Raw genomic sequence first — 50,148 nt, 5'->3', positions numbered from 1 at the left:
GTGGGCGTAGGAACTCCCATCATCCCAGGTCAGCAGGCACCTCTTCTCTTTTCATCGCCCAAAAACCGAGTATCACGCGGTGGATCCAGGTTCAGCGGTCGTTCAGCCGGCCGCTGATCCACTGGAGCGTCGCGGGGATCTCGCGTCGCCAGGTATTGAAGTTGTGGCCGCCGCTGTCGAGGATGATCGACGATATCCGGGTCAGGTTCGTGGCCTGCACGCGCGCGATGAATTCCATCGTCTCCTTGTAGTTCTTCTCTCCGACTTTGCTGCTGGTGACCAGCAACGAGGTGTCCGGAGCGGGCTCGTGGCCCAGGAACCACGACAGGTCGGCGCGATCACGCAGTCTCCGGTCGCCCCGGAAGAGATCACCGGTCGTGCGGTCGGCGGGCGCCTTGTAGTCGGCGGACAGGCCGGCGCCGACGCCGTACACGCCCGGATGGTGCATCGCGAGTTTCAGCGCGCAGTATCCGCCCGTCGAGTCGCCGACGATTCCCCAACCACCCGGCTCCCTGTCCACTCTGTAGTGCGCGGTCACGGCTTCGGGCAGGTCCTTGGCGAAGAAGGTCTCGGTCTGCGGCCCGCCCGGGACGTCCACGCACTCTGTGTCCCGGGGCGGCGCGACCGTGGGCCGCAGCATCACCAGGATCATCGGCCGCATCCGCCCGTCCTTGGCCAGCAGGTGTGCCGTACGGGGGTAGTGCAGCTTGTCCACCAGCGCACGCGCGGTGCCGGGGTAGCCGGTCAGGACGACCGTCACCGGAAACGTACGGGTGCGGTACCGCGACTGGAAGTACTCCGGGGGCAGGTACACATACGCGGACGTGGCGAGGTGGGTCGTACGGCCGGCCACCACGACCTTCTGGAGCCGGCCGGCCGTCCGCGGCAGCGAACCGCTCACGCCGGGCACGTCGCCCGTGGAGAGCACCTGGAGCGGGCCCGCGGCGGCGCCGCCCGGCGCGTGGTCGACGACGACACCCTGGTCGGTCTCCTGCCCGAACAGGTCGGCCCAGCTGGCGTAGAAACCGAAAGCCTGGTTGGCGGCTACCCCGACGCACGCGAAAAGTGCCGTCTGGGTGGCCAGCAGAAGGCCGACGCGGCCGCTGACGGCCCGCCAGTTCCGGCGGGCCAGCCGAGGCCACAGCCATACCGTGGCTACGAACAGGAGTACGGCGAACAAGATCGCCAATGCCAGTGTCTTATCACTCGTGAGACCCATGAGCTGCTTTCTGCCTGCGCTTTCCCTCGTGGCGACCGCCGCTTTCAGCGAGGCTTGCCCCGGTCTTTCCTCGGCCTTTGACCCGGCTTTCCGATGGGGAGTGAACCTCTCCCCCCGAGACACCGTCCTAGAGGGCGCAATGTCGCCGGATGCCCGAATCGGCACCGGAGTCAAGGTCTCTCGCGGAACTACGGGATGCGATGTCTGTCAGGATAGATGGGGAAATGTCGGGCGAGGTTCCGAGCCGATCAGGCCGGGCGCGGCGCATAGTCCGTGGTCCGCGCCCTGAGGCGGTCCCCGCTCTGGTCGGCAGGGCGTGCGCGGTCGTAGGCGTCCTGGACATCGCCGCGGGTGTGTTCCCGCGCTTCCGGCACAGCCGTATGCACGCCATGGCCGAGGTGCTGCCCGGGTCGCTGGGGCCGTTCGCCGCCGCGCTCTCGCTCAGCGTCGGCGTGCTGTTGATGCTGCTCGCGCACGGGCTCAAGCGGCGCAAGCGCCGGGCGTGGAGGGCCGCGGTCGCACTGCTGCCGGCCGGCGCGGTGTCGCAGTTCGTGTACCGGCACTCGGTCATCGGGGCCCTGATCTCGCTGGCGCTGTTCGTGCCCCTGGTGGTCCACCGCGACGAGTTCAAGGCGTTGCCCGACCCGCGCAGCCGGTGGCGCGCGCTCGCCAACTTCGTGCTGATGAGCGCCGGTTCGCTCGCCCTCGGGCTGGTCATCGTCAGCGCCCACCCGAAGCGCACGATCGGCGACCCGAGCCTGGCCGACCGCATCACGCACGTCCTCTACGGCCTGTTCGGCTTCGAAGGCCCCGTCGACTACGAGGGGTCCACCTCTTGGACGGTCGCCTTCTCGCTCGGCGCCCTCGGCCTGATCACCGCGGTCACCACCATCTACCTCGCCTTCCGGCCCGAACACCCCGCCGCGCACCTCACCGAAGAAGACGAGTCGCGGCTGCGCGCCCTCCTCGAGAAGCACGGCGCCCGTGACTCACTCGGCCACTTCGCGCTCCGCCGTGACAAGGCGGTGGTCTTCTCGCCCAGCGGCAAGGCGGCGGTCACCTACCGCGTCGTCTCCGGTGTGATGCTCGCCAGCGGGGATCCCATCGGCGACGTCGAGGCCTGGCCCGGTGCCATCGAACGCTTCATGGACGAGGCCAAGGCCCACTCCTGGACCCCCGCCGTGATGGGCTGCTCGGAGACGGGCGGCGAGGTGTGGACCCGGGAGACCGGCCTGGACGCCCTTGAACTGGGCGACGAGGCGGTGGTGGACGTAGCGGATTTCTCGCTCGCCGGACGCGCGATGCGCAACGTGCGACAGATGGTCAAGCGCATCGAGCGGGCCGGCTACGAAACCCGGGTACGGCGCATCCGTGACCTCGGCGAGGCGGAGCTGGACCGCATCCGCCGGGCGGCGGAGGACTGGCGCGGCACCGACACCGAGCGCGGCTTCTCGATGGCCCTGGGCCGCATCGGCGACCTCGCCGACGGCGACTGCCTGATCGCCACCGCCCACAAGGCGGACGAGACACCCGGCGCCTACGGCGACCTCAAGGCGATCCTGCACTTCGTGCCCTGGGGCACCGACGGGGTCTCCCTCGACCTGATGCGCCGCGACCGCGCGGCCGACCCCGGGATGAACGAACTGCTCATCGTGGCCGCCCTCCAGGCCGCCCCTAAGCTCGGCATCACCCGGATCTCGCTCAACTTCGCGATGTTCCGCTCGGCGCTCGCACGCGGCGAGAAGATCGGCGCGGGACCGGTGCTGCGCGCCTGGCGCGGACTGCTGGTCTTCCTGTCGCGCTGGTTCCAGATCGAGTCGCTGTACAAGTTCAACGCCAAGTTCCAGCCGCGCTGGGAGCCGCGCTTCGTGGTCTACCGGGCCTCCGGCGACCTCCCGCGCATCGGCCTCGCCGCCATGCAGGCCGAGGGCTTCGTCAACCTCGCCCTCCCGCTGCCGCGCTTCCTGCGCCGCAACGCCCCGGCCGCCCGCCCCTGCTCCCACGGCGTCGCCGAACAGGGCATACGAGCGGCGTGACCCCGTGACCGGCCCGAGCGGACGCCCCTCCCCCTCCAGCCCGGGGGTTCCGCTCGGGCCCACCGAAAGCCACCCGGCGAGCCCGCCGTTTCCTGGGCCTACGCTGAACGTATGAGCAACCACAGCGGACGTGGCCAGGTGACAGGGCTTCCGGCATGGGACCGGTGCGCGGTCATGGGGGTCGTGAACGTCACCCCCGACTCCTTCTCCGACGGCGGCCGCTGGTTCGACACGACGATCGCCGTCAAGCACGGCCTCGACCTCGTCGCCGCGGGCGCCGACCTCGTCGACGTCGGCGGCGAGTCCACCCGTCCCGGCGCCAGCCGCGTCGACGAGGACGAGGAACTGCGCCGTGTCATCCCCGTCGTCCGCGGCCTCGCCTCCGAAGGCGTCGTCGTCTCCGTCGACACCATGCGCGCCTCCGTCGCCCAGCAGGCCCTCGCGGCCGGCGCGACCCTCGTCAACGACGTCAGCGGCGGCCTCGCCGACGCCGACATGATCCCCGTCGTGGCCGAGTCGAGCGCCCCCTTCGTCGTCATGCACTGGCGCGGCTTCCTTGAGGGCGGCAACGTCAGGGGCGTGTACGAGGACGTCGTCGCCGAAGTCCTCGACGAACTGCACGCGCGCGTGGACGCCGTCCTCGCCGGGGGCATCTCTCCCGACCGCATCGTCGTCGACCCCGGCCTCGGCTTCTCCAAGGACTCCGAGCACGACCTGGTCCTTCTCGCCCACCTCGACCGGCTGCACGCCCTCGGGTACCCGCTGCTCGTGGCCGCCTCCCGCAAGCGGTTCCTCGGCCGGGTCCTGGCCGGGCCCGAGGGGGCGCCCCCGCCGGCCCGGGAGCGCGACGCGGCGACGGCGGCCGTCTCCGCGCTCGCGGCGCACGCCGGCGCGTGGGCGGTGCGCGTGCACGAGGTGCGCGCCACGGCGGACGCCGTACGGGTCGCGCGGGCCATAGAGGGGGCACGCACACGAACGGACGCGCCGGGCGCACAGGCCTCGCAGAATCCTCCCCACCGCACCTCTCCCCACCGCGCAGAAGGAGCCCGGTGAGCGCCCCCCACACCGACGTCGAGCAGGTCGAGGCCGCCAACACGGCCTTCTACGAGGCGGTGGAGCGTGCCGATTTCGAGGCGGTGTCCGGCCTCTGGCTCACCCCCGCCGATCTGGGCGTCGACGAGGAATACCACGACCCGGCGGACAGCGGCGTGATCTCCTGCGTGCACCCGGGCTGGCCGGTGCTGACCGGCCGCGGCGAGGTCCTGCGGTCGTACGCGCTGATCATGGCGAACACCGACTACATCCAGTTCTTCCTCACCGATGTACATGTCTCCGTCACCGGCGACACCGCCCTGGTGACCTGTACGGAGAACATCCTCAGCGGCGGCCCGGCCCCCACGGGCGGACAGGAGCTCGGCCCGCTGGTGGGGCAGCTGGTCGTCGCCACGAACGTGTTCCGGCGCACCCCCGAGGGCTGGAAGCTCTGGTCCCACCACGCCTCCCCGGTGCTGTCCGCGAGCGACGAGGACGAGGAGGAAGACACGCCCTCCTGAGCGGCCGCGCCGATCCGCACGGTCCGTATGGTCCGCGTGGCGCAAAAGTGGCTGGAATCACGAACTCGCCAGTAGGTGCGGCTACCAGCCCGTGAGCCGCCGGGTTCTCCAGGGAAAACGTGCGATGAACCCTGCCGCGCCCGGCGCGGGCACCCGCCCCGTGACCCGGTTCTGTCAGTGCCCGCAGGTAGATTCGTCTGAGGCCGGTCCATCGCCCGCACGCGATGCGACTTCGCCGTTACCGACGATTGCAGGAGTGATTCGCGTGGATCGTGTCGCGCTGCGCGGCCTGAAGGCCCGCGGGCACCACGGTGTCTTCCCCAAGGAGCGCGAGGAGGGCCAGACCTTCCTCGTGGACCTCGTCCTTGGCCTGGACACCCGGCCGGCGGCGGCCGACGACGACCTGGCGAAGACCGTGCACTACGGCGTGGTGGCCGAAGAGGTCGTCGCCGTGGTCGAGGGGGAGCCGGTGAACCTGATCGAGACGCTCGCCGAGCGGATCGCCCAGGCCTGCCTGAAGCACGAAGGGGTAAGAGAGGTCGAGGTCTGCGTCCACAAACCGGACGCGCCGATCACCGTCCCTTTCGACGACGTCACCGTCACCATCACCCGGAGCCGAGTATGACCGCATCCTCTTTGCGGGGTCCGAGCGACCCGACCGTTCAGCCGGTGCCCGCCTCCGTCGTCGAGCAGGTCGACGCCGCCGACACCACTCTCTCCAACCCCAAACGCGCCGTGGTCGCCCTCGGCTCCAACCTCGGCAACCGCCTGGAGACCCTGCAGGGCGCCATCGACGCCCTGGAGGACACCCCGGGCGTCCGCATCAAGGCCGTGTCGCCGGTGTACGAGACGGAGCCGTGGGGCGTCGAGCCCGGCAGCCAGCCGACGTACTACAACGCGGTCGTGGTGCTGAAGACCACCCTCCCGCCGTCCTCGCTCCTGGAGCGGGCGCACGCGGTGGAGGAGGCGTTCAACCGGGTGAGGGACGAGCACTGGGGCCCGCGCACCCTCGACGTGGACATCGTCGCGTACGCCGACGTCGTCTCCGACGATCCGCAGCTCACCCTTCCGCACCCGCGGGCCCACGAGCGCGCCTTCGTGCTCGCGCCCTGGTACGACGTCGACCCCGAGGCCCTGCTGCCCGGCCGCGGCACGGTCGCCGAGTTGCTGGCGGCCGTCACCCGGCACGGTGTGGAAGCGCGTGCGGACCTGGAACTCCGACTGCCCGAGTAGTCGTTAAGGTCGACACGACCACATCGCTGCGGGGGAGCTGAAGGAAGACAGTGAAAGAGCTGCGGATCAGGGTGCTGGCCAGTGTGTTCGTCGTGGCCGGAGTGCTGTCCTGGGCGGGGGCCCGCCTGTGGAACTCGGTGGGGACCCTGCCCAGCGTGCCGGTGGCCGCCCCGATCGTCCTCGCCCTGATCGCCGTGGTCCTGCTCTCCACGGCGCTCTCGCTGCGCGCTCGCCTCAAGGCCCAGCGCGAGCGCCGCCCGGGCGCCAAGGGCGTCGACCCTCTGATGGCCGCCCGCGCGGTCGTCTTCGGCCAGGCCAGCGCCCTGGTCGCGGCCCTCGTCGCCGGCATGTACGGCGGCACGGGCGTCTTCCTGCTGGAACTCCTGGACCTCCCCGTCCGCCGCGACCAGGCCCTCTACTCGGCCTTCTCGGTGCTGGCCGGCATCGGCGTCATAGCGGCGGCGGTGTTCCTGGAGCGGGTGTGCAAGCTCCCGGAGGACGACGACAACCACCACAGCGGGGCCGAGCCGGTCGCCTGAGCCCCGTTCGGGGAGGTCAGCGCGCCAGTATCAGGCTCATCGCCTCGGCGCGGGTCGTGGCGTCCCGGAGCTGGCCGCGGACCGCCGACGTCGTCGTCTTGGCACCCGGCTTGCGGATCCCCCGGACCGACATGCACATGTGCTCAGCCTCGACAACGACAATCACGCCACGAGCCTCGAGAATCCGCATGAGTGAGTCGGCGACCTGCGTGGTGAGTCGTTCCTGCACCTGAAGCCGGCGCGCGAACACCTCGACCAGGCGGGCGAGCTTCGACAGACCCGTGATCTTGCCGGTCGCCGCCGGGATGTAGCCGACATGAGCCACACCATGGAACGGCAACATGTGATGTTCACACAAGGAAACGATTTCGATGTCCTTGACCAGAACCATCTCGTCATGCCCGAGGTCGAAGGTCGTCGTCAGGACTTCTTCGGGCTGCTGGTAGTTCCCGGCCAGCAACTCGCGATACGCCCGCGCCACCCGCGCCGGAGTCTCCCGGAGCCCTTCACGGTCGGGGTCCTCGCCGACCGCGATCAGGAGTTCGCGTACGGCGTTCTCGGCGCGTTTCTCATCGAATCCGCCGATGGTGCCCTCGCCGTCCAGGGTCACGGGATCGGTCATCTGGGGTGCCTCGTTCCTTAGGGGGGCGCCTGTGGGTCACGCGCCTCATATGCGGGCATACCGAAAAGCCGCGCCCCCCAGGCTAGATCCTGAGGGGCGCGGCATCCATTCCCAGCCAGATGAGGCCGGTGTGACTCAGCTCTCGGGACGGTCCTCCGGGGCCTTCTCGACCGCCGGGGCCGACTCGGCCGCCGTGGACTTCGCGGTGCTGATCGTCGGCGTCGCGCCGTTCGCCCCGTTGGTCAGTGCGAGCTCCTTCGGGGAGAGCACCGGCGGGCGGGTCGACGGCGTACGGCGGGAGGAGCCGGTCCACGCAGGCCGCGGGGGCCGCTTGTGGATCGTGGCGAAGATCTCGGCGATCTGCTCCTTGCCGAGGGTCTCCTTCTCCAGCAGCTGGAGCACCAGGTTGTCGAGGACGTCGCGGTTCTCGACCAGGATCTCCCAGGCCTCGTTGTGCGCGTTCTCGATCAGCTTCTTGACTTCCTCGTCCACCAGGGCGGCGACCTCTTCCGAGTAGTCGCGCTGGTGGGACATCTCACGGCCGAGGAAGGGCTCGGTGTTGTCGCCGCCGAACTTGATCGCGCCGAGACGCTCGGTCATGCCGTACTGCGTGACCATCGCACGGGCGGTGGTCGTGGCCTTCTCGATGTCGTTGGCGGCGCCGGTGGTCGGGTCGTGGAAGACCAGTTCCTCGGCCGCGCGGCCGCCCAGCATGTAGGCGAGTTGGTCGAGCATCTCGTTGCGCGTGGTCGAGTACTTGTCCTCGTCCGGCAGGACCATCGTGTAACCGAGGGCGCGGCCACGGGACAAGATCGTGATCTTGTGGACCGGGTCGGAGTTCGGGGAGGCCGCCGCGACCAGGGCGTGGCCGCCCTCGTGGTACGCGGTGATCTTCTTCTCCTTGTCCGACATGATCCGGGTCCGCTTCTGCGGGCCCGCGACCACCCGGTCGATCGCCTCGTCGAGCATCTGGTTGTCGATGAGCTTGCGGTCGCTGCGGGCCGTGAGCAGCGCCGCCTCGTTCAGCACGTTCGACAGATCCGCGCCGGTGAAGCCCGGCGTGCGGCGGGCGACCGCCGCGAGGTCGACGTCGGGCGCGACCGGCTTGCCCTTCTGGTGGACCTTGAGGATCTCCAGACGGCCCTGCAGGTCCGGCGGGTCGACCGCGATCTGGCGGTCGAAACGACCCGGGCGCAGCAGCGCCGGGTCGAGGATGTCGGGCCGGTTCGTCGCGGCGATGAGAATCACACCGCCCTTGACGTCGAAGCCGTCCATCTCGACGAGCAACTGGTTCAGGGTCTGCTCGCGCTCGTCGTGACCGCCGCCGAGGCCGGCGCCGCGATGGCGGCCGACCGCGTCGATCTCGTCGACGAAGACGATCGCCGGGGCGTTCGCCTTGGCCTGCTCGAAGAGGTCACGGACCCGGGAGGCACCGACACCGACGAACATCTCGACGAAGTCGGAACCGGAGATCGAGTAGAAGGGCACCCCGGCCTCGCCGGCGACGGCACGCGCGAGCAGCGTCTTGCCGGTACCGGGACGGCCGTAGAGGAGCACGCCCTTGGGGATCTTGGCGCCGACGGCCTGGAACTTGGCCGGCTCCTGGAGGAACTCCTTGATCTCGTGGAGCTCCTCGACGGCCTCGTCACAGCCCGCGACGTCCGAGAACGTCGTCTTCGGGGTGTCCTTGGTGATGAGCTTCGCCTTGGACTTGCCGAAGTTCATGACCCGGGAGCCGCCGCCCTGCATCTGATTCATCAGGAACAGGAAGACGACCACGATGAGGACGAAGGGGAGCAGGGAGAGCAGGACACCGACGAAAGCGTTCTGCTTGGTCGGCGAGACGGTGTAACCGTCGGGGATCTGCTTGTCCTGGTACTTGGTCTGCAGCGTGTTGGCGATGGTCACGCCCTGGTCGCCGATGTAGCTCGCCTGGATCTTCGAGCTGCCGTCGACCTTGTCGCCGTTCTTGAGCGTGACCTTGATGGTCTGCTCGTCACCGGTGGTCAGCTTCGCCGATTCCACCTTGTTGTCGTTGATCGCCGCCACGACTTGGCCGGTGTCCACCGTCTTGTAGCCGCCGGACGAGCCGACGACCTGCATCAACACGACCACGGCAAGGACGGCCAGCACGATCCACATGACCGGCCCACGGAAGTATCGCTTCACGTCCATCCATACGGAGCGTGTCGCCCCGTCCCTCCTGCCATAGTGAGTTTGATAAGACAGTTCTTCTGACGGTACCCCAGCCTGAGTGCCCGAAGCCGCACGGAGCGTCTCGGACGGCTGGTAAACCCGTCTCTGCATGCTCCAACGGCGCGAAACCCGCTGGGGTTCCCGATCGTCTTACGCAAGTGGACCCTCCGGCGTATCAGCCGGGGTTCAACCGCCGTAGACGTGAGGCGCGAGCGTACCGACGAACGGAAGATTGCGGTACTTCTCGGCATAGTCGAGGCCGTAGCCGACGACGAACTCGTTGGGGATGTCGAAACCGACCCACTCGACGTCGATGGCGACCTTGGCCGCGTCCGGCTTGCGCAGCAGGGTGCAGACCTTGAGCGACTCGGGCTCGCGGGAGCCGAGGTTGGACAGCAGCCACGACAGGGTCAGTCCGGAGTCGATGATGTCCTCGACGATCAGGACGTGCCGGCCCTTGATGTCGGTGTCGAGGTCCTTGAGGATCCGCACCACACCGGAGGACTGGGTGCCCGCGCCGTAGGAGGACACGGCCATCCAGTCCATGGTGACGGGGGTGGACAGCGCCCGGGCGAGGTCCGCCATGACCATCACGGCGCCCTTGAGGACGCCGACGATGAGCAGGTCCTTGCCCGCGTACTCCGCGTCGATCTTCGCGGCCAGCTCAGCCAGCTTCGCGTCGATCTCTTCCTTGGTGATGAGTACCCGCTGGAGGTCGGCACCCATGTCTTTCGCGTCCACCCGCATCACTTTCGGTCGTCCCACCGGCGGAGCCCGGCCCCCGAGGGGGTGCGGATTCAGCCTTGCCGGATCACCAGTCTGCCACCCTGGCGACGGGCGACGACCTTGCCGGGGAGATTGATGGCCCCCTGACCGCGCCACCCGGTGATCAGCCGGTCGACTTCCTCGATGTGCCGGGCGAAGAGCGAACCGGCCGGTGCGCCCGCCTCGATGGCCGCACGGCGCAGGATCCGGCGGCGGACGGCGGGTGGCAGGGCGTAGAGCTTGGCGCATTCCAGCAGACCCGCGGCGTCCCGTACGGAGGCCTCGGCCTGGCTGGCCCAGGTGTCGAGGGCGTCGGCGTCGTCGCGGGAGAGCTGGGCGGTGCGGGCGAGGGCCTCGACGACGCCCTTGCCCAGGGCCTTCTCCAGGGCCGGCAGGCCCTCGTGGCGGAGCCGGGAGCGGGTGTAGGCCGGGTCCGCGTTGTGCGGATCGTCCCAGACCGGCAGGGACTGGACCAGGCAGGCCTTGCGGGCGGTCTGCCGGTCCAGCTGGAGGAACGGGCGACGGTAACGGCCGCCGGCCCCCGAGACCGCGGCCATTCCGGACAGGGAGCGGATGCCTGAGCCGCGCGCGAGGCCGAGCAGGACGGTTTCGGCCTGGTCGTCCCTGGTGTGGCCGAGCAGGACCGCGGTGGCGCCGTGCCGCTCGGCGGCGGCGTCCAGGGCGGCGTAGCGGGCGTCCCGGGCCGCGGCCTCGGGCCCGCCGTCGCGGCCGACGGTCACGGTGATCGACTCGGCCGGGTCCAGGCCCAGTTCGCGCAGCCGCAGGACGACTTCTTCGGCCCGCAGGTCGGAACCGGGCTGCAGGCCGTGGTCGACGGTGATGCCGCCCGCGCGCACGCCGAGCTTGGGTGCCTCGAATGCGAGGGCGGAGGCGAGCGCCATCGAGTCGGCGCCGCCGGAGCACGCCACGAGGACGAGCGGGGAGGGGGGCCGCTCGTTCGGTGACTGCTCCGGGATGTCTCCGGTGGGGCGCGTGAGGCGCGCGACGATGCGTCCGCCGGTGCGTTCACCAGTGGTACGGCTGTGGCGGCTGTTGTCGGTGAGGATGTCGTGGAGGACGCGGCGGACCGCCAGGCGTATCGCCGCGACCGCAGGATGGGGACCCATGTCCGGTTCCCTTCATGAAGTTTTCGGGGGGTGAACCCGAGATCGGTCACTCAGAGTGTGTAGATGGTGACAGAAACGGGCCGTTCCCCGAGCATCGCACGCCTACCCATCGCTCACGGTCCCTCGGACGGGTGATTGGAGGGGCGTTCGCCTGCCGTATGCAGGATCCGATTCACCACAGTCCCCGTCGGTTCACGACTCGGCCTTGCGGTGCACCCGAGCGACCCAGTCCGCCGGTTTGGCGATCTCGGCCTTGGTCGGCAGGGTGTTCGGGGAGGTCCACACCCGGTTGAAGCCGTCCATGCCGACCTGCTCGACGACGGCCCGCACAAAGCGCTCGCCGTCCCGGTACTGCCGGAGTTTGGCATCCAGGCCGAGCAGCTTGCGCAGGGTCATGTCCAGCCGGGAGGCGCCCTTGGCGCGCCGCTGCTGGAACTTCTCGCGGATCTCGGCGACGGTCGGTACGACCGCCGGCCCCACGCCGTCCATGACGAAGTCGGCGTGGCCCTCCAGGAGGGACATGACGGCGGTGAGCCGGCCGAGGATCTCGCGCTGGGCCGGGGTCTGCACCAGTTCGACGAACGACCGTCCGCCGTCGTCCTCCTCGGCCTCCGGGCGGCTCCCGGCGAGGGACTGGGCGGCGTCCCTGACGCGTTCGAGGACGGTCATCGGGTCGACGTCGGTCTCCGACAGGAACGCCTGGATCTCGCCCTCCAGATGGGCGCGCAGCCAGGGCACCGCCGTGAACTGGGTGCGGTGCGTCTCCTCGTGCAGGCACACCCACAGGCGGAAGTCGTGGGGCTGTACGTCGAGTTCGCGCTCCACATGGACGATGTTCGGGGCGACGAGCAGCAGCCGTCCGCCGCCGTGCTCGTCCGCGGGAAGGTCGCGGGAGGCGGGGGCGAAGGTCTCGTACTGGCCGAGGACCCGGGAGGACAGGAACGACAGCAGCATGCCGAGTTCCACGCCGGTGACCTTGCCGCCGACCGCACCGAGGACCGCGCCGCCCGGACTGCCGGCCCGCCGCTCCTGCATCTTGTCCAGCAGCGGCTTGAGGAGTTCCCGGAAGCCGGCGACGTTCGCCTTCACCCAGCCCGGGCGGTCCACCACCAGGACGGGGGTGTCGAAGACGTCGTCGTTCCCCATACGAGTGAAGCCCCGGACGTGTTCCTCCGAGGCCTTCGCGTGCCGCCGCAGCTCCGCGACGATGGCCCGGGCCTCGTCGCGGCTCACCTCGGGGCCCGGCCGCACGAGCCGGGTCGCGGTCGCCACCGCGAGATTCCAGTCGACCATCCCAGAAGAAGCAGCGCCACCGATGCTCGTCATGCGTCAACCGTACGTTAGCGCTCCCACTTGGGGCAGACCGTGGAGGTTGGTGAAGGTGCGGCTGGTTTGTGCGGTGGGTGGGGTCGGTGGGGCTTGCGTCGGCATGGACGGGGCGTTCACAGGCCCGCAAGCGCCGTCGCCGTCCGGTCCAGTGCCGCCTGGGCCGCCGGCGGGCTCGTGGTGTTCGCCGCGAGGAAGGCGAACACCAGCAGGCGCCCGTCCTTGTCGACGACCGTGCCCGCCAGGGTGTTGACGCCGGTCAGGGTGCCCGTCTTCGCGCGTACGACGCCTGCCGCGCCGTCCGTGTAACGGCTGGTCAGGGTGCCCGTGAAGCCGGCCACGGGCAGGCCGGTGAGGACCGGGCGCAGGCCCGGCCGGTCCGCGTCGGCGGCCATGACGAGCAGGGCGGTGAGGAGGTTCGCCGTCAGCCGGTCGTCACGGTTCAGGCCGCTGCCGTCGTGGAAGGTGGCGCCGGTCATCGGCAGGCCCAGCTTGGTCAGTTGGGCGCGGATCGCGGCCGCTCCCCCGGCGAAACTCGCCGGCTCGCCGCTCGCCAGCGCCGTCTGGCGGGCCAGGGCCTCGGCGATGTCGTTGTCGCTGTTGGTCAGCATGCGCTCGACGATCGAGGACAGCGGGGGCGAGGAGACGGTGGCGAGGGTGTCGGCCCGGCTGCTCGCCTTGGAGGTGCCGGGCGACGAGGTTTTGATGCCGGCCTCCGCCAGGAAGCCGGCGAACTTCTGTGCCGCGTCGGCCGCCGGGTCGCTCACCCGGACCGCCGGGCCGTTGCTGGAGCCGTCGGTGCGGGCCTCGTCGGCCATGAGCGGGCTCACGCGCGCGAGGTTGGCGTTCGCGCCGATGGAGTGCAGGTCGGGGCCGGTGTAGAGCGTGGTGTCGTACGAGAGGGTGATCTGTTTGATGCCCCGCTCGGTCAGCGATCCGGCCGTCTCGGTGGCGAGGGTGCGCAGACTGGCCCATTCGCCTGCGTCCTTGCGGGCGGTCAGGGTCGGGTCGCCGCCGCCGACCAGGACGACCTCCCTGGTGCCGGGTTCGAGGGCCACGCGTGTGGTGATGCGGTGGTCGGGGCCGAGGGCGGAGAGGGCGGCCACGGCAGTGGCGATCTTGGTGGTGGAGGCGGGGGTGAGGGCCGTGTCGGCGCCGGAGCCGTAGAGGCGCCTGCCGGTGGCCACGTCGACGACCACGGCGGTGCGGGTGCTGCCGAGCGCCGAGTCGCGCAGGAGGGGCCCCAGGAGGTCCGTGAGGGCCGTTCCTGAGATTCCGGCGGGTGCTCCGGTCGGCGCCGACTTCACGGTGTTCGTGGCGCCGCCCAGGCCCGTCAGGACGGATCCGGCGCTTGGCGCGGGGCTGGGTTCTCCCGCGGCGGTGCCGGAACCGTGATCTGCACCACCCGTCCGCTCCAGGGCGACAGCCCGGTCCCGCTCGGCCGTACGCTGACCGTTGGCGTCCCAGGGGCCCGCCGCGGTCACCACACCGGCGGCCAGCGCGAGCCCGGCCGTGGCGGCGCCCGCGGTGTACTGCCAGGTCCTGAAGGTCCGGGGACGAGGGGAGCGGACCAGGGTGGCCAGCCGGGGTCCCGTCGCGCGCGTGATGCGGGCCAGCCGCGGCCCGACTGCCCGAGCCGCCCGTGTGACCTGCGGTTTCGTGGCGGTCACCACGCGTGCCAGACGCGGTCGCACGGCACCCGCGAGCTTCCGCACACGCGGTTTCGCGGACTGCCAAGGCCTCAGCTCTGGCACGACCACCAGCCCCTTTCGCGATCACACACCTGCGTGAGGGACACTTAACCATCAGAACTATGTGTTGATCATGGAGGAGCCACCGGTGGAGTTCGACGTCACGATCGAGATCCCGAAGGGTTCGCGGAACAAGTACGAGGTGGACCACGAGACCGGTCGGATCCGCCTGGACCGTCGTCTCTTCACCTCGACCAGTTACCCGGCCGACTACGGCTTCGTCGAGAACACCCTCGGCGAGGACGGCGACCCGCTGGACGCGCTGGTCATCCTGGAGGAGCCGACCTTTCCCGGCTGCCTCATCAAGTGCCGCGTCATCGGCATGTTCCGGATGACCGACGAGGCCGGCGGCGACGACAAGCTGCTGTGCGTCCCGGCGTCCGACCCGCGGGTGGAGCACCTTCGGGACATCCACCACGTGTCGGAGTTCGACCGCCTGGAGATCCAGCACTTCTTCGAGGTCTACAAGGACCTGGAGCCCGGCAAGTCCGTCGAGGGCGCCAACTGGGTGGGCCGCACCGACGCCGAGGCGGAGATCGAGCGGTCGTACAAGCGCTTCAAGGAGCAGGGCGGTCACTGACCCTGTCCGAGCACGGGAAACGGGCCGCACGCACGCGTGAGGCCCGTTTTTCGTGTCCGCTGTGGGTTCATGCTCATACTGGGGCTCAAGTGAAGTTGTCGTTCAGGGAGCGTTACGACGGTGACGGAGGAGGAGGACCGCAAGCCCCGGTCGGACGAGGCGCGGTACGACCCGGAGATCACGTCCGAGTTCGCCGTTCCGGCGGGCATCGCGGTCCCCGAGGCCGGCGTCGAGCCTGAGACCACGTCCGAGTTCGTGGTGCCGAAGGGGCTTGCGGCGCCGCAGCCCGCGACCGGCGAGTCGGAGGGCTCGGCGTTCAGCATGCCGAGCACCTTCAGCGCCTACGACGCCCCGGCCGCCTTCACCCCCGCCTCCGGATTCCCCACGGTCAGTCTCATCAAGGACGCGCCCTGGCAGGACCGGATGCGCACGATGTTGCGTATGCCGGTGGCCGAGCGGCCGGCGCCGGAGCCGGTGCAGAAGGCCGAGGAGGGCGGGCCGGCTGTCCCGCGCGTGCTCGACCTGACCCTTCGTATCGGGGAGCTGCTGCTGGCGGGCGGCGAGGGCGCGGAGGACGTGGAGGCCGCGATGTTCGCGGTCTGCCGGTCGTACGGCCTGGACCGCTGCGAGCCGAACGTCACCTTCACACTGCTGGCGATCTCCTACCAGCCCTCGCTCGTCGACGACCCGGTGACGGCGTCCCGGACGGTACGGCGGCGCGGCACCGACTACACGCGTCTGGCCGCCGTCTTCCGGCTCGTGGACGACCTCACCGACCCCGAGACCCATGTCTCCCTGGAGGAGGCCTACCGGCGGCTCGCGGAGATCCGCCGCAACCGGCACCCGTACCCCGGCTGGGCGCTGACCGGGGCGAGCGGACTCCTCGCCGGGGCCGCCTCGGTGCTCGTCGGCGGTGACTTCCTGGTGTTCGTGGCGGCCGCGATCGGCGCGATGCTCGGCGACCGGCTGGCGTGGCTGTGCGCTGGGCGAGGGCTGCCGGAGTTCTACCAGTTCATGATCGCCGCGATGCCGCCGGCCGCGATCGGGGTCGCCTTCGCGCTCGCCCACGTCGATGTCGCGGCGTCCGCGGTCGTCACCGGTGGGCTGTTCGCACTGCTGCCCGGACGGGCCCTCGTGGCGGGCGTCCAGGACGGGCTCACCGGCTTCTACATCACCGCCTCCGCGCGCCTGCTGGAGGTCATGTACTTCTTCGTCGGCATCGTCATCGGGGTGCTGACGGTCCTGTACTTCGGCGTGAAGCTGGGTGGCCGGCTCAACCCCGACGCGACGCTGATCGGCTCCGAGCGGCCGCTGCTGCAGATCGCCGCGTCGATGGTGCTGTCGCTGACCTTCGCCGTGCTGCTCCAGCAGGAGCGGTCCACCGTGCTGGCCGTGACCCTCAACGGCGGTGTGGCGTGGTGCGTTTACGGTGCGATGCACTACACCGGAGGAATCTCGCCGGTCGCCTCCACGGCCGCGGCGGCCGGCCTCGTGGGCTTGTTCGGGCAGCTGCTGTCGCGGTACCGGTTCGCTTCCGCGCTGCCGTACACGACCGCGGCGATCGGGCCGTTGCTGCCGGGGTCGGCGACCTATTTCGGGCTGTTGTCGATGGCCCAGAACGAGGTCGACAAGGGGTTGGTGTCGTTGGCCAAGGCGGCGTCGCTGGCCATGGCCATCGCCATCGGGGTCAACCTGGGGTCGGAGATCTCGCGGTTGGGGCTGCGGGTCGGTTCGGCCGGGAAGCGGCGGGCCGCGAAGCGGACGCGGGGGTTCTGAGCGCCTGGAGGGCAGGGGGCTCGGGTGAGACGGCGACTGCGGGTGCGTTGTGGTTGCTCGCGCAGTTTCCCGCGCCCCTTCCGGGGCGCTTTCGCTTACGGCGCTCGGTAGTGGTCCTCGCTGGGCGGGTACTGCTGCTGGCCGTAGCCGTGCTGGCTGTAGCCGCCCTGGCCGTAGTACGGCTGCTGCTGGGGCTGCCGGCCGTACTGCTGCTGCTGCTGCTGAGGAGCCTGCTGCCCGCCGTACTGCTGCTGCGGAGCCTGCTGCTGGCCGTACTGCTGCTGCGGAGCCTGCTGCCCGCCGTACTGCTGCTGCGGAGCCTGCTGCCCGCCGTACGTCGGGTCGATCCTGCGGAGCTGGGTCGTCGCGTCGTCCAGCACCGGCGGGGCGGGGTGCTGCTGGAACGGCTGCTGGGCCGGCGCCGCCTTCTTGTTCTTCGAGCGGGCCCGCAGGAATTCGATGATGATCGGGATCACCGAGACGAGGACGATGAGGATCAGGATCGCCTCGATGTTGTTCTTGACGAAGTCGATCTTGCCGAGCCAAGAGCCGAGCAGGGTGACACCGGCGCCCCAGAGGGCACCGCCGATGACGTTGAACACCAGGAACGAGCGGTAGGCCATGCCGCTGACACCGGCGATGATCGGCGTGAACGTGCGGATCACCGGCACGAAGCGGGCCAGGATCAGGGACTTCGGGCCGTGCTTCTCGAAGAACTCGTGCGCCTTGGCGACGTTCTCCTGCTTGAAGAGGCGGGAGTTCGGGCGGTTGAAGAGCGACGGGCCGACCTTCTTGCCGAACATGTAGCCCGCCTGGTCGCCGAGGATCGCGGCGACGCAGATCAGGGCGATGGCTCCCCACAGGGGGAAGTCCAGCTGGTTCGAGGTGATCAGCAGGCCGCAGGTGAACAGGAGGGAGTCACCGGGGAGGAAGAAGCCGATCAAGAGGCCCGACTCCGCGAAGACGACCAGGAGCAGGCCCCAGATGCCGAACGAGTCGAGAAGTTGGTTCGGATCCAGCCAGCTCGGGCCGAGGGCAAGCGTCATAACGGTTCCGGGCTCCTGAGGGTGGGGGCACTACGGCGTCCTGGTGCGGCCGCACAAAGCTATCAACGCAATGTGTCCGCCCCAGGTTCCACCGGTGGATCCAGGGTGCCCTGTGGCCGGGCTGGGGAAGACCTGTGGACACGGGTATCGAAGAATACGGCGGCGGTCGGGGACCCCGGCCCGATGTACCGGTGGTCACCACGAACGACGTTCCCGGGTACCGGGTGCGGGAGGTCATCGGCGAGGTCTTCGGGCTGACCGTGCGCTCCCGGCACCTGGGCAGTCAGATCGGCGCGGGTCTGAAGTCGATGATCGGCGGTGAGCTGAAGGGGCTGACGAAAACACTCGTACAGACCCGCATCCAGGCCATGGAGCGGCTGGTGGAACAGGCACGCGCGCGTGGCGCCAACGCCGTGCCGGCCTTCCGGTTCGATGTGACCGGGGCGGCGGACGCGGGGACCGAGGTGTGCGCGTACGGCACGGCTGTCATCGTCGACAAGGTCCGGCTACGCCGTGTGCCGTGCCGCGTTCGCCTCGATCGCCTCCTTCAGGTGCCTGGCCATGCCCGGGGCCATCGAGTCGTAGAACGCCTTGAAGCGCTCGTCGGACATGTACATCCCGGCGAGACCGCGGTGCATCTCGTACGGGCAGTCGTAGAACCAGGTCGAAATGTGCTGCCGGTGCTCCTCGGCCATGTCCATTGCCCGTGCGCCGGTCGGCGGCTCGGCCTCGTTCACCAGGGCGGCGTAACGCTCGCCCCAGTCGTCGACCTCGGCCTTCATGCGCTGCCAGTCGGCCTTGGTGTAGCGGGCGGCCCGGCGCTGCGACTCGGCGTAGGCCTCGGTGCCGCCCCAGCGCTGCTCGGCCTCCTCGGCGTACTGCTCGGGGTCCTTGTCGCCGAAGACCTCGAAGCGTTCCTCGGGGGTGAGGTTGATGCCCATCCTGCGTGCCTCCATGGCGTGCTCCACGGCCGCGGCCATCTTCTGCAGCTTCTCGATCCGGGCGGTCAGCAGGTCGTGCTGGCGGCGCAGATGCGCGCGCGGGTCCGCGTCCGGGTCGTCGAGCAGGGCCGCGACCTCGTCGAGTGGGAAGCCGAGCTCCCGGTAGAACAGGATCCGCTGCAGCCGGTCGAGGTCGGCGTCGCCGTAACGCCGGTGCCCGGCGGGGCTGCGCTCGCCGGGGACCAGCAGGCCGATCTCGTCGTAGTGGTGCAGGGTGCGCACGGTGACGCCGGCGAACGCGGCGACCTGTCCGACGGAGTAGCTCACTTCCGCTCCTTTCCGCGCTCCACCCTGGGTCCTCACGTCACGTGAGGTGCAAGCCCGGTGCGTCGGAGCCTTCTGACGCCCGTTCATTCAGGATGTTGTGTCGGTTTTGCCCGCTTATGGTGGGGCGGTGGCCCAGGACACCGCGCGGCAGGCGCTCCCCACCCCACCCTCGGCCCCCGCGCGTGCCCTGCTGCCGCTGATCCTGCCCTCCCTCGTCGTCGGCGTCGCCAGCAGCCTGCTGTACCTGCTGGTGAGTTCGCTGGCGGGGCGGTTCCAGCACGTTCTCTGGAACAACCTGCCGGACGCGCTCGGCATCGGGCGGTACTCGGTGCTGTGGATGCTGGTGATGCTGACCGCGACCGGCATCGCGGTCGGCCTGGTGGTGTGGACGGTGCCCGGGCACGCGGGGCCCGATCCGGCCACCCTGGGCCTGGAGGCGGTGGCGTTGCCGCCCGCCGTGCTGCCGGGGCTGCTGCTGGCGACCGTGCTGATGCTGGCGGGCGGGCCGAGTCTCGGTCCCGAGAACCCGATCATCGCGGTGAACGTGGGGCTGGCGCTGTGGCTCGGGAGCCTCGCGATGCCCCGGCTGCCGGGCTCGCTGTGGCCCGCGCTGGCCGGCGCGGCGACGCTCGGCGCGATGTTCGGTACGCCGGTGGCGGCGGCCCTGGTGATCTCGGAGGCGCTGGCCGGGAAGCCGCTGAAGGGGGCGCTGTGGGACAACCTCTTCGGGCCGCTGACGGCCGCGGGGGCGGGCGCGATGACGACCGCCCTGGTGGCCCGTCCGACCCTGGACCTCGGGCTGCCCGCGGTCGGCCGGCTGCGCTGGCCCGATCTGCTGTCGGCTCTGCTGATCGCCCCCGTGGCCGCGCTGCTCGGTATGCTCGCCGTCTGCGCCTTCCCGTACGTCCACGGGGCCTTCCAGCGCCTCCGGCATCCCATGCTGGCCCTGCCGGCCGGCGGTGTCGTCCTCGGTCTTCTGGGCGCGCTGGGCGGCCATCTGACGCTTTTCAAGGGGCTTGACGAGGTCACGGTCCTGGCGAAGGACCCGCAGAGCTGGTCGGCCGGGCAGTTCGCGGTGATGACGGTCGTGAAGCTGGCCGCGCTGCTGGTGGCCGCGGCCTGCGGCTTCCGCGGTGGCCGGATCTTCCCCTCGGTGTTCATCGGCGCGGCCCTCGGGCTGTGCGCCCATGCCCTGGTGCCCGCCGTCCAGCCCTCGGTGGGCGTGGCGGCAGGTGTGCTGGGCATGCTGTTGGCGATCACCCGACAGGGCTGGGTGAGCCTGTTCACAGCCGCCGTGCTCGTGGCCTCGCCGGTGATCCTCGCCCTGCTGTGCATCGCGTCGCTGCCCGCGTGGCTGCTGGTGACCGGACGGCCGAAGATGCAGTTGCGGGCGGACGGCACGGCCCTGCGCTGAACCTTGTGAAACTGCTCTAGGAGGCACTGTCATGCCGCTCCACAAAGGATCCGGGAACCACCGAGAGCGACCCATGTCCGTCAACCCGTTCTTCGGTGAGGCGAGCCCGGTCGCCGGCATGGTGGAGGCCCCTCCCACGCACCGGCTGCCGGACGGCCCGCTGCCGCCCTCGACGGCCTACCAACTGGTTCATGACGAGCTGATGCTGGACGGCAACGCCCGGCTGAATCTCGCCACCTTCGTCACCACCTGGATGGAACCGCAGGCCGGGGTCCTGATGGCGGAGTGCGACGACAAGAACATGATCGACAAGGACGAGTACCCGCGCACCGCCGAGCTGGAGCGGCGCTGTGTGGCGATGCTCGCCGACCTGTGGAACGCGCCGGATCCGGCCGGCACGATCGGATGTTCGACGACCGGCTCCAGCGAGGCCTGCATGCTGGCCGGGATGGCGATGAAGCGCCGCTGGGCGCAGCGCAACACCGACCGCTATCCGGGCACCGCCCGGCCGAACCTGATCATGGGCATCAACGTCCAGGTCTGCTGGGAGAAGTTCTGCAACTTCTGGGAGGTGGAGGCCCGGTTCGTGCCGATGGAGGGCGACCGTTACCACCTGGACCCGCAGGCCGCCGCCGAGCTGTGCGACGAGAACACCATCGGGGTCGTCGGCATCCTCGGCTCCACCTTCGACGGGTCGTACGAGCCCATCGCCGACCTCTGCGCCGCCCTGGACACCCTCCAGGAGCGCACCGGCCTGGACATCCCGGTCCACGTGGACGGCGCGTCCGGCGCCATGATCGCGCCCTTCCTCGACGAGAACCTGGTATGGGACTTCCGCCTGCCGCGGGTGGCGTCGATCAACACCTCGGGGCACAAGTACGGGCTGGTCTACCCGGGCGTCGGCTGGGCGCTGTGGCGCGACAAGGAGGCACTGCCCGAGGAGCTCGTCTTCCGGGTCAACTACCTGGGCGGCGACATGCCCACCTTCGCCCTCAACTTCTCCCGCCCCGGCGCCCAGGTGGTCGCGCAGTACTACACGTTCCTGCGGCTCGGCCGGGACGGCTACCGCGCGGTGCAGCAGGCGTCGCGGGACGTGGCCACCGGGCTCGCCGAACGCATCGAGGCGCTCGGCGACTTCCGGCTCCTCACCCGGGGCGACGAGTTGCCCGTGTTCGCCTTCACCGTCGCCGACCACGTGACGTCGTACGACGTCTTCGACGTCTCCCGGCGTCTGCGCGAGAGCGGCTGGCTGGTGCCGGCGTACACCTTCCCGGCGAACCGGGAGGACCTGTCCGTGCTGCGGGTGGTGTGCCGCAACGGCTTCTCCAAGGACCTGGCCGAGCTGTTCCTCGAGGACCTGAGCCGGCTGCTGCCCGAACTGCGCCGGCAGCCGCACCCGTCGACCAGGGACAAGGAAGCGGCCACCAGCTTCCACCACTAGGACCTGTCCGGCGGATCAAGTCGCCTGCCAGGGTCCGCGACGCCGGCGTGATCCGCCGGACGCCCCCTACGGGGTGTCTAGGAGGCCTGCTCCAGGGCCACGAGTTCGAAGGCCGTCTTCCCGTCCAGGGACTCGCGGACGATGTCGGCGTGGCCCGCGTGCCGGGCGAGTTCGCGGATCAGGTGGAGGCAGACCCAGCGCATGGAGACCCGGCCCTCCGGGGGGAACCACGGCTGCGGCGGGAGCGGGAAGGTGTCGTCGAGGCTGGGGACGGAGCTGATGAACTTCTCCGTCTCGGCGGCGACCTGCTCCCAGTAGGCGAGTTGCGAGGCCACCGTCTCCTCGCCGACCAGCTGGAAGGTCTCGTGCCAGTTCGACTGGTCCCGCTCCACGGCGGGCGGCTCCTGCTTGGCGCGGGCGATCCAGCTCTGCTCGACCTCGGTGACATGCTTGAGCAGGCCCGCCAGGGACAGCTCGCTCGCGCTCGGCTTGCTCGACGCCTGCTCGTCCGTCAGGCCGAGCAGCGCCCGGCGGATGCCGCCGCGCTGTTCCTCGATGAAGGAGAGCAGTGCTCCGCGCTCGTCGCCCTGTGCTTCCGCGGGAACGTGAGTGACCATGACCGGCCGCCTTTCCTCGGGTCGTGTTGCCCTGACACCGACGAAGCTACGGGCCCACTAGGACAGATGACGTCCTAATGGGCCCGGAAGTGACCGCCTCTCCGACCGGCTAGAACGGGAAGCCGCTCCGGCCGTGCTGGACCGAGATCCACTTCAGGGTGGTGAAGGACTCCACTGTGGTCTCGCCGTTCAGTCGGCCGAGGCCGGAGTGCTTCTCCCCGCCGAAGGGGACGACGGGCTCGTCGTGGACCGTGCCGTCGTTGACGTGGAACATGCCGGTGTCGATCCGCTTGGCGAAGGACACGCCCCGCTCGATGTCACCGGTGTGGACGGCGCCGCTGAGGCCGTACGGGGTGTCGTTGACGAGGCGTACGGCCTCCTCCTCGCCGTCGAACGGGATGAGGAAGGCGACCGGGCCGAAGACCTCCTGGCGGAGCAGCTCGGAGCCGGCCGGGACGTCGGTGAGGACCGAGGGCTCGACCAGGTTGTCGGTGGTCGTGCCGTGCACCAGGGCCGTGGCGCCCTCGGCGATGGCCTGCTCGACCGTGGCCGAGATCGACTCGGCCTGCTGGGAGTTGATGACCGGGCCGATGATGGTCTGGGGGTCGCGCGGGTCGCCGGACTTGAGGGTCTTCACCTTGGCGACGAACTTCTCGGTGAACTCGTCGGCGATCGAGCGGTCGACCAGCACACGGTTGGCGGCCATGCAGACCTGGCCCTGGTGGACGTACCGGCTGAAGACCGCCGCGTCGACCGCGTAGTCGATGTCGGCGTCGTCCAGGACCACCAGCGCGCTGTTTCCGCCCAGTTCGAGCACCGAGCGCTTGAAGAGCGAGGCGCAGACGGTGGCCACGTGGCGGCCGACCTTGTCGGAGCCGGTGAAGGAGATGACCTTCGGGATGGGGTGCTCGATGAAGGCGTCGCCGATCTCCGCGATGTCCGTGACGACGACGTTGAGCAGGCCGCCCGGCAGGCCCGCGTCCTCGAAGAGCTTCGCGACCAGGGCGCCGCCGACGATCGGGGTGTTCTGGTGCGGCTTGAGGACCACGGCGTTGCCGAGAGCGAGCGCCGGGGCGACCGACTTGATCGACAGCAGGAAGGGGAAGTTGAAGGGGCTGATCACGCCCACGACACCGACCGGCACGCGGTAGAGGCGGTTCTCCTTGCCGTCCACCGGGGAGGGCATGATCTTGCCCTCGGGGCGCAGCGCCCACTGGATCGACTCGCGCAGGAACTCCTTGGCGAGGTGCAGCTCGAAGGCGGCCTTCAGATGCGTGCCGCCGAGCTCGGCGATGATCGCGTCGGTGATCTCCGCCTCGCGCTCCCCGATGAGGCGCAGGGCCTTCTCGAAGACGGCACGGCGGGCGTAGGGATTGGTGGCGGCCCACTGCTTCTGGGCGCGCGCGGCGGCCTGGTAGGCCTGATCTATCTCCTCGACCGAGGCTATGGTGATCGACGCCAGCTTCTCCCCGTCGTACGGGTTGAAGTCGATGATGTCCCAGGAACCGGTCCCCGGGCGCCACTCACCGTCGATGTACTGCTGGGCCAGGTCGGTGAAATAGGACGACATGTGATCCCTCGATCCCCTGCTGCGTCGGCAGTCGATGCAGACACCCGATCCACATCCACATCACGGTTGATCGCACGTCATCGTACTTGCGTGACCTGGGAGTTGGGACATCCACCGGCGATCTCCGCGCAGGACCGAGGGAAAACCCTCTACCGGGCTCAGGAGAGCTGGAGCAGGCCGCGCAGCAGGTCCCGGCTCTCGTCCGGTCCGGGGCTGTCCTGCTGGAGTTCCTTCAGCGCCTGCTCGTACTGGGCGACGTCCTCGCCCTTGTCGAGGTAGAGCGCACTGGTGAGCTGCTCCAGGTAGACCACGTCGGACAGGTCGGACTCCGGGAAGCTCAGGATCGTGAAGGAGCCGCCCTCGCCGGAGTGGCCGCCGAAGCTGAACGGCATGATCTGGAGCCGTACGTTGGACCGCTCCGAGATCTCGACGAGATGCTGGAGCTGACCGCGCATCACCTCGCGGCTGCCGTAGGGCCGGCGCAGGGCCGCCTCGTCGAGGACGATGTGGAAGTCGGGGGCGTTTTCGGCCACCAGGTACTTCTGCCGCTCCATGCGCAGGGTGACCCGGCGTTCTATGTCGGCCTCGCCGGCACCCTTCATGCCGCGCCGCACCACGGCGCGCGCGTACTCCTCGGTCTGGAGGAGGCCGTGGACGAACTGCACCTCGTACGCCCGGATCAGATGTGCCGCGCCCTCCAGGCCGACATAGGTGGGGAACCAGCTCGGCAGGACGTCGGAGTAGCTGTGCCACCAGCCCGCCACGTTGGCCTCGCGGGCGAGGGAGATGAGCTGTTCGCGCTCGGCCTCGTCGGTGATGCCGTACAGCGTCAGCAGGTCTTCCACGTCCCTTGTCTTGAAGCTCACCCGGCCCAGCTCCATACGGCTGATCTTCGATTCGGAGGCACGGATCGAGTACCCGGCGGCCTCACGGGTGATGCCCCGTGCCTCACGCAGCCGCCTGAGTTGCGAGCCGAGCAGCATTCGCCGCACCACCGATCCGGGCTCTCCCGCGCTCACGTTCGCCAGCCTCCCCAACCCGTCTCCAGGGCCCGCAGTCTGCCACTAAAACACTCCGAGCAGTACTCGTCCGGTTACGGAAACGGAAAGCGGACAAAGTCTAAGCACAGGAAGTTGCAAGCAGGTAGTGAGCCAAGCGCGGCAAGTTGGCGGAAAAAATGGCCAACAAGCGGTACGGGAGGGTCCAATTCGGTCGCGTGCACGTGCATCTGCCCTTGCATCTGCTGTGCGCATCCGAAACCATGGTCCCGCGCCACCGCTGCATCGCAACGACCGCGAATTCCCGGGAGTGCCTCGCATGGGGACGAATGGATCGACCATGCTCAAGCCATTACGGCAGGGCCTTCCGCCGCTTGATCCCGCGGCCGTGTCCAACGCCGCCTCCTGCGCCCTGCCGGCCCGCTACGAAGCGGTGCGCGAGGCCCGGCTGTTCACCCGGAGAACGCTCGACCAGTGGGACGTCGGCGACCGCTTCGACGACATCTGTCTGGTCGTCTCGGAGCTCGTCACCAACGCCCTGCGGCACGCGGTGCCCGGCGAGTCCGAGCGCCCCGCAGCCCCGCACACACCGGCCGTGCGGCTGCATCTGATGCGGTGGACCGAGCGGCTGGTGTGCGCGGTGCGCGACCCGAGCCACGACACCCCCGCCCCCAGAGACTCCGACGACTTCTCGGCGGAGTCGGGCCGCGGGCTGTTCCTGGTCGACTCCTTCAGCGACAGCTGGGGCTGGCACCCGCTGGCTGGCGCCCTCAGCGGCAAGGTCGTATGGGCGCTCTTCCGGCTCCAGCCCGCCGAATAGGGAACCCGGCGTCTTCGGACGCCGGGTTTCTACGCGCGTTACTCACAGTGCGGTGAATACGCCGAGTTCCTCCTGGTGGGCCCGGCGTCAGCTCGCGATCAGGTGGTCGAACTCACCGTCCTTGACGCCGAGGAGCATCGCCTCGATCTCCGCGCGCGTGTAGACGAGCGCCGGGCCGTCTGGGAAGCGCGAGTTGCGCACCGCCACATCACCGCCCGGCAGCCGCGCGAACTCGACGCAGGAACCCTGCGAGTTGCTGTGCCTGCTCTTCTGCCAGGCCACTCCGTCCAGCTGCGTCGCAGCCATGCCGTTGTACACGTCAAACCCCCCGTACACGCCGTCAACGTCGAGGTCCACAGGTCGCTCCCCGCTGGTGCACTAGCTGGCTGATGTGGCCATTGATGCTCTGGTCAACTGATCCGGATCATAGCCCTGTTCACGTGCAGGTGCATGAGCAGATGCACGTGCACGCGCGGTGTTCCTCCGGTTACAGCTTTGACGCACGCTTTACCCGAGCTGCTCCAGCGTCTGCCCCAGAGCTGCCCAGACATGCGACCGCCAGCCCCCGTCCATGATCTTGCGCGCCATCATCTGCGCCGGGTCGTCCGGATCGAACCACTCGTGCACTAGGAAGAGACGCGTATCGCGGCCCTCGTGTTCCAGCGTCCATGTGATGGTCCAGTGAGCGAGATTGGCCGGATCGGGATCGGACCACCGGACGGACAGCATCCGCTCCGGGTCGCAGGCGAGAACCTGCACGTCGACGACGCCCGAGAAGCGGGTGTTGGGATGCGGAACCGATGTCATCCGGTACCGGTGACCGACCCTGGGGCGGAAGTCTCGGCCCCCTGCATCTGCCACTGCACGAGCAGATCGGGCTCCGTGAGGGCGCGCCAGACCTTCCTGGGCGGATGCGGAAGGAACTGGTCCACGCGGATGGTGGTCAGGTCGTCGTCACCGTCGGAGGGCAGGCCGGTCGTCATGGCCGCTCATCGTCGGGCATGCGGTCGAGCAGCGCGCCGGGGTCCTGCAACCGGTCGCGCCAGAACCGCTCGTACGGATGGAGCCAGTCCTGCAGGTCGGCCAGCGGGGCCGCCTCCAGCCGGTAGATGCGCTGCCGGCCCGAGCGCTGCTCGGAGACGAGGCCGGCCTCCCGGAGCACTCTGAGGTGTTCCGAGAGGCTGGGGCGGCGCATGTCGAAGTGGTCGGCAAGGGCCTGGACCGCCTGGGGCCCGCCGTCGCGCAGCAGCCTCAGCACCTCACGCCGGGTGGCGTTGGCGAGCGCGGCGAAGACGCGGTCCTCGACGGCGCCAGTCGTGGTCATGCCCGGTCTCCTAGCCGTGAGCCTCCGTGAGCAGCATCAGACCGTTGCCGTCCGGGTCCCGGAAGGAGGCCATCCGGGACCACGGGAACTCGTCCGGGCCCTGCACGTCGGTGCCCGCCTCGGCGAGCCGCGCACAGTCGGCGTCGACATCGGTCGTCACCAACATGATCCCCCTAGCCGAGCCGGGTTCGAAATCACCCATCCCCGGCCCGGAGAGCGTGAAGACGGTCTGCGCGCCCGCGGGGGCGACCTGGAGCCAGCGTCCCTGGGGCAGGTCCAGGTCGGCGGTCACCTCGAATCCGAGTACGTCCCGGTAGAAGCGCAGGGCCCGGCCCTGGTCGGTGACGGGGAGGGTGACGAAAGAGGCGTGGGTGATGTGGGTGCTCATGCGCAAGCCAATAGGTAGGCACTTTTCTACCAGTCAAGCGTAGGTAAACGCCTACCTATACCGCCGCGTCCTAGCGGGCGACTCCGTATGGCAGCAGTGCCATCTCGCGCGCGTTCTTGATCGCCCGGGCCAGCAGTCGCTGCTGCTGGGCGGTGACTCGGGTGACGCGGCGGCTGCGGATCTTCCCCCGGTCGGAGACGAACTTCCGCAGGAGGTCGGTGTCCTTGTAGTCGATATAGGTCACGCCCGCCTGGTCCAGCGGGTTCGGCCGGTTCTTCGCCGGCTTGCGGTCGGTCGAGCGGGGCATGGCGGGGTCAGACCTCCAGGAGGGTGTCAAAGGCGGGCGGCAGCCGTTTCCAGGCGGCGCGCCCGGCGGCATACTCGGCATCGGTCAACAGGCAGGACTCCAGCAGCCGTTCGAGCCCGTCGCGGTCGAGGCCGGGGGACGTGAAGACGAGGTGCTGGCAGCAGTCGCCGTGCTCCGGGTGCCAGTCCAGCGCGGCGGCGGCCCGGCGCACCGGCGGGACCAGCTCCCAGGCCGCGTCCGGGAGCGAGGCGAGCCACGGCCCGGCGCTCTCCACACAGAGGGCGCCGCCCGCCGCGTCCCAGTGCAGCAGCACGTCGGGCTTGTCGGCGAGCCAGAACCGGCCCCGGCTGCGGGCGGCCGCGCAGGTCACGTCCTCCAGGGCCGCGTACAGCCGCTCGGGATGGAAGGGCCGCCTGCGGTGCCAGACCAGCGTGGTGACGCCGTGGGCGTCGGCCTCGGCGGGCAGCAGGGCGCAGGCCGGGTGCTGGGCGGCGGCGGCCGCCTCCACGTCGAAGCCGGCGAGGGCGGCCCGGGCCAGCGGGGAGTCGGGCGCAGGGCCCGCCGAGTCCCCCGGAATGCCGCCCGGCAGGGGGACTCGGCGGGCTGTCGGGTGGAGCTGCGCCAGCAGCTCGCGGTCCTCGTCGTCGGCCTCCGGAGAGTCGACGACGGCGAGGACGGGGGCGTACTCCAGCTGCCGGGCGAAGGTGTCGGCGACCGTACGCTGGTCGGTGGCGGCCGCGGCGAGGCCGGTGTCGGCGAGGTCGTCGCCGTTGCCGAGGTACGGCAGCAGGAGCGCCGGGTCCACGGCGGTGATCACACCGGTGACCGTGAGCCCGCCCGCGACGACCACCTCGGCCATCGCCTTGGGCTCGACGGAGTCCCACAGCTCGACGATCGCGAGCCGGTTGACGCCGTCGGCGGCGAGCCTGCGCAGCTCGGGCACCAGGTCCTCGCGCAGGGCACAGCAGGCGCAGTCGTTGACCAGGGGCGTCTCGCCCTTGGACAACGGACCGGTGGCGTCCCGGACGGTCCGTACGACCATGCCGTCGGCGGCCGTCGAGAGGTCGTGGTGGAGGACGACGGCGCCGGGGACGTCGGCGAGCAGCCTGGCGACGGTCTGCCTGCGGGCGTCGGCGTGCAGCCCGCCGACGATCACGACGGGGAGCGGGGCGGTGGGGAGCGGGGCGTCGGGGAGCATCAGCCCTGCCGCCTTCCGTACCGCCGCTCGAAGCGCTCCACGCGCCCGGCGGTGTCCAGGACGCGGGCGGTGCCGGTGTAGAAGGGGTGGCTGACGTTCGAGATCTCGACGTCCACCACCGGGTAGGTCTGGCCGTCCTCCCACTCGATCGTCTTCTCGCTCGTCATCGTCGAGCGGGTGAGGAAGGCATGGTTCGCGGCACGGTCACGGAACACGACCGGGCCGTAGGCGGGGTGGATTCCCTTGCGCATGGCGGCGTTTCAGCGCTCCTCTCGGAAGTCGACGTGCCGGCCGGCGACCGGGTCGAACTTGCGCAGGGTCATACGGTCCGGGTCGTTCCGGCGGTTCTTGCGGGTCACGTATGTGTAGCCGGTCCCTGCGGTGGACCGGAGCTTGATGACCGGACGGAGTTCGTTGCGTGCCATGACTGCTACATTACTGAAAATGAATCCCATTAGCACTAATCTTTGACACGAGAGGTACGTCACCATGTCCGCCCACTGCATGCTGACCGGCGCCCAGCCCGGCTTCGGCAACCGCATCTCGCACTCCCACCGGCGGACCTCCCGCCGCTTCGACCCGAACATCCAGACCAAGCGCTACTGGCTGCCGAGCGAGAACCGGCACGTACGGCTCCGGCTGAGCGCCCGCGCGGTGAAGACGGTCGACACGATCGGCGTGGAGGCGGCCGTGGCGCGCATCCGCGCGCGGGGCGTGAAGGTCTGACGGGGGCGAGGCACCGATATGGCGAAGAAGAGCAAGATCGCGAAGAACGAGCGGCGGCAGGAGACCGTCGCCCGGTACGCCGCCCGCCGGGCCGAACTGAAGGAGATCGTCCGGCGGCCGTCCAGCACCGAGGCCGAGCGTCTCGCCGCCCAGCGTGAGCTGCGCAGGCAGCCGCGCGACGCGAGCGCCACGCGCGTGCGCAACCGCGACCAGGTGGACGGCCGACCGCGCGGCTACTTCCGCACGTTCGGTCTGTCCCGCGTGAATCTGCGGGAGCAGGCCCACAGCGGATACCTGCCTGGCGTACGCAAGTCCTCCTGGTGAGTCCTGGTAGCTTGCCGCTGTCGATCGGGCGAACGGGCGGCCGACCTCCCTAGAGCTCGACCCCCCTAGAGCTTGGGAGCGTTGCGGTGACCACGGCTACGGCGAGAACGGCTACGACGCACATGGCTACGGCTGCGCGGCACGCGGAGACGGCTACGGCCGCGCGGCACGCGGAGACGGCTACGGCCGCGCGGCACGCGGAGACGGCTACGGCCGCGCGGCACGCGGAGACGGCTACGGCTGGGGTGCACATGGAGACTGCTGCGGCGCGGGGCGCATCGGCCGTGCGGCCGGCCGTACGGATCATGGCCGCCGCCGCGGGGCTGGTGGGCGCGCTCGCTCTGACCGCCTGCGGCAGCGGCGGCGGCTCCGGCGGCGGCTCTTCGACCACCCCATCGGGCACGTCGTCCGCGGCGGCGACTGCCACGTCCGGATCGGACGGCGCCACGGCATCGTCCGACGCGCTGCAGGGCAGTTGGATCACCACGAGCGGTGGCAAGATCGTCGCCCTGGTGATCACCGGCAAGCAGGCCGGGCTCTTCGAGACCGGCGGGTCCATGTGCAGCGGGACCGCCGGTGAGAAGGCCGGGATGCGGATGATCCACCTCAGCTGCACGCGCGGCAGCAAGGACCGGGTCACCGGAATGGTCGACTCGGTCAGCAAGAGCGGCATGCAGGTCACCTGGTCCGGAAAATCCGGCGAGGAGACCTACACCAAGGCGGAGGGCGGCAAGCTGCCGTCGGGGCTGCCGACGGCGAACCTTGGGCAATAGGGGCAGCGGGACCGTGTCCGGCGGCTGAGGCGCGCTCCGGCCGGTCGTCGCGGGCCGCTGCGAAGGCGCCGTGAAGGGGTCAAGGGCGGGGGCGGGCGCGCGACACCCGGGCGGGGGCGTGATGATGCGTGGGACACCGCCACGACCTCGATGGGGATCTGCTCATGCGCGCCATTCCGCTCACCGTCACGGCCCTCGCCGCCGCCCTCGCCCTGACCGCCTGCGACGACGGCAACGCCGGCTCCAGCGGCAAGAACAGCTCGGCCTGCGAGATCGGCAAGGTCTCCGTCCAGGTCGGCTCCGCGAGCGTCGCGCCGGCCGCGGGGGACACCGGGGAGGTGCCGGTGAGCCTCACGAACCAGAGCGCGCCGTGCACGCTGGACGGCTTCGCCGGCGTGACGCTGAAGGCGGGCGGCACCTCGGCGACGGTGCCCACCCAGTCGGGCGCCAAGTCCGACAAGCTCAAGCTCGCCAAGGGCGACTCCGCGACGTTCTCGATCACCTACGTGCGCGCCAAGGACGGCGACAAGGCGAGCCTCGCGGCCACGTCGATGACGGTGTCCCTGCCGGGGAACGACGCGACGCAGAGCTTCCCGTGGAAGTACGGCCCGGTGGCGGGCAAGGGCTCCGCCGACAAGCCGAACGCGACGGTGGGGGCGTTCCAGCAGGCGGGGGACTGATCCTGGGCGGCCGGGTGGGTTAGGCCGCGCGATGGGCCTAGGGCAGTTGGGAGCGCGAGCGGACCTGGGCCCGGTCCGCTGCTCTCGTGCCCTCTGTCCAGCCTGCCTCGTCGGTCACTCCGCGCAGGCGGGTCGTGGTGGTCTCCGGGAACATCCGCTCCATGCGGTCGGTCACGGCCATCTCCCTCGTGGCCAGGACCGGCAGCAGGTCCTGGGGCGCCTCGGTCTGGGTGACGGCCGCCCGCGCGGCGGCCGTCAGCCGGTCACCGACCCGGTGGGCGTACGCCGCCAGGAAGGACTGGCGGAACGTCTTCGTACGCTTCCGGCCGCCCGCCCGCTGCGCCGCCTCCGCCTTCGTCATCGCGTGCGTGGCCTGCACCAGCAGCGAGGTGTAGAGCAGCTCGACCGCCTCCAGGTCCGCCTCGAAGCCGACGACCGTGGAGCAGGCCAGCGGCTCGTTCCACACCGCCCGGCAGTGGTTGGCCGTGGCGACCGCGTCCAGCAGCACCGCCTTGGCCTGCTCGTACGGCGGCTCGACCCCGATTCTGCAGGCCCCGGGCGCGTCCGGCGCGGGCGCCCCCACGGCCAGCAGCGCCTCGTCGACGCTGTGCCGGGCCATCAGCTCCTGCGCCTTGGCGCTGAGCGCCTCCGCCTCCTCCGGGTAGCCGGTCGCCTCGGCCTTGGCGAGCAGCGCGCGGATCCGGGTGAGCATGCGGGACTCCGGCCGGTGCGCGTCCGCGCGGGGCCCGGGGTCGTCCAGGGGCTCCAGGGTGGGCAGCCGCAGCAGCAGCCGGTACAGCTCCAGGACAGTGGTGGCGTGCGAGAAACGGTCGCCCACGCGCGCGTGGCCCTCCGGCAGCGCGTCCAGCTGCGCCTTCCAGCGGCGGCCGCGCGGCCGGTCGTCCGGCGCCTGCGCCCGGATCAGCCCGGCGGCGAGCCGGACGTGCGGGTCGTCCAGCTCGCGCCGCACCAGTCGTACGACGTCGGCGGGCTGCCAGCCGCGCCGCCAGGCCGCCGCGATGAACTCCCGGCCCCGGCGTCCGAGTTCCGTGTCCGCGCCGGAGTCGGCCGCGAGGAGGGACGCGCCTGTGTCGAGGCCGGAGTCGGTGCCGTCGTACAGGGCGCTCCGGAAGGCTCGGTCGACGGTGCTGGGCTGGCTGCTGGTCACATGTCGATCGTGCCACGCGGCACCGACAGCGTTTCAGCGGCCGTCCACACCCTGTGGACAACCGTCCGGCGGCCGTCGTCCCAGGCACCGGAATTCGCTCGCACGCGCGCGTAGCCGCCCGGAGCATGGCCGGCATGGTGGACATGTCTCTCTACGGGGCCTTCCTCGTCGCTGCCTCGCGCTCTGTGTCACTCCTGGCCCGGACATGATGTTCACAGTGGCGGTCGGCGCCCGGGGCGGCCCCCTGACCGGGGTGACCGCCGCCGTGGGCGTCGTGTGCGCGACGTTCGTGCGTTCCGGAGCGGCGGCGGTCCGGTCGGGGCGGGCGGTACGGCGGACTCGGGGCGGCGGCGGGCCTTCTGGCGGGGCGCCGTCACCAACCCGCTCAACCCCAAGGTGATCCTCTTCAACGCCTCCGTCCTCCCGCAGTTCGTGAACCCGGAACTGAGCCACGCGGGCGAGCAGTTCCTCCTTCTGGGCAGCACGATCACGGTGATGGGCGTCTTCGTCGACGGCTCGGTCGGACTGCTCTCCGGAAAGCTCGGCGCGCTGCTCGCCCGCAGCCGGAGGGTGTCCCGGGGGCTGGACAACTTCAGCGGGACGGTGTTCGCGGGGCTGGCGGTCCGGCTGGCGGCAGCCCCGAAACAGAGGTGTCAACCGATGGTTGACATCCCCACGCTGTCAACTTACGGTTGACACATGGCGACCAACCCGAACATCACGGCATCCGTACGCCTCGACGACCTCATCGCGGCGATCAAGACGGTTCATCCCGAACCCCTCGACCAGCTCCAGGACGCGGTGATCGCCGCCGATCACCTGGGCGACGTGGCCGACCACCTGATCGGTCACTTCGTCGACCAGGCCCGGCGCTCGGGCGCGTCCTGGACCGAGATCGGCAAGAGCATGGGCGTGACCCGGCAGGCGGCCCAGAAGCGCTTCGTGACCAAGGAGTCGACCGACCTCGACCCCAGCCAGGGCTTCAGCCGCTACACCCCGCGCGCGAAGAACGCGGTCATGGCGGCCCACAACGAGGCACTCGCGGCACGCAACCCCGAGGGCCGCCCCGAGCACCTGGTCCTCGGCCTCCTGTCCGAGCCGGACGGCATCGCGGCGAAGGCGATCGTCGCGCAGGGCGTCCTGCTGGACACCGTGCGCCAGGCGGCAACGGCCGCCCTCCCGCCGGCCGCGGAGAACGTCCCCGACCTCATCCCCTACGGCCCGGAGGCCAAGAAGGCCCTCGAACTCACCTTCCGCGAGGCCCTGCGCCTCGGCCACAACTACATCGGCACCGAACACCTGCTGCTGGCCCTCCTCGAACACGAGAACGGCGAGGGCGTCCTCAACGGACTCGGCATCACCAAGCCGGCGACCGAGGAGTACATCGCCAAGGCGCTGGGCGTGTGGATGGAACAGCGGAACGCGGTGACGGAGGCAGCGGGCGCGGCGGAGACGGACGAGACGAAGGCGGAGGGGACGCAGGGGGTGAAGGAGGAGGGGACGGGCTGAGCGGGGGCGAGGGCCGCACACCATTAAATCCGCAGGTCAGAGCCATTGTCAGTGCCGGGTGCCACACTCGCAGCATGACCGACCGGTGGGCTCTCGCTCCGGCCGAGGACGGTGGCGTGGATGTCGCCCCCCTCGGTCCGGACGGGCTGCCCGCCGGGCCGGTGCGGCGGGAGTCCGATCTCGCCGGGGCGGTCAGGGGCCGCCCGGAGGTCACACGCTGGGTGTGGCGGTCGACCGCCGAGGTCTACCCGCGTCTGCTCGCCACGGGGGTGCGAGTAGAGCGGTGCTACGACATCGAGGACGCCGAGACGCTCCTGCTGGGCCACGAGGGACGGTCCGGTGAGCCGCGCTCGGCCGCCGCCGCCCTGGCCCGCCTCCGCGGCGGCCCCGTACCGTCCGATCCACCACCGCGCTCGGCCGAACCGGGCGCGCAGTCCCCGCTGTTCGAGCCGCAGGGCACCGCCCGCCTGACGCTCGACGAACTCCTCGTGGTCTACGCCGAGCAGCAGCGCCGGCACGACCGGGCCGAACACCCGGACCGGATGCGGCTGCTGACGGCCGCGGAGTCGGCGGGGATGCTGATCGCCGCCGAGATGAACCGCGCGGGCCTGCCCTGGAGCGCCGAGGTGCACCGCGAGGTGCTGCGCGAACTGCTCGGCGAGCGGTACGCGGGCGGCGGCGAGCCCCGCCGGCTGGCCGAGCTGGCGGACGAGGTGTCGGCCGCGTTCGGCAGGCGGGTCCGCCCGGATCTGCCGGCCGATGTGATCAAGGCCTTCGCCCAGGCCGGGATCAAGGTGAAGTCCACCCGCCGCTGGGAGATCTCCGGCATCGACCACCCGGCGGTGAAACCGCTCCTCGAATACAAGAAGCTGTACCGGATCTGGGTGGCGCACGGCTGGACCTGGCTCCAGGACTGGGTGCGCGACGGCCGGTTCCGGCCCGAGTTCCATGCGGGCGGCACGGTCACCGGGCGCTGGGTGACCAACGGCGGGGGCGCGCTACAGATCCCCAAGGTGATCCGGCGGGCCGCGGTCTCCGACCCCGGCTGGCGGCTGGTCGTCGCGGACGCCGACCAGATGGAGCCACGGGTGCTCGCGGCGATCTCCCGCGACCCCGGGCTGATGGAGGTCGCGGGGCGGGAGACCGACCTCTACCAGTCCGTCTCGGACCGCGCCTTCTCCGGCGACCGCCAGCAGGCCAAGCTCGCGGTCCTCGGCGCGGTATACGGCCAGACCTCGGGCGACGGCCTGAAGAACCTGGCCGCGCTCAGACGCCGGTTCCCCAGAGCGGTGGCCTACGTCGACGACGCGGCGCGGGCCGGCGAGGAGGGCCGGCTGGTGCGGACCTGGCTGGGCCGGACCTGCCCTCCGGCGGCCGGTGCGAGCGACGGCGCGGAAGAGGGGGGCATGCCCCAGGGGGAGCCGGAAGAGCATGCGGCCGACGGCTGGGTGCCGGGCTACGCGTCCACCAACTCCCGTGCCAGAGGCCGCTTCGCACGCAACTTCGTCGTCCAGGGCAGCGCTGCCGACTGGGCTCTGCTGATGCTCGCGGCGCTGCGCCGGACCTGCGCGGACATGGCGGCCGAGCTGGTCTTCTTCCAGCACGACGAGGTGATCGTGCACTGTCCCGAGGAGGAGACCGGGGCGGTCGTGGCGGCGATCCGGGAGGCGGCCGACCTGGCGGGACGGCTGACGTTCGGGGAGACGCCGGTCCGCTTCCCGTTCACGACGGCGGTGGTGGAGTGCTATGCCGACGCGAAGTGATCAGTCACCGGCCGACAGCAGCTCGCGCAGCTCCACGAGGACGTTGGGCTCGTCCGTGCCGTCCAGGGCGGCCAGGGCCGCGCGCCAGACGTCGTACGCCTCGCTCATACGCCCCTGCTCGCGCAGGAGCAGACCGAGCTGGTGGCGGGCGAGACCGCCGCTGTAGCGGTCGGCGCGGGCGTCGGCGCGGTCCAGGAGTTTCGGCGCACTCGTGGTGGGCGCGGTCGGTGCGGCCGAGGCCGCGCAGGGCGCGGACCAGACCGAGCCGGGTCTGGGACTCGCCGTGCCAGTCGCCGTGGCGGCCGAGGATGCGCAGGCTCTCCTCGAAGTGCGTGGCGGCCGCCGCCGGTTCGCCGAGGGCGAGATGGGCGTAGCCGATGTTGCAGTGCGCGGAGTGCTGCACGATGACGGCGCCGATGGAGTCCCCGATCGCCAGTGAGCGCCGGTGCTGCTCGATGGCGGCGCGGGGGTCGGTGTGCTCGTAGAGGTTGCCGAGGTGGCTGTGGGTGACGGCCTCGCCATAGGGGTCGTTCAGCTGCCGGGAGTACTCCAGGCTCTGCCGCAGCGCCTCGCCCGACTCGTCGTACCGTCCGAGTCCTCCAGCAGCAGCCCCCGGTTGTTCAGGCTGCGCCGGATCCAGGACACCACGTCCAGCCGCCGCCAGAGGGCGAGGGCCTGGTCGGTCAGGGCGAGGGCCTCCCGCTGGCGGCCGGTCAGGAAGTGCAGCCCGGCGAGATCGCCCAGGGCGTAGGCCTCGGCGGCCTCGTCGCCCAGACGCCGGGCGGCGGCCAGGGCGGCCGTGCCGAGCACCTCCATCTCGGCAACCCGCCCGCTGCGCAGAACGTAGGGGAAGAGCAGCCGGACGAGCGTGGAGAGGTAGGCGCTGATGCGCGGGTCGGCCGTGCCGGCGTACCGCTCCACCAGGGCGACGATGTTCTCCAGCTCCAGATCGCCCCAGGCGAAGGCGTGCTCGGCGCCTCGAAAGGGGGCAAGGCGGCTGTGAACGGCTGGTGTTCGGGGGGCTGGGCGGCGGTGGGCCGGCGGCGGTCGCCCTGTTCGAGGCCGGGTTCGAGGATGGCGACGAGGGCGAGTTCGGCGACGGCGGCGAACCAGCGCAGGGCGGTGAGTGCGGCCTCGGTGCGGTCGGTCCCCGCGGCCAGTTCCCGTGCGAAGTCCCGTACCAGGTCGTGCGGGGTGTAACGGCCGAACGCGGTCTCCTCCAGGAGGGCCACGTCGACCAGCCGGTCCAGGGCGGCCTCGGCACAGCGCGCGTCGGTGCCGGTGAGGCGGGCGATCAGCGGGGCGCCGTAGGTGGGCAGGTCGAGGGCGCCGATGTGGCACAGGGCGAGGGCGGCGTCGCGGTCGGGTGCCCGGTCGGAGGCGGCGAGGGCGTCATGGGCGACGGCGAGGGAGCGCCGGACGCTCAGGTCGTCGTATTCCAGGTGCTGCAACCTGCCCTCCGTGGCGGCGAGCTGACCGGCAAGCACGTCGGGGGTGAGGGCGCGGCGCGCGGCCAGCCGGGCGGCGACCACCCGTAGGGCGAGCGGCAGCCGGCCGGTGAGGCCGACGAGCGGGTGACCGGCGTCGATCTCCTCCCGCCCGCTGACCGCGCGCAGCAGGGCCGCGCTGTCCTCGCCATCCGGGGACGCGAGAGGGTTCCGGTCGGCGGAGGTGAACGACCGGAACCCTCGTCCCGTTTCAGGAAGGCTGCCGGACGAAGGTCGCCGGACTCAGATGACGGGCGGGCGCCCGAGCCGGGTGAGCCGCCAGACCGTGCGCCAGCGCATGGGTCGGCGCTCACCGGCAGGTTCGCGCACCCCCTCCACAAAGCCCCCGAACCAGGCGCGCAGGCCGCCCGTCGAACGGGTGCGCAGAAGGGTGATCAGCGTCCACACGGCCAGGTGGACCGGGATCAGCGGCAGGGGCAGCCGACGCCGCGTCAGCCAGACCCGGTTGCGGGCGGTCACCCGGAAGTAGACGGCATGCCGGGCCGGCGAGGTCCGGGGGTGCTGGAGGAGCAGCTCGGGCGCGTAAAGGATCTTCCAGCCGGCGTCGGCGGCCCGCCAGGCCAGGTCGGTCTCCTCGTGCGCGAAGAAGAACTCGGCGGGCCAGTCCCCGGTCTCGGTGAGCATGGCCATGCGCAGGGCGTGTCCGCCGCCGAGGAACCCGGTGACATAACCCCCGCGCAACGGATCGGCGTTGCCGACGCGCGGCACGTGCCGCTGCTGGGTCTCGCCCTGCTCGTCCGCGATACGGAAGCCGACGATGCCGAGGCGGGGATCGGCGGCGAACAGATCCCGGACCTGCCGGAGCACCTCGACGTCGACGAGCACCCCGTCGTCGTCCAGTTCGACGACGACGTCCACGTCGCCGTACGCGCGCAGCCGGTCGAGGGCGATGTTGCGGCCGCCGGGGCAGCCGAGGTTGTCCTCCACGTCGACGGTGGTGACCTCCCCGGGCAGGTCGAGGCGGCGGGCGAACTCGGGGAGCCGGCAGCCGTTGCCGACGACCACGATGCGGGTGGGGGCGAGGTCCTGCTTGGCGATGGACCTGAGCAGGGCGTCGACTTCGTCGGGCCGGTTCCCCATGGTCACCACGGCGACGGCGATCCTCGGCTCCGCCATGCCCCTCACCCCATCCAGCCGACGGCGGTGTCCGCGCCCTGACACGCGACACTAGCCGTTAACCAAGATGTTGCCCCACATGCGGCCTCAGTCCTGACTTCGGTTTACTTCACAGCCCCTTTACGGTGATTTTCCCTGGGCGGGACGAACCTCTGACCCGGCCGCGACGTTCGGCCCGACGGATCCACGACCCCCCGTTCGGCCGACGCCTGCCGCGTCCGCTCGCACGACGCCCACGGACGCGGCGTTCAGCTGTCGTACGGCTGCGAGATTTCTCCCGAACCCTCGGGAGTGCTCATTGCGATGGAAATGCCGAGTGTTGCAGCTGATGCATAAATAAACTGGCGACGAACGCTGCGGGTGAATCACCCTCGCCGCCATCCGATACCGGTCGACCGGTCATCTCGGCTTCTTTCGCTGTCCTTTCCGCTTCCCTTCGGGCTTATGTCCACGCGGCAGATGCCGGGCGGAACGGCCCTTATCGTTCTGTCTTAGGCACTCCCGTACAACAAAAGCGATCGAGGGGGAAGATGTCCATTTTTCCGTCCAGCGAAATGGCCGCCGATGTCTTCGGCAGTTTGTTTACGGTATTGCTGGAGGACGAGGATTTTGTGGCGAGGGCCGGGCAGGAGGGGCTGTCCGTCCGGCTCGTCCACACGAAGCCCGACTGCGAGATCTTCGTGGCGCCGCACGGTGTCTTCGTCGGCGAGGAGGCGTCGCGGACGGCGACGATCACTCTCAGGATGTCCTGCGACACGGCCCACGCGCTGTGGCTGGGGCAACTCATGGTGCCCGTCGCCATCGCCACCGGCCGGCTCAGGATTCGCGGCAAGGTCGCCAAGGTGCTGGAACTGGTGCCGATGCTGCGGCCCGCGTTCGACCGGTACCCGGACATCGCGGCCGCCTCCGGCATCGGCGCGTGAACTGCCGCAGAGCACTGGTCCCGCCCACCGAAACAACACGTAAGGAGTGACATCCCACGTGAACACCGCTCTCTCCGAATCCGTCTCCGAAGCGGCACTGAACTTCGACGTACTGCCGTACGAGGTCGAGCAATTCAGGGACGTCGCGAAAAGCTTCGCCCGAAACGTCGTCGAGCCCCGCGTCCAGGAACTGGACCAGGCGCCGGCAGCGCACTTCGACTGGGAACTCGTCGGCCATGGCCACCGGATCGGCCTCACCCGCGCGGCGGTCCCGAAGGAATACGGCGGCATGGGTGTCGGAATGCTGGGCGTCGCCACCGCACTCGAGGAGGTGGCCGCCGTCTGCCCGGGCACGGCACTGGTCTTCGGGGCCACCCTGCTCGGCCAGGCACCGATCCTGCTGTCCGGCGATCCGCGGCTGCAGGCCCGCTTCCTGCCCCTGTTCTCCGGCGACGAGCCCGTACTCGCCTGCAACGCGGTCACCGAGGAGGACGCCGGCTGTGACCTGATCATCCCGTCCCAGGCCGAGCACGCGCGAAACGTCACGACCGCGCGCAGGGACGGCGACCACTACGTTCTGACGGGCCGGAAGCGGTTCATCACCAATGCGAAGGTCGCCGCGTTCGCCTCCGTGTTCGCGAACATGGAGTGCAGCCCTGGAGCGACCGGGCTCACCTCCTTCATCGTCCCTCTCGACCTTCCCGGCGTGGTCCGCGGACCCGTGGCGGACAAGATGGGATACCGCGCCTGTCTGGGCAGCGAGCTGGAGTTCCACGACGTGCGGGTGCCCGCCGAGTACATGATCGGGGGAGAGGGCGAGGGCATGGCCATCAACATGGCGCAGAGCAACATGGCTCGCGCCGCGGTGGCTGGCATCTCCACAGGTGTGGCACGCAGCGCCCTGGAGCGGGCGATCAGCTGGTGCGGTGAGCGGGTCCAGGGCGGGCGTCACCTCAAGGACCAGCAGTTCACGGCGGCGAAGCTGGCCGGCATGGCCGCCAGGGTCGACGCCGCCCGCCTGCTGTACCTGCGCGCGGCGGACAAGGTCGACAACGAGCTGCCGCCGCCGGTCTACGAACCGGCCGCGGCCAAGCTGTTCGCCGACCGGACCGCGATCGACGTCGCCGAGACGGCCCTCTCCCTGATCGGCGCACGCGGCTATCTGCGCTCCTACGGCGTGGAGAAGATGATGCGCGACGCCCTGGGCACCCGGATCTACGAGGGCACCCCCGAGGTCCTGGCCCTCGCCATCACCGACAGCCTCTACGCCGAGCAGGACGAGTGGTGAGCGCCGCCGGCCACGCCGCCGGCGCCGCCTCCCGCCGTTCCCCGGCCCGGGAGCAAGCCGGCACCCGGGACCCCCGCGCGCGGCGCTACGCCCGGGACATCATCAGGCTCCACGAGCGGCTCAGCTACCGGCGGCTGCCCACGGAGTTCAGGGGCGAGCCGCTCTCCCTCGTCGAGGACCCGCACGGCGCACTGGTCACCCTCACGGGCCGCGACAGCCAGTTCCCCTCCCGCTACCTCAAGGGGATTCTGGGGTTCCGTCTTGCCCAGTACCTCGGGCTGAACTGGATCTCCGCCGACGCGGTCCACCGGACCGCCGCGTTCCACGAACCGTTGCCGCACGCGCACGCCGTGGAGAACATCCACACCGTCACCCTGTGCGCGCGCTCCGGAAAGATCCGTGGATACGTGGGGCTGGCCTGCTCGGCGGACCCGGAGAGCCTGCCCCTCGACTCCGCGTGCCGTACCCCGTTCCCGACGGAGGCGGCCCACGGCATCGACCTGCTCAAGGGGTACGCGCGGCCCGGCCTGGGAAGCCACCAGGCCTTCGAGTTCAAGCGCTTCCTGCGTGACCAGACGATGCCGCGGGATGAGCAGTACACCCGCGTCCCCTGGCATCTCATGCTCGGCATCGGCGAGGCGGTGCTCGGGTTGGGCGACGGCGTGCGCATCGTGCTGGGCGATGCCAAGGAGCATGTCGCACTGCGCCATCTGCGGCTCGTCGGCTTCGATCTGCACGTCGTCGAGGGCACGTCGCCGTGCCTCGCCGCGTCGGACCCCATGTCGCCTATCTACCGGCAGACGGTGGTCGCCAAGCCGTTCGTCGCCCCGGTGCCGGCGGACATCCCCTGGTACCGCGATGTGATCCGCTCCTTCCTCGACGGCACGAGCGACCTGGCCTCGTGGCAGGCCGTGATCACCACTCTGGCCGCACGGAAGAGCCACACGGGACACCGTCCCGGCCCGTCACGAGGAGGGGCGCACAAGTGACGAACCACGACATGGATCCGCTGTCCGAGGCGATCGGAGGGCCCTTGGCGAAAGCCGAGTTCTACACCGAGCTGACCGCCCGTAACGCCGGCGTGGTGGCCGAAGCCGACCAGCGGGCCCTGTGCGCGGCCACCGTCCTGGTGGCCGGCTGCGGGTCGATCGGCGGTGCCGTCGTCGAGCCGCTGACGCGACTGGGCGTACAGAAGTTCGTCCTGGCCGACCCGGGAACGTACGAACTGAACAACCTCAACCGGCAGTCGGCGACCGCCGCCGACCTCGACAGGAACAAGGCCTCGCTGGCCGGGCAGCGGGTACGGGCGATCAATCCCCACGCCTCGGTCGAGGTCTTCACCGAAGGGGTCACCGGCCAGACCGTCGAGAAGCTGACGGCTTCCTGCCAGGTGATCATCGACGGGGTGGACGTCACCACCCCTGAGGGATGGCAGGCCAAACACCTGCTGCACCGCCACGCCGTCCGGCGGCGGCTGCCCCTGATCACCGGATGGGACATGGCGGGCACCCAGTACGTCCGCTGCTACGACTACCGCCGCATCCGCGAACCGTTCGCGGGCGCCATCAGCTCATGGGACGCGGACCGCCTCGGCATGTGGGAACTGCTCCGCCGTGCGGTGCCGTTGCGGCACGTGCCCACCGACATGCTGACCGAGATCCGGGCGAACCACACCCGGGCCGACTACAGCTTTCCTCAGGTCGCCTACACGGCCATGGCGTTCGGCGTGATCAGCTCCCACATGGTGGTGCGGCTGCTGGCCGGGCAGCGGGTGCGGCACGAGGTCCGTCTCGATGTGCACCAGAAGGCGAGGCCGCGCGGCGAACAGTGGCGCACCCGGGCGCGCCGGCCGGTGGAACTGGGGGCACTCCTGCCGGAACTTCTGCGGCTGCTCCGGAATCCCGGCGCGGGCCGGGCACCGGCGGCTGGGCGCGCCGGCCACGCGCCCTGACCTCCCGGCACTGAAGTGACGACCCCGGCCACGCGTTCACCGGCGACGAGCCGGGCGAGGACGCGCGGCCACCTGACCGCGCGCCGGGCGAAGCCGGGCCCGCTGCGGACCGCCGGGGCCGCGGTGCGGACCCGGCGTGCGGACCGGCAAGTCCCGGAGCGGACCCGGACCGCCGACCAGCAAATCCCGGAGCGGACCCGGACCGCCGACCAGCAAATCCCGGAGCGGACCCGGACCGCCGACCAGCAAATCCCGGAGCGGACCCGGACCGCGGAGGCATTCCGATCACGGAGGTGGACATGAGTGTTCCGACGCGGAACGTGTTGTGGACGTTCCTCTGCTGTGGCCTGGGAGTGGCCATGGTGTCGCTCGACAATCTCGTCGTCATCACGGCCCTACCGTCGATCCGGCTGGATCTCGGCGGGAGCATCCAGCAACTGGAGTGGACCGTCAACGCCTACACCCTCAGCTACTCGGTGTTCATGCTGACGGGTGCCGCTCTCGGCGACCGGTTCGGCCGACGCCGGATGTTCGGTATCGGAATGGGCCTCTTCGTCACCGCGTCGGCCGCGGCCGCGCTGGCCCCCGGTATCGGCGCCTTGATCGCCGCACGCGCCGTGCAGGGTCTGGGCGCCGCGCTGCTGATGCCGCTGAATCTGACGATCCTCACGGAGGCAGCGCCCGTGCGGCGACGCGGTGCCCTGCTGGGCGCGATGAGCGCCGTGGAGGGCGTCGCCATCGCGATGGGCCCGCTCCTGGGCGGAGCGGTGGTGGAGCATCTGAGCTGGCAGTGGATCTTTTGGATCAACGTACCGATCGGTGCCGTGGTGCTGCCGATCGCGCGGTGGAAGCTCACCGAGAGCCATGGACCCAGCCCACGGCTGGACCTGGTGGGCACCGCCCTGGCCAGTGTCGGACTCTTCGGGATCGTCTTCGGCATCATCCACGGCCATGCGGACCACTGGACCAGCTGGCGCGTCCTGGTGTCGCTGGCCGGCGGCGCGGTCGTGCTGACCGCCTTCGCCATCTGGGAGCTGCATACCGAACTGCCCATGTTCCCGATGAAGTTGTTCCGTCACCGGACCTTCAGCGCGATGAACGCCGCCGGGCTGCTGATGTTCGCCGGCATGTTCGGCTCGGTCTTCCTGCTCACCCAGTTCCTCCAGGGGCCGCGCGGCTACACGCCCTTGGAGGCGGGTCTGCGGATCCTCCCGTGGACCGCGGTGCCGATCTTCGTCGCGCCCCTGGTGGGGCTGGTCTCCGACCGCGTGGGCAGCCGGACCATCGTCGCGCTCGGTCTGGCCTTCCAGGCGATCGGACTTGGATGGATCGCCGCCCGTGTCTCGCCCGACGTCCCCTATCCGTCGCTCATCCCCGCACTGGTCCTGTGCGGTCTGGGCATGACCTTCTACTTCTCTCCCACCGCGAACATGGTGATGAGCGCGGTCGACGCCAAGGAGCGAGGCATGGCGTCCGGGACGATCAACGCGCTGCGCGAACTCGGCGGTGTGCTCGGTATCGCGGTGCTCGCCTCGGTGTTCTCCGCGCACGGAGACCTCACTACGGCGGACAGGTTCACGGACGGCATGATTCCGGCGGTGTGGACCGGTGTCGCGCTGATCGCGTGCGGAGCACTGGCGGTCCTGCTGGCACCCCGGCGCCCCCGCGGCGGCCCGTCCGCCGAACCAGAACCGGCCGAGCCGGGATGCGTGGGCGACCTGGTGTGAGGGCTCACCCGTCGCAGGTGTGGGAGAAACGCACCTGGGCCGTCCGGAGAAGGGGGAAAAGCGGTGAGCTCACCGATCCGAGTCCTGCTGGTGGACGACCGGTCCATCGCCCGCACCGGAATCCGGTCCGTCCTCGACGAGGACGGTGGCATCGAGGTGGTCGGCGAAGCGTCCGACCGTACGAGCGCGGTGGGAAAGAGCAGTGAACTGCGACCGCATCTGCTGCTCGTCGGTGCCCCGACGGACACGGCCGATGCCCTGGAACTGGTCGATGAACTGTCCGCGCGCTGCGGCGGCAGCGGTCCCGGCGTCCTGCTCATGACCTATGAGGAGAGCCTGTGTGTCCGGCGCGCTTTCCGGGCCGGCGTGAAAGGCGTCGTTCTCCAGCGCGCCACCCCGGGGCAGTTGCTCTCGGCCATCCATGTCGTGGCGGCCGGCTACCGGATCTTCTTCGACGAGGGCGTACTTCCGGGGCGCGGCGACGGCCGGTTCCCCGAAGCAGCGGAAATCCAGAGCATCCCGACGGCGGATGGCACGGGATTCGATTTGCTGACCCGGCGGGAGAGGGAGGTTTTCCGGCTGCTCGCCCAGGGGCTGAGCAACACGGAGATCTCCGAGCTGCTGGTGCTGAGCGAGAACACGGTGAAGTCACATGTGCAGCGACTGCTGGAGAAACTGAACCTGCGCAATCGAGTGCACGCGGTCATCCATGCCTATCGGACGGGCCTGATGACGTCGCCCGCCCCGGATCACGGACCATGGCGGCCCGACAGACCTCGGCGGGCCGACGAACACTCTCCGTACGGCTCATGAGTCAGCCCCTCGGCGTGAGTTGCCCGCGGAGCGGCCGGAGCGCTCCGGGGGTGCTCCAGTGAGCCTGCGGTGCCCCGCGCGAGCCCCGTTGGGCGCATCGCGCTCAACAGGGCTCGTTCCAGCGGTTGTTGTCGAGGTCACTCACTCGATTCGAGGAGGAAACCCCGTCCGTTGGCGGTCCGGATGCGCAGCCCGAGGGAGACCACCTTGCGCCGGATTCTCATGATGTTCAGGTCCAGGGCGTTCTGGCTTGCCGTTCCACGCCGGGCACGGAGCACCGCGATCAGCTCGTGCCGGGCCACGAGAGTGCCGAACCTCTCGACCAGCGGCTGCAGCAGCTCCATCTGGGTGGGTGACACAGGCACCATCCGGCTGCCGTACCGGAGCAGCCCGTCCTGATCCAGGACGGGGATCACGTCCAGGTCCGCTCTGGCCCGCAGTGCCGCGACCCGGGCGGCGAAGTCCGCTCTGCTGACCGGCGCCCGGACCCAGTCCTCCCGCGAGTCGCTCGGTATCGGCGGAGTCGCGCCGTTCTCGACCACGAGGAGGCGGAGGATCCCCCTGCGCCGCAACTGCTCCAGTTCCTGCACCTCGACCGGCCAGCGCAGGACACGTACCTCCTGTCTGGCTGAGAATAACTGGCCCTCACCGTATTGCGGCACGAATTATCCTCCCCTTTCAATCATGGCAAAAGAATGCATAGCCCTGTTCGTGTCGCTCCCCTGTGGCATTACTACCTCACTATGCAGGACGTCTAAGCGTGGCTGCAACAAGCAAATAGGGAGGTCACCGCCCCGATTATCTTCATACGATAAGACGGACGGCAGGCCGCTGATACTTCTAATCGTTCCTTCGGCGGTCTCCCGGGCCTGACCGAATCTCATGAAAAAGGGTGAAGCATGAAGCGTATCCAGCGAGTAGATTCTTCGAAGAAATCGGTCGGAATATGAAGGCGCTGGGAAAGGCCACGGAAAAGGCCGAAGCCCTTCTCACCACCGGGGAATTACTGATCGCCATCATGGCGCTGGTGCCGGCCGGGCTCGCCCGAGTCCCGTGCGGCACACCGGAGAACCTCCCGCCGGCAGCGTCAGGCACGAGACATGACCACCGCGCGGAAGGAATCCGTCATGCTGCCCGCGACCACTGAAGCGAACCGGCCCGACGTCGGCCGGCGCACACCCTCAGACGCCGAGGTCGTGGTGACAGGCCTCGGAGCCACCACCCCGCTCGGCGGCGATGTTCCGTCCAGCTGGGCGGCGCTGCTGTCCGGCCGGTCCGGAGTGTCCCGTCTGGACACCCCCTGGGCCGAGCAACTGCCCGTCCGTATCGCTGGAGGCATGTGCGAGGACCCCGGCTCACGCCTTGACCGTGTCCAGCGGCGGCGGCTGGACCGCAGTCAGGCGGCCGCGGTGGTGGCGGCCAAGGAGGCGTGGACGAACGCCGGCGCGCCCGCGGTCGAGGCCGAACGGCTCGCGGTGGTCGTGGGGACCGGCATCGGCGGCGGGCTCACGCTCCTCGAACAGGACGACCGGCTGGAGGAGCGGGGCCCGCGTGCGATCTCGCCGCACACGGTGCCCATGCTGATGCCCAACGGCAGTGCCGCCGCGGTCGGCCTGCTGTTGGGGGCAAGGGCAGGCACGCATGCCCCGACCAGCGCCTGCGCGTCCGGAGCGGAGGCGCTGGCGGTCGGCATGCTGCTGATCCGGTCCGGTCGCGCCGATGTGGTCGTCGCCGGGGGCACGGACGCCTGCCTGCACCCCTTGGCGCTTGGCGCGTTCGCCCGGATGCGTGCCCTCTCCTTGCGAAATGACGCCCCTGACCTGGCGTCCCGGCCGTTCGACCGGGAGCGCGACGGGTTCGTCATGTCCGAGGGCGCGGGCATGGTCGTACTGGAGCGCGCCGAGTTCGCGAGGGCGCGCGGAGCACACGTGCACGCGTCCGTGTCGGGCGCCGGCGTCACCTCCGACGCGTACGACGTGACACTGCCCGCCGCCGAGGGCCAGAAGCGGGCCATCGGGGCGGCGTTGAGGGACGCCGGCCTCGTGGGTGCCGACATCGACCATGTGAACGCGCATGCCACCGGTACGTCCGTGGGCGACCTCACCGAGGCCGAGGCCGTGCAGGAGGCCGTGGGACCGCATCCGGCGGTCACCGCCTGTAAGTCCGCCACCGGGCACCTCCTGGGTGCCTCCGGCGCGGTCGAGGCCGTCTTCACCGTCCTCACCCTGCTGCACGGCCTGATTCCGCCGGTCCGCAACCTGGACAAGGCGTCGGACGGGATCGAACTGGACCTGGTGTCCGGCACACCGCGGCGGACCCCGGTCCGGGCCGCTCTGTCCACGTCCTTCGGTTTCGGGGGACACAATGTGGTGCTCGCCTTCACCCGGTAGCGCGCGTCGAGGTCACCGGGGGCGGAGGACCGGCGTCCTCCGCCAGGGGCGAGCGGGGCGAGCAGCCGTCACAGGGCGCCGACCCGGTCCCGGCAGGACATGAGAAGGCGTGCGACCGACGCCGGATGGGTGACCTGCGGACAGTGGCCCGCGTCTTCGATCACCGTGACCGGCGTGTCCACAGGCTCGGCCAGCGGATCCGCCGACCCGACGACGAGTTCCACGGGCAGCCGCAACTCCCGCAGCGCACGGCACAGTTCCTCGCGCTGCCCGTGGGCCGTGCGAGCGGCGGCGACCACCCGCCGTGAAGCCCCCGCGCGCCGCAGGTCCAGCGCGAGGGCTTCGAGCCCGGGGCCCTCGGGCAGCCCGAGTGAACGAGCCAAGCGGGACACGGGAGTCACGCGCAGCAGTGGTACGGCCAAGGGCGATCGCAGCAGCGCGGAGGACGGTCGCTGGAGGAAGGCCGGCGCGACCAGGACGAGGGCCGCGATTCGGTCGGGCCTCGCCGCCGCGTAGCGCAGTGCGGGGCCGCAGGCGAGCGAGTGCGCCACGAGTACCGGCCGGGTGTCCACCGGGCGCAGCAGTTCGGCCAGCCAGTCCTCCAACGCCCGCTCGCCCGGTCCCGACCTGCCGAAGCCGGGCAGATCGGCCGCGAGCGAGGGGGCGTCCAAGTGGTCCGCCGTCCCCTCCCAGGCATCGGCGTTCAGTAGGAGGCCGTGCAGAAGTACGTATCCGGGGCGCCGACGTTCCCCCGTCACCCAGGTCCGGCTGCCTCCCACGCTATGGAAACCGTAGGGGCGACGGCACGGGCCGGAGCGGCCGAAGCGGGTGGCGACCAGGTCGTCGGCCCACTGGCGCAGAGCCGCGGGCGCGGGCGGCATGGCCAGTTCGCGGGATGCGGACAGGGCACGGGCGGAGGCCGTGTCGTAGCGGTCGGTCGACAGGAACGACACGGTCTCCGGGTCCGCCCGGGTGATCACGCGGGGCAGCCTGCGCAGCAGACCCACGGGAATCGAGCGGCGCGGAGCGCGCACCCCCATGTGCTCCGCGAACAGGCTTACCATCTGCGGCAGTTCGGGAGTGGAGTCGTCCAGCACCCAGTAGGCGCGGCCCGCGCTCTCGTGGTGCTGCGGAAGCGCGGCCAGGAACTTGACGAAGTAGTCCAGGGCCACGACCGGAAGGAAGATGCCGGGACCGCCGGGCAGGGCGCGCAGCCGCCCCTGCCACAGCTCGGAGACCACCGTGGCCAGCCCGATGTACTGCCCTGGCCCGATCACCGTACCGGGATTGGCGATGCTCAGCGGAACACCAAGTTCGCGGGAGCGGGCCCGCACCGCCGCGTCGCCTTCCTGCTTCGACGCCTCGTACGCGCCGTGCCGACGGTAGTTCGGCGGCCGCCCGTCCGCGGCTGCCATGCGGTAGCCGCTGATGTGCACCACCCGGCGCAGCACCGGCAGGCTCGCCGCCCACTCGACAACGTGCACGGCGCCGGTCACGTTGACCGCCCTGGCCTCTGCCGCGTCGATGCCGAACGCGAAGCGCGCGGCGGTGTTGTAGACGTCGCGCACCCCGGACAGCCCCTCCTCGGGCAGACCGAGACCGGGGACGGTGACGTCGGCCCGGACCACGGTCAGCGCGGCCCGGTCCACCCTCTGCCCGTCGAGCCACTCGGTCAGCCGGTCACCCGAGCCGCGCACCGCGGCCGCGACGTGGTGGCCCCTGTGCAGGAGCTCCGCCACAAGGGAGCGGCCGATGAAGCCCCCAGCGCCGAAGACGATCGAGTCCGAGAGCATGCTGTCTCCTTGCCCGGGCCGCAATGCCACGCCAGTGCCCTGGGAACCGTGCCAGAGGCCCCGTCCGCGGAGCCTCTCCACCGTACCGAAACAACAGGGGCGAGAAGGACGAACCATTCCCACACCACACGATCGGGACGCACAGCGGTGACGGCACCTCGAACGCGAGCGCCCCTCGTCCGCCTGGGCCAGGACAGCGGGGAGCCAACGCCACCGGGAGCGCGCGAGCCGGACAGGGCCGGTCACTCCCGCGAGGCCGCGAGGCCGACGGTCAGCCCGTCGTCCCGGATCAACTCGGCGCGGCACGTCGCGAAGTAGCTGGTGTTCAGCATCCCGTACAGGTGGCCGGAGCCGCCGTCGTCGACCCAGGCCGCGCAGCCTCCGACGGGCCCGGCGGAGGCCCCGGAACCTCGGGAAAAATAAAACCCCAGGTCAGAAGCGCGACCTGGGGTTTCACTGGAGCCGCCTTCGGGATTCGAACCCGAGACCTGATTCCGTTGGCGAAGTCGCTGAGTGTGGTTGTGGGACATTCGTGACGCTCGCCCACCAGGGGTGGGTGGGGCCTGTGTTGGGGGCGGACTG

At 70.4% G+C, this 50,148-nt stretch carries 48 protein-coding genes and 3 pseudogenes; 26 read left to right on the top strand and 25 right to left on the bottom strand.

What is annotated here, in order from left to right; genetic code table 11:
- Positions 1-91: 91 nt before the first annotated feature.
- Positions 92-1,219 carry an alpha/beta hydrolase gene (locus ABTY98_RS38355; protein WP_352225773.1) on the bottom strand — a complete coding sequence of 376 codons (1,128 nt, stop codon included), beginning with the start codon at positions 1,217-1,219 and terminating at the stop codon, positions 92-94.
- A 224-nt stretch (positions 1,220-1,443) separates the two neighbouring features.
- Between ABTY98_RS38355 and ABTY98_RS38350 the strand changes: the two genes are divergently transcribed.
- The 6 genes from ABTY98_RS38350 to ABTY98_RS38325 all read left to right on the top strand — a co-directional run bounded on the left by ABTY98_RS38350 (position 1,444) and on the right by ABTY98_RS38325 (position 6,580).
- The gene (locus ABTY98_RS38350; protein ID WP_352225772.1) at positions 1,444-3,255 is read left to right on the top strand and encodes a phosphatidylglycerol lysyltransferase domain-containing protein; all 1,812 of its coding nucleotides are present in this window, start codon (positions 1,444-1,446) and stop codon (positions 3,253-3,255) included.
- A 111-nt stretch (positions 3,256-3,366) separates the two neighbouring features.
- Positions 3,367-4,308, top strand: coding sequence for a dihydropteroate synthase (folP, locus tag ABTY98_RS38345; RefSeq protein ID WP_352225771.1), 942 nt, complete (start codon positions 3,367-3,369; stop codon positions 4,306-4,308).
- On the top strand, positions 4,305-4,808 hold the full coding sequence (locus ABTY98_RS38340) for a nuclear transport factor 2 family protein (protein WP_352225770.1): 504 nt from the start codon (positions 4,305-4,307) through the stop codon (positions 4,806-4,808). Before folP ends, ABTY98_RS38340 begins: the two co-directional genes overlap by 4 nt.
- Before the next feature lie 265 nt (positions 4,809-5,073).
- Positions 5,074-5,433 (top strand): dihydroneopterin aldolase, encoded by a 360-nt coding sequence (gene folB / locus ABTY98_RS38335; RefSeq protein ID WP_352225769.1) that lies wholly within the window; start codon positions 5,074-5,076, stop codon positions 5,431-5,433.
- The gene (gene folK / locus ABTY98_RS38330; protein WP_352225768.1) at positions 5,430-6,041 is read left to right on the top strand and encodes a 2-amino-4-hydroxy-6-hydroxymethyldihydropteridine diphosphokinase; all 612 of its coding nucleotides are present in this window, start codon (positions 5,430-5,432) and stop codon (positions 6,039-6,041) included. Before folB ends, folK begins: the two co-directional genes overlap by 4 nt.
- A gap of 50 nt (positions 6,042-6,091) precedes the next feature.
- Positions 6,092-6,580 (top strand): DUF3180 domain-containing protein, encoded by a 489-nt coding sequence (locus ABTY98_RS38325; protein WP_352225767.1) that lies wholly within the window; start codon positions 6,092-6,094, stop codon positions 6,578-6,580.
- 16 nt (positions 6,581-6,596) lie between these two features.
- Here ABTY98_RS38325 and folE read toward each other — a convergent pair whose 3' ends face one another.
- From folE to dacB, 6 genes are all read right to left on the bottom strand, one after another.
- Positions 6,597-7,202, bottom strand: coding sequence for a GTP cyclohydrolase I FolE (gene folE, locus ABTY98_RS38320; protein WP_352225766.1), 606 nt, complete (start codon positions 7,200-7,202; stop codon positions 6,597-6,599).
- Between the two features lie 135 nt (positions 7,203-7,337).
- On the bottom strand, positions 7,338-9,377 hold the full coding sequence (gene ftsH / locus ABTY98_RS38315) for an ATP-dependent zinc metalloprotease FtsH (protein ID WP_352225765.1): 2,040 nt from the start codon (positions 9,375-9,377) through the stop codon (positions 7,338-7,340).
- Positions 9,378-9,584: 207 nt separating this feature from the next.
- A complete protein-coding gene (gene hpt, locus ABTY98_RS38310; protein WP_328884372.1) occupies positions 9,585-10,145 on the bottom strand; it encodes a hypoxanthine phosphoribosyltransferase in 561 nt (186 codons plus the stop codon).
- A 50-nt stretch (positions 10,146-10,195) separates the two neighbouring features.
- A complete protein-coding gene (gene tilS, locus ABTY98_RS38305; protein ID WP_352225764.1) occupies positions 10,196-11,290 on the bottom strand; it encodes a tRNA lysidine(34) synthetase TilS in 1,095 nt (364 codons plus the stop codon).
- A gap of 192 nt (positions 11,291-11,482) precedes the next feature.
- Positions 11,483-12,616, bottom strand: a complete 1,134-nt coding sequence (locus ABTY98_RS38300; RefSeq protein ID WP_352225763.1) for an Rv3626c family coenzyme F420 biosynthesis-associated protein — start codon at positions 12,614-12,616, stop codon at positions 11,483-11,485.
- A 116-nt stretch (positions 12,617-12,732) separates the two neighbouring features.
- Positions 12,733-14,376 carry a D-alanyl-D-alanine carboxypeptidase/D-alanyl-D-alanine endopeptidase gene (gene dacB / locus ABTY98_RS38295; RefSeq protein WP_352225762.1) on the bottom strand — a complete coding sequence of 548 codons (1,644 nt, stop codon included), beginning with the start codon at positions 14,374-14,376 and terminating at the stop codon, positions 12,733-12,735.
- A 79-nt stretch (positions 14,377-14,455) separates the two neighbouring features.
- Here dacB and ABTY98_RS38290 point away from each other — a divergent pair, with 79 nt between their 5' ends.
- Both ABTY98_RS38290 and ABTY98_RS38285 read left to right on the top strand, forming a co-directional pair.
- Positions 14,456-14,947 (top strand): inorganic diphosphatase, encoded by a 492-nt coding sequence (locus tag ABTY98_RS38290; RefSeq protein ID WP_352225761.1) that lies wholly within the window; start codon positions 14,456-14,458, stop codon positions 14,945-14,947.
- A 120-nt stretch (positions 14,948-15,067) separates the two neighbouring features.
- Positions 15,068-16,723, top strand: coding sequence for a threonine/serine exporter family protein (locus tag ABTY98_RS38285; RefSeq protein ID WP_352225760.1), 1,656 nt, complete (start codon positions 15,068-15,070; stop codon positions 16,721-16,723).
- 95 nt (positions 16,724-16,818) lie between these two features.
- Here ABTY98_RS38285 and ABTY98_RS38280 read toward each other — a convergent pair whose 3' ends face one another.
- The gene (locus tag ABTY98_RS38280; protein ID WP_352225759.1) at positions 16,819-17,769 is read right to left on the bottom strand and encodes a DedA family protein; all 951 of its coding nucleotides are present in this window, start codon (positions 17,767-17,769) and stop codon (positions 16,819-16,821) included.
- 134 nt (positions 17,770-17,903) lie between these two features.
- Between ABTY98_RS38280 and ABTY98_RS38275 the strand changes: the two are divergent.
- Positions 17,904-18,263: pseudogene (locus tag ABTY98_RS38275) on the top strand (YbjQ family protein); the annotation flags it as partial.
- A gap of 12 nt (positions 18,264-18,275) precedes the next feature.
- On the opposite strand, the gene ABTY98_RS38270 reads toward ABTY98_RS38275, so the two are convergent.
- Positions 18,276-19,037, bottom strand: coding sequence for a MerR family transcriptional regulator (locus tag ABTY98_RS38270; RefSeq protein ID WP_352225758.1), 762 nt, complete (start codon positions 19,035-19,037; stop codon positions 18,276-18,278).
- A 127-nt stretch (positions 19,038-19,164) separates the two neighbouring features.
- Here ABTY98_RS38270 and ABTY98_RS38265 point away from each other — a divergent pair, with 127 nt between their 5' ends.
- On the top strand, positions 19,165-20,451 hold the full coding sequence (locus ABTY98_RS38265) for an ion channel protein (RefSeq protein WP_352225757.1): 1,287 nt from the start codon (positions 19,165-19,167) through the stop codon (positions 20,449-20,451).
- A gap of 31 nt (positions 20,452-20,482) precedes the next feature.
- The gene (gene gad, locus ABTY98_RS38260) at positions 20,483-21,892 is read left to right on the top strand and encodes a glutamate decarboxylase (protein ID WP_352225756.1); all 1,410 of its coding nucleotides are present in this window, start codon (positions 20,483-20,485) and stop codon (positions 21,890-21,892) included.
- 77 nt (positions 21,893-21,969) lie between these two features.
- Here gad and ABTY98_RS38255 read toward each other — a convergent pair whose 3' ends face one another.
- From ABTY98_RS38255 to ABTY98_RS38245, 3 genes are all read right to left on the bottom strand, one after another.
- On the bottom strand, positions 21,970-22,509 hold the full coding sequence (locus ABTY98_RS38255) for a DinB family protein (protein ID WP_352225755.1): 540 nt from the start codon (positions 22,507-22,509) through the stop codon (positions 21,970-21,972).
- A gap of 109 nt (positions 22,510-22,618) precedes the next feature.
- The gene (locus ABTY98_RS38250; protein ID WP_352225754.1) at positions 22,619-24,079 is read right to left on the bottom strand and encodes an aldehyde dehydrogenase family protein; all 1,461 of its coding nucleotides are present in this window, start codon (positions 24,077-24,079) and stop codon (positions 22,619-22,621) included.
- Positions 24,080-24,237: 158 nt separating this feature from the next.
- Positions 24,238-25,074 carry a Sco1979 family transcriptional regulator gene (locus tag ABTY98_RS38245; protein ID WP_502994456.1) on the bottom strand — a complete coding sequence of 279 codons (837 nt, stop codon included), beginning with the start codon at positions 25,072-25,074 and terminating at the stop codon, positions 24,238-24,240.
- Positions 25,075-25,396: 322 nt separating this feature from the next.
- On the opposite strand from ABTY98_RS38245, the gene ABTY98_RS38240 reads away from it, so the two are divergent.
- The gene (locus ABTY98_RS38240) at positions 25,397-25,897 is read left to right on the top strand and encodes an ATP-binding protein (RefSeq protein ID WP_352225753.1); all 501 of its coding nucleotides are present in this window, start codon (positions 25,397-25,399) and stop codon (positions 25,895-25,897) included.
- Positions 25,898-25,984: 87 nt separating this feature from the next.
- On the opposite strand, the gene ABTY98_RS38235 is transcribed toward ABTY98_RS38240, so the two are convergent.
- The 8 genes and pseudogenes from ABTY98_RS38235 to rpmG form a co-directional block, all read right to left on the bottom strand.
- Positions 25,985-26,254, bottom strand: a complete 270-nt coding sequence (locus ABTY98_RS38235) for a DUF397 domain-containing protein (protein ID WP_352225752.1) — start codon at positions 26,252-26,254, stop codon at positions 25,985-25,987.
- Between the two features lie 150 nt (positions 26,255-26,404).
- Positions 26,405-26,880 (bottom strand): annotated as a pseudogene (locus ABTY98_RS38230) (SRPBCC family protein).
- Complete coding sequence (locus ABTY98_RS38225) at positions 26,877-27,221, bottom strand: ArsR/SmtB family transcription factor (protein WP_352225751.1); 345 nt, start codon at positions 27,219-27,221, stop codon at positions 26,877-26,879. The pseudogene ABTY98_RS38230 and the gene ABTY98_RS38225 overlap by 4 nt, the downstream one beginning before the upstream one ends.
- A gap of 10 nt (positions 27,222-27,231) precedes the next feature.
- A complete protein-coding gene (locus ABTY98_RS38220; protein WP_352225750.1) occupies positions 27,232-27,609 on the bottom strand; it encodes a VOC family protein in 378 nt (125 codons plus the stop codon).
- Between the two features lie 70 nt (positions 27,610-27,679).
- A complete protein-coding gene (rpsR, locus tag ABTY98_RS38215) occupies positions 27,680-27,916 on the bottom strand; it encodes a 30S ribosomal protein S18 (protein ID WP_352225749.1) in 237 nt (78 codons plus the stop codon).
- A 7-nt stretch (positions 27,917-27,923) separates the two neighbouring features.
- The gene (locus ABTY98_RS38210) at positions 27,924-29,114 is read right to left on the bottom strand and encodes a CobW family GTP-binding protein (RefSeq protein ID WP_352225748.1); all 1,191 of its coding nucleotides are present in this window, start codon (positions 29,112-29,114) and stop codon (positions 27,924-27,926) included.
- On the bottom strand, positions 29,114-29,365 hold the full coding sequence (locus ABTY98_RS38205) for a type B 50S ribosomal protein L31 (RefSeq protein WP_352225747.1): 252 nt from the start codon (positions 29,363-29,365) through the stop codon (positions 29,114-29,116). The genes ABTY98_RS38210 and ABTY98_RS38205 overlap by 1 nt, the downstream gene beginning before the upstream one ends.
- 9 nt (positions 29,366-29,374) lie before the next feature.
- A complete protein-coding gene (gene rpmG / locus ABTY98_RS38200) occupies positions 29,375-29,539 on the bottom strand; it encodes a 50S ribosomal protein L33 (RefSeq protein WP_184594658.1) in 165 nt (54 codons plus the stop codon).
- A 64-nt stretch (positions 29,540-29,603) separates the two neighbouring features.
- On the opposite strand from rpmG, the gene rpmB reads away from it, so the two are divergent.
- The 4 genes from rpmB to ABTY98_RS38180 all read left to right on the top strand — a co-directional run bounded on the left by rpmB (position 29,604) and on the right by ABTY98_RS38180 (position 31,617).
- Positions 29,604-29,840, top strand: a complete 237-nt coding sequence (gene rpmB / locus ABTY98_RS38195) for a 50S ribosomal protein L28 (protein WP_142194001.1) — start codon at positions 29,604-29,606, stop codon at positions 29,838-29,840.
- A gap of 18 nt (positions 29,841-29,858) precedes the next feature.
- Positions 29,859-30,164 carry a 30S ribosomal protein S14 gene (rpsN, locus tag ABTY98_RS38190; protein ID WP_352225746.1) on the top strand — a complete coding sequence of 102 codons (306 nt, stop codon included), beginning with the start codon at positions 29,859-29,861 and terminating at the stop codon, positions 30,162-30,164.
- A 251-nt stretch (positions 30,165-30,415) separates the two neighbouring features.
- Positions 30,416-30,937: a hypothetical protein gene (locus ABTY98_RS38185; protein WP_502994455.1), complete on the top strand. Its 522-nt coding sequence runs from the start codon at positions 30,416-30,418 to the stop codon at positions 30,935-30,937.
- A gap of 164 nt (positions 30,938-31,101) precedes the next feature.
- Positions 31,102-31,617, top strand: coding sequence for a DUF4232 domain-containing protein (locus ABTY98_RS38180; RefSeq protein ID WP_352225744.1), 516 nt, complete (start codon positions 31,102-31,104; stop codon positions 31,615-31,617).
- Positions 31,618-31,654: 37 nt separating this feature from the next.
- Here the strand turns inward: ABTY98_RS38180 and ABTY98_RS38175 are convergent, their stop codons facing one another.
- On the bottom strand, positions 31,655-32,785 hold the full coding sequence (locus ABTY98_RS38175) for a DUF2786 domain-containing protein (RefSeq protein WP_352225743.1): 1,131 nt from the start codon (positions 32,783-32,785) through the stop codon (positions 31,655-31,657).
- 276 nt (positions 32,786-33,061) lie between these two features.
- Here ABTY98_RS38175 and ABTY98_RS38170 point away from each other — a divergent pair, with 276 nt between their 5' ends.
- From ABTY98_RS38170 to ABTY98_RS38160, 3 genes are all read left to right on the top strand, one after another.
- The gene (locus ABTY98_RS38170; protein WP_352225742.1) at positions 33,062-33,481 is read left to right on the top strand and encodes a LysE family translocator; all 420 of its coding nucleotides are present in this window, start codon (positions 33,062-33,064) and stop codon (positions 33,479-33,481) included.
- Positions 33,482-33,484: 3 nt separating this feature from the next.
- Positions 33,485-34,294 (top strand): Clp protease N-terminal domain-containing protein, encoded by an 810-nt coding sequence (locus tag ABTY98_RS38165; protein ID WP_352225741.1) that lies wholly within the window; start codon positions 33,485-33,487, stop codon positions 34,292-34,294.
- A gap of 74 nt (positions 34,295-34,368) precedes the next feature.
- On the top strand, positions 34,369-36,057 hold the full coding sequence (locus tag ABTY98_RS38160; RefSeq protein ID WP_352225740.1) for a bifunctional 3'-5' exonuclease/DNA polymerase: 1,689 nt from the start codon (positions 34,369-34,371) through the stop codon (positions 36,055-36,057).
- Here the strand turns inward: ABTY98_RS38160 and ABTY98_RS38155 are convergent.
- Both ABTY98_RS38155 and ABTY98_RS38150 read right to left on the bottom strand, forming a co-directional pair.
- A pseudogene (locus tag ABTY98_RS38155) lies at positions 36,058-37,718 on the bottom strand (tetratricopeptide repeat protein); the annotation flags it as partial.
- A gap of 69 nt (positions 37,719-37,787) precedes the next feature.
- Positions 37,788-38,681, bottom strand: coding sequence for a glycosyltransferase family 2 protein (locus ABTY98_RS38150; RefSeq protein ID WP_352225739.1), 894 nt, complete (start codon positions 38,679-38,681; stop codon positions 37,788-37,790).
- A 554-nt stretch (positions 38,682-39,235) separates the two neighbouring features.
- Here ABTY98_RS38150 and ABTY98_RS38145 point away from each other — a divergent pair.
- From ABTY98_RS38145 to ABTY98_RS38120, 6 genes are all read left to right on the top strand, one after another.
- A complete protein-coding gene (locus ABTY98_RS38145) occupies positions 39,236-39,604 on the top strand; it encodes a hypothetical protein (RefSeq protein WP_352225738.1) in 369 nt (122 codons plus the stop codon).
- Between the two features lie 58 nt (positions 39,605-39,662).
- Complete coding sequence (locus tag ABTY98_RS38140) at positions 39,663-40,892, top strand: acyl-CoA dehydrogenase family protein (protein WP_352225737.1); 1,230 nt, start codon at positions 39,663-39,665, stop codon at positions 40,890-40,892.
- Positions 40,889-41,881, top strand: a complete 993-nt coding sequence (locus ABTY98_RS38135) for a hypothetical protein (RefSeq protein WP_352225736.1) — start codon at positions 40,889-40,891, stop codon at positions 41,879-41,881. Before ABTY98_RS38140 ends, ABTY98_RS38135 begins: the two co-directional genes overlap by 4 nt.
- Positions 41,878-42,843, top strand: a complete 966-nt coding sequence (locus ABTY98_RS38130; protein WP_352225735.1) for a HesA/MoeB/ThiF family protein — start codon at positions 41,878-41,880, stop codon at positions 42,841-42,843. The genes ABTY98_RS38135 and ABTY98_RS38130 overlap by 4 nt, the downstream gene beginning before the upstream one ends.
- A 299-nt stretch (positions 42,844-43,142) precedes the next feature.
- Positions 43,143-44,570: an MFS transporter gene (locus ABTY98_RS38125; RefSeq protein WP_352225734.1), complete on the top strand. Its 1,428-nt coding sequence runs from the start codon at positions 43,143-43,145 to the stop codon at positions 44,568-44,570.
- Positions 44,571-44,633: 63 nt separating this feature from the next.
- Positions 44,634-45,383, top strand: coding sequence for a LuxR C-terminal-related transcriptional regulator (locus ABTY98_RS38120; RefSeq protein WP_352225733.1), 750 nt, complete (start codon positions 44,634-44,636; stop codon positions 45,381-45,383).
- A 137-nt stretch (positions 45,384-45,520) separates the two neighbouring features.
- Here the strand turns inward: ABTY98_RS38120 and ABTY98_RS38115 are convergent, their stop codons facing one another.
- Positions 45,521-46,045, bottom strand: a complete 525-nt coding sequence (locus ABTY98_RS38115; protein WP_352225732.1) for a winged helix-turn-helix domain-containing protein — start codon at positions 46,043-46,045, stop codon at positions 45,521-45,523.
- 438 nt (positions 46,046-46,483) lie between these two features.
- Between ABTY98_RS38115 and ABTY98_RS38110 the strand changes: the two genes are divergently transcribed.
- Positions 46,484-47,773, top strand: coding sequence for a beta-ketoacyl-[acyl-carrier-protein] synthase family protein (locus ABTY98_RS38110; RefSeq protein ID WP_352225731.1), 1,290 nt, complete (start codon positions 46,484-46,486; stop codon positions 47,771-47,773).
- A 68-nt stretch (positions 47,774-47,841) separates the two neighbouring features.
- Here ABTY98_RS38110 and ABTY98_RS38105 read toward each other — a convergent pair whose 3' ends face one another.
- Positions 47,842-49,566 (bottom strand): alpha/beta fold hydrolase, encoded by a 1,725-nt coding sequence (locus ABTY98_RS38105; RefSeq protein ID WP_352225730.1) that lies wholly within the window; start codon positions 49,564-49,566, stop codon positions 47,842-47,844.
- Positions 49,567-50,148 lie beyond the last annotated feature (582 nt).

It is taken from the genome of Streptomyces sp. NPDC096040 (assembly GCF_040303265.1).
Taxonomy (GTDB): domain Bacteria; phylum Actinomycetota; class Actinomycetes; order Streptomycetales; family Streptomycetaceae; genus Streptomyces.
This window is presented reverse-complemented; position numbering and strand designations above follow the sequence as displayed.

Excerpts from the sequence above, each read along its gene's own strand:
- ABTY98_RS38105 (WP_352225730.1), bottom strand. The coding sequence starts at position 49,566 with ATGCTCTCGGACTCGATCGTCTTCGGCGCTGGGGGCTTCATCGGCCGC.
- folE (WP_352225766.1), bottom strand. The coding sequence starts at position 7,202 with ATGACCGATCCCGTGACCCTGGACGGCGAGGGCACCATCGGCGGATTC.
- gad (WP_352225756.1), top strand. The coding sequence starts at position 20,483 with ATGCCGCTCCACAAAGGATCCGGGAACCACCGAGAGCGACCCATGTCC.
- ABTY98_RS38255 (WP_352225755.1), bottom strand. The coding sequence starts at position 22,509 with ATGGTCACTCACGTTCCCGCGGAAGCACAGGGCGACGAGCGCGGAGCA.
- folP (WP_352225771.1), top strand. The coding sequence starts at position 3,367 with ATGAGCAACCACAGCGGACGTGGCCAGGTGACAGGGCTTCCGGCATGG.
- ABTY98_RS38280 (WP_352225759.1), bottom strand. The coding sequence starts at position 17,769 with ATGACGCTTGCCCTCGGCCCGAGCTGGCTGGATCCGAACCAACTTCTC.
- ABTY98_RS38145 (WP_352225738.1), top strand. The coding sequence starts at position 39,236 with ATGGCCGCCGATGTCTTCGGCAGTTTGTTTACGGTATTGCTGGAGGAC.
- folK (WP_352225768.1), top strand. The coding sequence starts at position 5,430 with ATGACCGCATCCTCTTTGCGGGGTCCGAGCGACCCGACCGTTCAGCCG.
- ftsH (WP_352225765.1), bottom strand. The coding sequence starts at position 9,377 with ATGGACGTGAAGCGATACTTCCGTGGGCCGGTCATGTGGATCGTGCTG.
- ABTY98_RS38160 (WP_352225740.1), top strand. The coding sequence starts at position 34,369 with ATGACCGACCGGTGGGCTCTCGCTCCGGCCGAGGACGGTGGCGTGGAT.
- ABTY98_RS38125 (WP_352225734.1), top strand. The coding sequence starts at position 43,143 with ATGAGTGTTCCGACGCGGAACGTGTTGTGGACGTTCCTCTGCTGTGGC.
- ABTY98_RS38185 (WP_502994455.1), top strand. The coding sequence starts at position 30,416 with ATGGAGACTGCTGCGGCGCGGGGCGCATCGGCCGTGCGGCCGGCCGTA.
- ABTY98_RS38180 (WP_352225744.1), top strand. The coding sequence starts at position 31,102 with ATGCGCGCCATTCCGCTCACCGTCACGGCCCTCGCCGCCGCCCTCGCC.
- ABTY98_RS38220 (WP_352225750.1), bottom strand. The coding sequence starts at position 27,609 with ATGAGCACCCACATCACCCACGCCTCTTTCGTCACCCTCCCCGTCACC.
- ABTY98_RS38150 (WP_352225739.1), bottom strand. The coding sequence starts at position 38,681 with ATGGCGGAGCCGAGGATCGCCGTCGCCGTGGTGACCATGGGGAACCGG.
- hpt (WP_328884372.1), bottom strand. The coding sequence starts at position 10,145 with ATGCGGGTGGACGCGAAAGACATGGGTGCCGACCTCCAGCGGGTACTC.
- rpmG (WP_184594658.1), bottom strand. The coding sequence starts at position 29,539 with ATGGCACGCAACGAACTCCGTCCGGTCATCAAGCTCCGGTCCACCGCA.
- tilS (WP_352225764.1), bottom strand. The coding sequence starts at position 11,290 with ATGGGTCCCCATCCTGCGGTCGCGGCGATACGCCTGGCGGTCCGCCGC.
- ABTY98_RS38165 (WP_352225741.1), top strand. The coding sequence starts at position 33,485 with ATGGCGACCAACCCGAACATCACGGCATCCGTACGCCTCGACGACCTC.
- ABTY98_RS38210 (WP_352225748.1), bottom strand. The coding sequence starts at position 29,114 with ATGCTCCCCGACGCCCCGCTCCCCACCGCCCCGCTCCCCGTCGTGATC.
- ABTY98_RS38300 (WP_352225763.1), bottom strand. The coding sequence starts at position 12,616 with ATGACGAGCATCGGTGGCGCTGCTTCTTCTGGGATGGTCGACTGGAAT.
- ABTY98_RS38225 (WP_352225751.1), bottom strand. The coding sequence starts at position 27,221 with ATGACCACGACTGGCGCCGTCGAGGACCGCGTCTTCGCCGCGCTCGCC.
- rpsR (WP_352225749.1), bottom strand. The coding sequence starts at position 27,916 with ATGCCCCGCTCGACCGACCGCAAGCCGGCGAAGAACCGGCCGAACCCG.
- ABTY98_RS38110 (WP_352225731.1), top strand. The coding sequence starts at position 46,484 with ATGACCACCGCGCGGAAGGAATCCGTCATGCTGCCCGCGACCACTGAA.
- ABTY98_RS38250 (WP_352225754.1), bottom strand. The coding sequence starts at position 24,079 with ATGTCGTCCTATTTCACCGACCTGGCCCAGCAGTACATCGACGGTGAG.
- ABTY98_RS38350 (WP_352225772.1), top strand. The coding sequence starts at position 1,444 with ATGTCGGGCGAGGTTCCGAGCCGATCAGGCCGGGCGCGGCGCATAGTC.
- ABTY98_RS38240 (WP_352225753.1), top strand. The coding sequence starts at position 25,397 with ATGGGGACGAATGGATCGACCATGCTCAAGCCATTACGGCAGGGCCTT.
- rpmB (WP_142194001.1), top strand. The coding sequence starts at position 29,604 with ATGTCCGCCCACTGCATGCTGACCGGCGCCCAGCCCGGCTTCGGCAAC.
- rpsN (WP_352225746.1), top strand. The coding sequence starts at position 29,859 with ATGGCGAAGAAGAGCAAGATCGCGAAGAACGAGCGGCGGCAGGAGACC.
- ABTY98_RS38205 (WP_352225747.1), bottom strand. The coding sequence starts at position 29,365 with ATGCGCAAGGGAATCCACCCCGCCTACGGCCCGGTCGTGTTCCGTGAC.
- ABTY98_RS38355 (WP_352225773.1), bottom strand. The coding sequence starts at position 1,219 with ATGGGTCTCACGAGTGATAAGACACTGGCATTGGCGATCTTGTTCGCC.